This is a genomic window from Halorientalis pallida (assembly GCF_049605515.1).
Classification (GTDB): Archaea; Halobacteriota; Halobacteria; order Halobacteriales; family Haloarculaceae; genus Halorientalis; species Halorientalis pallida_A.
In genome coordinates this window covers 173,014-230,684 of the sequence record NZ_CP187156.1, presented here as the reverse complement: position 1 = coordinate 230,684, position 57,671 = coordinate 173,014, and the positions used below count along the sequence as shown (strand labels likewise).

General features: G+C 56.9%; 42 protein-coding genes (1 of these 42 running past the window's edge). 4 read left to right on the top strand and 38 right to left on the bottom strand.

All coding sequences use genetic code 11. The features are described 5' to 3' along the window. Nucleotides 1–309 precede the first annotated feature (309 nt). Nucleotides 310–4,452, top strand: coding sequence for a PKD domain-containing protein (locus ACOZ4N_RS00895; RefSeq protein ID WP_424016187.1), 4,143 nt, complete (start codon nt 310–312; stop codon nt 4,450–4,452). A 524-nt stretch (nt 4,453–4,976) separates the two neighbouring features. Here the strand turns inward: ACOZ4N_RS00895 and ACOZ4N_RS00890 are convergent. From ACOZ4N_RS00890 to ACOZ4N_RS00800, 19 genes are all read right to left on the bottom strand, one after another. Next, complete coding sequence (locus tag ACOZ4N_RS00890) at nt 4,977–13,760, bottom strand: PQQ-binding-like beta-propeller repeat protein (RefSeq protein ID WP_424016186.1); 8,784 nt, start codon at nt 13,758–13,760, stop codon at nt 4,977–4,979. A gap of 194 nt (nt 13,761–13,954) precedes the next feature. Continuing rightward, the gene (locus tag ACOZ4N_RS00885; RefSeq protein ID WP_424016185.1) at nt 13,955–15,349 is read right to left on the bottom strand and encodes a GIY-YIG nuclease family protein; all 1,395 of its coding nucleotides are present in this window, start codon (nt 15,347–15,349) and stop codon (nt 13,955–13,957) included. 235 nt (nt 15,350–15,584) lie between these two features. Continuing rightward, on the bottom strand, nt 15,585–17,921 hold the full coding sequence (locus tag ACOZ4N_RS00880) for an ATP-binding protein (protein WP_424016184.1): 2,337 nt from the start codon (nt 17,919–17,921) through the stop codon (nt 15,585–15,587). Between the two features lie 2 nt (nt 17,922–17,923). Further along, nucleotides 17,924–18,979 (bottom strand): metallophosphoesterase family protein, encoded by a 1,056-nt coding sequence (locus tag ACOZ4N_RS00875; protein ID WP_424016183.1) that lies wholly within the window; start codon nt 18,977–18,979, stop codon nt 17,924–17,926. A 169-nt stretch (nt 18,980–19,148) separates the two neighbouring features. Beyond that, nucleotides 19,149–20,387 carry a Cdc6/Cdc18 family protein gene (locus ACOZ4N_RS00870; protein WP_424016182.1) on the bottom strand — a complete coding sequence of 413 codons (1,239 nt, stop codon included), beginning with the start codon at nt 20,385–20,387 and terminating at the stop codon, nt 19,149–19,151. 945 nt (nt 20,388–21,332) lie between these two features. Further along, the gene (locus ACOZ4N_RS00865; protein ID WP_424016181.1) at nt 21,333–22,400 is read right to left on the bottom strand and encodes a hypothetical protein; all 1,068 of its coding nucleotides are present in this window, start codon (nt 22,398–22,400) and stop codon (nt 21,333–21,335) included. 109 nt (nt 22,401–22,509) lie between these two features. Further along, complete coding sequence (locus ACOZ4N_RS00860; protein ID WP_424016180.1) at nt 22,510–22,746, bottom strand: hypothetical protein; 237 nt, start codon at nt 22,744–22,746, stop codon at nt 22,510–22,512. Continuing rightward, nucleotides 22,743–23,318: a hypothetical protein gene (locus ACOZ4N_RS00855; RefSeq protein ID WP_424016179.1), complete on the bottom strand. Its 576-nt coding sequence runs from the start codon at nt 23,316–23,318 to the stop codon at nt 22,743–22,745. Before ACOZ4N_RS00855 ends, ACOZ4N_RS00860 begins: the two co-directional genes overlap by 4 nt. Nucleotides 23,319–23,471: 153 nt before the next feature. Beyond that, nucleotides 23,472–24,287, bottom strand: coding sequence for an N-6 DNA methylase (locus ACOZ4N_RS00850; protein WP_424016178.1), 816 nt, complete (start codon nt 24,285–24,287; stop codon nt 23,472–23,474). Nucleotides 24,288–25,507: 1,220 nt separating this feature from the next. Then, the gene (locus ACOZ4N_RS00845) at nt 25,508–25,942 is read right to left on the bottom strand and encodes a hypothetical protein (protein WP_424016177.1); all 435 of its coding nucleotides are present in this window, start codon (nt 25,940–25,942) and stop codon (nt 25,508–25,510) included. A gap of 99 nt (nt 25,943–26,041) precedes the next feature. Continuing rightward, nucleotides 26,042–26,866 carry a hypothetical protein gene (locus ACOZ4N_RS00840; protein WP_424016176.1) on the bottom strand — a complete coding sequence of 275 codons (825 nt, stop codon included), beginning with the start codon at nt 26,864–26,866 and terminating at the stop codon, nt 26,042–26,044. A 75-nt stretch (nt 26,867–26,941) separates the two neighbouring features. Then, a complete protein-coding gene (locus tag ACOZ4N_RS00835) occupies nt 26,942–27,166 on the bottom strand; it encodes a hypothetical protein (RefSeq protein ID WP_424016175.1) in 225 nt (74 codons plus the stop codon). Nucleotides 27,167–27,502: 336 nt separating this feature from the next. Further along, on the bottom strand, nt 27,503–27,721 hold the full coding sequence (locus ACOZ4N_RS00830; protein ID WP_424016174.1) for a hypothetical protein: 219 nt from the start codon (nt 27,719–27,721) through the stop codon (nt 27,503–27,505). Next, nucleotides 27,718–27,939 carry a hypothetical protein gene (locus ACOZ4N_RS00825; RefSeq protein ID WP_424016173.1) on the bottom strand — a complete coding sequence of 74 codons (222 nt, stop codon included), beginning with the start codon at nt 27,937–27,939 and terminating at the stop codon, nt 27,718–27,720. The genes ACOZ4N_RS00830 and ACOZ4N_RS00825 overlap by 4 nt, the downstream gene beginning before the upstream one ends. Beyond that, on the bottom strand, nt 27,930–28,247 hold the full coding sequence (locus tag ACOZ4N_RS00820; protein WP_424016172.1) for a hypothetical protein: 318 nt from the start codon (nt 28,245–28,247) through the stop codon (nt 27,930–27,932). The genes ACOZ4N_RS00825 and ACOZ4N_RS00820 overlap by 10 nt, the downstream gene beginning before the upstream one ends. Nucleotides 28,248–28,258: 11 nt before the next feature. Next, nucleotides 28,259–28,576: a hypothetical protein gene (locus ACOZ4N_RS00815; RefSeq protein WP_424016171.1), complete on the bottom strand. Its 318-nt coding sequence runs from the start codon at nt 28,574–28,576 to the stop codon at nt 28,259–28,261. Nucleotides 28,577–28,729: 153 nt separating this feature from the next. Next, nucleotides 28,730–29,296 (bottom strand): hypothetical protein, encoded by a 567-nt coding sequence (locus ACOZ4N_RS00810; RefSeq protein ID WP_424016170.1) that lies wholly within the window; start codon nt 29,294–29,296, stop codon nt 28,730–28,732. A gap of 752 nt (nt 29,297–30,048) precedes the next feature. Then, nucleotides 30,049–30,609 carry a hypothetical protein gene (locus ACOZ4N_RS00805; protein WP_424016169.1) on the bottom strand — a complete coding sequence of 187 codons (561 nt, stop codon included), beginning with the start codon at nt 30,607–30,609 and terminating at the stop codon, nt 30,049–30,051. A gap of 183 nt (nt 30,610–30,792) precedes the next feature. Further along, a complete protein-coding gene (locus tag ACOZ4N_RS00800) occupies nt 30,793–31,908 on the bottom strand; it encodes a hypothetical protein (RefSeq protein ID WP_424016168.1) in 1,116 nt (371 codons plus the stop codon). Nucleotides 31,909–32,466: 558 nt separating this feature from the next. Here ACOZ4N_RS00800 and ACOZ4N_RS00795 point away from each other — a divergent pair. Further along, on the top strand, nt 32,467–35,934 hold the full coding sequence (locus tag ACOZ4N_RS00795) for a hypothetical protein (RefSeq protein ID WP_424016167.1): 3,468 nt from the start codon (nt 32,467–32,469) through the stop codon (nt 35,932–35,934). A gap of 105 nt (nt 35,935–36,039) precedes the next feature. On the opposite strand, the gene ACOZ4N_RS00790 is transcribed toward ACOZ4N_RS00795, so the two are convergent. From ACOZ4N_RS00790 to ACOZ4N_RS00755, 8 genes are all read right to left on the bottom strand, one after another. Next, nucleotides 36,040–36,903 carry a hypothetical protein gene (locus ACOZ4N_RS00790; RefSeq protein WP_424016166.1) on the bottom strand — a complete coding sequence of 288 codons (864 nt, stop codon included), beginning with the start codon at nt 36,901–36,903 and terminating at the stop codon, nt 36,040–36,042. A 250-nt stretch (nt 36,904–37,153) separates the two neighbouring features. Continuing rightward, nucleotides 37,154–38,086: a transcription initiation factor IIB gene (locus ACOZ4N_RS00785; RefSeq protein ID WP_424016165.1), complete on the bottom strand. Its 933-nt coding sequence runs from the start codon at nt 38,084–38,086 to the stop codon at nt 37,154–37,156. A gap of 60 nt (nt 38,087–38,146) precedes the next feature. Then, nucleotides 38,147–38,968: a DUF6884 domain-containing protein gene (locus tag ACOZ4N_RS00780; protein WP_424016164.1), complete on the bottom strand. Its 822-nt coding sequence runs from the start codon at nt 38,966–38,968 to the stop codon at nt 38,147–38,149. A 19-nt stretch (nt 38,969–38,987) separates the two neighbouring features. After that, nucleotides 38,988–39,239 (bottom strand): hypothetical protein, encoded by a 252-nt coding sequence (locus tag ACOZ4N_RS00775; protein ID WP_424016163.1) that lies wholly within the window; start codon nt 39,237–39,239, stop codon nt 38,988–38,990. A 53-nt stretch (nt 39,240–39,292) separates the two neighbouring features. After that, nucleotides 39,293–39,985: a hypothetical protein gene (locus ACOZ4N_RS00770; RefSeq protein WP_424016162.1), complete on the bottom strand. Its 693-nt coding sequence runs from the start codon at nt 39,983–39,985 to the stop codon at nt 39,293–39,295. Continuing rightward, the gene (locus tag ACOZ4N_RS00765; RefSeq protein WP_424016161.1) at nt 39,982–40,146 is read right to left on the bottom strand and encodes a hypothetical protein; all 165 of its coding nucleotides are present in this window, start codon (nt 40,144–40,146) and stop codon (nt 39,982–39,984) included. Before ACOZ4N_RS00765 ends, ACOZ4N_RS00770 begins: the two co-directional genes overlap by 4 nt. Before the next feature lie 129 nt (nt 40,147–40,275). Next, nucleotides 40,276–40,725, bottom strand: coding sequence for a hypothetical protein (locus tag ACOZ4N_RS00760; RefSeq protein WP_424016160.1), 450 nt, complete (start codon nt 40,723–40,725; stop codon nt 40,276–40,278). A gap of 135 nt (nt 40,726–40,860) precedes the next feature. Further along, the gene (locus tag ACOZ4N_RS00755) at nt 40,861–41,352 is read right to left on the bottom strand and encodes a PaaI family thioesterase (RefSeq protein ID WP_129069897.1); all 492 of its coding nucleotides are present in this window, start codon (nt 41,350–41,352) and stop codon (nt 40,861–40,863) included. A gap of 290 nt (nt 41,353–41,642) precedes the next feature. On the opposite strand from ACOZ4N_RS00755, the gene ACOZ4N_RS00750 reads away from it, so the two are divergent. Both ACOZ4N_RS00750 and ACOZ4N_RS00745 read left to right on the top strand, forming a co-directional pair. Beyond that, entirely contained in the window at nt 41,643–42,929 is a 1,287-nt protein-coding gene (locus tag ACOZ4N_RS00750) for an ABA4-like family protein (RefSeq protein WP_424016159.1), read from the top strand. A 158-nt stretch (nt 42,930–43,087) separates the two neighbouring features. After that, nucleotides 43,088–43,696 carry a helix-turn-helix domain-containing protein gene (locus ACOZ4N_RS00745; RefSeq protein WP_227739009.1) on the top strand — a complete coding sequence of 203 codons (609 nt, stop codon included), beginning with the start codon at nt 43,088–43,090 and terminating at the stop codon, nt 43,694–43,696. A 153-nt stretch (nt 43,697–43,849) separates the two neighbouring features. Here ACOZ4N_RS00745 and ACOZ4N_RS00740 read toward each other — a convergent pair whose 3' ends face one another. From ACOZ4N_RS00740 to ACOZ4N_RS00690, 11 genes are all read right to left on the bottom strand, one after another. Further along, on the bottom strand, nt 43,850–44,407 hold the full coding sequence (locus ACOZ4N_RS00740; RefSeq protein ID WP_129069898.1) for a TATA-box-binding protein: 558 nt from the start codon (nt 44,405–44,407) through the stop codon (nt 43,850–43,852). 18 nt (nt 44,408–44,425) lie between these two features. Beyond that, a complete protein-coding gene (locus ACOZ4N_RS00735; RefSeq protein ID WP_424016158.1) occupies nt 44,426–45,289 on the bottom strand; it encodes a 2-oxoacid:ferredoxin oxidoreductase subunit beta in 864 nt (287 codons plus the stop codon). A 79-nt stretch (nt 45,290–45,368) separates the two neighbouring features. After that, complete coding sequence (locus ACOZ4N_RS00730; protein WP_424016157.1) at nt 45,369–45,758, bottom strand: hypothetical protein; 390 nt, start codon at nt 45,756–45,758, stop codon at nt 45,369–45,371. A gap of 16 nt (nt 45,759–45,774) precedes the next feature. After that, on the bottom strand, nt 45,775–46,104 hold the full coding sequence (locus tag ACOZ4N_RS00725) for a 4Fe-4S dicluster domain-containing protein (RefSeq protein ID WP_129069901.1): 330 nt from the start codon (nt 46,102–46,104) through the stop codon (nt 45,775–45,777). A 36-nt stretch (nt 46,105–46,140) separates the two neighbouring features. Next, nucleotides 46,141–47,571: a Fe-S cluster assembly protein SufB gene (sufB, locus tag ACOZ4N_RS00720; RefSeq protein WP_424016156.1), complete on the bottom strand. Its 1,431-nt coding sequence runs from the start codon at nt 47,569–47,571 to the stop codon at nt 46,141–46,143. A gap of 537 nt (nt 47,572–48,108) precedes the next feature. Then, nucleotides 48,109–49,530 (bottom strand): PAS domain S-box protein, encoded by a 1,422-nt coding sequence (locus tag ACOZ4N_RS00715; RefSeq protein ID WP_424016155.1) that lies wholly within the window; start codon nt 49,528–49,530, stop codon nt 48,109–48,111. 3 nt (nt 49,531–49,533) lie between these two features. After that, nucleotides 49,534–51,732, bottom strand: coding sequence for a PAS domain S-box protein (locus ACOZ4N_RS00710; protein WP_424016154.1), 2,199 nt, complete (start codon nt 51,730–51,732; stop codon nt 49,534–49,536). Nucleotides 51,733–51,752: 20 nt separating this feature from the next. Further along, on the bottom strand, nt 51,753–53,270 hold the full coding sequence (locus tag ACOZ4N_RS00705; protein WP_424016153.1) for an ATPase domain-containing protein: 1,518 nt from the start codon (nt 53,268–53,270) through the stop codon (nt 51,753–51,755). Between the two features lie 91 nt (nt 53,271–53,361). Beyond that, nucleotides 53,362–55,956 carry a PAS domain S-box protein gene (locus ACOZ4N_RS00700; RefSeq protein ID WP_424016152.1) on the bottom strand — a complete coding sequence of 865 codons (2,595 nt, stop codon included), beginning with the start codon at nt 55,954–55,956 and terminating at the stop codon, nt 53,362–53,364. Next, nucleotides 55,953–56,396 (bottom strand): chemotaxis protein CheW, encoded by a 444-nt coding sequence (locus ACOZ4N_RS00695; protein ID WP_424016151.1) that lies wholly within the window; start codon nt 56,394–56,396, stop codon nt 55,953–55,955. Before ACOZ4N_RS00695 ends, ACOZ4N_RS00700 begins: the two co-directional genes overlap by 4 nt. Next, nucleotides 56,383–57,671, bottom strand: the 3' portion of a protein-coding gene (locus ACOZ4N_RS00690) for a HAMP domain-containing methyl-accepting chemotaxis protein (protein ID WP_424016150.1). It continues 934 nt past the right edge of the window; the window shows 1,289 of its 2,223 coding nt (coding positions 935–2,223); its start codon lies off the right edge, out of view; its stop codon occupies nt 56,383–56,385. The genes ACOZ4N_RS00695 and ACOZ4N_RS00690 overlap by 14 nt, the downstream gene beginning before the upstream one ends.

Sequence of the window (57,671 nt, the reverse complement as noted above, 5' to 3'; positions counted from 1 at the left end):
GCGATGGTAATGAGTTGTTCACAGCGACTGCGGAAAAGAGTGGTAGCGGTGATGTTTGCGGCGGTTTTGATTACCTCGGTGCCTGCAACGACTGTCGCACACTCTACTATCGATGAGGACTCAGTGGTATCGGATTTCGGAAGCGTCAAGGAATCTCTTGACACTAATATCAGCACTCAATCTCGATCTGATTCCCAGACTGATATTGTCTCGTTTGCACAGACGACCAGTGCTGACAACAAAACCATCATTGGTCGGAACGTCACTCGCGGTGGAAACGTCACGACTGCAGTGGTGACGGGACCACAAATGAGCGGAACGGTCGTTGATGCCAGTGGTTCAACAATTGGTGGTGCGACCGTCCGCATCTATGATGGTAATTCACTTGTCTGGCGGATCGAGACCATCGGAGGTGAGTGGGCGGTTCCGGTTCCTGAGGGTAGCTACCGAGTCGTTTCGGAAGCCAACTCGGTCACGTCTGAGGTGACTGCCCAACAAGGATCGAGTGGATCCCAGGTCTCGATCACGGTGGACCGATGTAGTTCCGGCAACTCCGGTCAGATCTTCGTCTCACCCGAGAATCCGTCCGTCGGGAAACCGGTCACGTTTTCCTCGTGTCAGTCCGGCTCGAACGTTCAATGGGAGTTCGGCGACGGAACGACAGCCACAGGCAGTGAGGTCACGCACACTTACAGTAGTAGCGGTACCTACAATGTGCAACGGACCGCCAATGGAAATACGATCTCACGTGAGATCGATCTCTCCAGTTCGGAGCTGGCTATCGATGATGTCTCCTCGCCAAACTATTATGGACCGGCCTTCGAGGGATTCAATCAGCTTCCAGTTGAGTATGTGGTCAATATCACCTCCGCTGGGACGAGCGTCCAGAGCGTCACTGCATACCTCGGAGGAGATCCGGCGAAAGACTCGGTCTCGCAAAGCGATGTCATCAAGCAGGTCCAACTTTCGAAGAATAAAACGGGCCAGTGGCGGGGCGAGGTTAATATCGGTGCAGTCTCGAAGCCACGGGCCCTTACATTCCGCGTTGAGGCATCAAACGGTGATATTGTCCGGGAAACGGTTCAAGTTGAATATACGGAACTCAGTTGGCTGGGGTGGTTGATTAAAAACGTCGGCCGATCGCCTACGGGTATTCAGATCGACACTGGAAAATCGCTCCAATTCCAAAACACTGTCGGCGTCCGGTACGAGGTCGGACCATTCGAAGTGGACACGCTCAGTAGCGTCGCCCCTTGGGACAAAACATTCGAGGCGGGGGGTGAAGTCGCGTTCCAAGCTGGACCAAAAATTCCAAAAGGTGTCCTCGTTACGTACGGCGAACTTGATGGCGAAGTGGGCGCTGCAGGCATTAGTGTCTTCGCGAACGGAAAGGGGAAAATCGAAGTTGGCTCGGACGGGGAGATCACAAATGCGGAATTAGAGGCAAAAGCCGGGATCCGGCGTGATCTCTTCACGTTTAATCCCTCCATATTGGGCTACTCGATAACCGATCTAGAGGTCACAGGATCCGGGTACATCAATCTCAAAATCGATGAGGCAGGGTTCACCGATAATCAATTCCGGGCTGGTGGATCTGCCGGTCCTGGTCTAGCTTTGACCGGTGAAGCTGATCTTGGAGTGGACGGAGCCAAGATTCATGGTGAAGCTCGCGGTGAGGTTAACGGTCTCGTCGGGGTTGAGTATCCAGCCACGGCGACATACCCAGTCCCGTTCGTCAAGAATGATGGCTCCGAAATTAATGCCAAGCTTGAGGCTTTAGCACGAGTTCAGGCTCTGTTTTTCTCCAACGAAAAGAAGGTCGTTATCGTCGATGCATCACTCAAGCCGGGTGACTTTAGCGGGGCGACAATCCCGGCACGGACGGTACAGACACAAACGACTGGATGGAATGTTCAGTCGAGAGGCGACTCCCAACCGCTAAAGTCGGTCCCTGCAGTCGGTGAACCCAGGGTTCGGACACAAACCACAAGCCCACTCGGCTCGGCTGCCACCACATCGCACGCGCGGCTATCAGATCGCAAGCTCACTGATACGCAACCCTCGATTGGCAAATTTGGCGATCATCCCGTGGCCGTCTGGAGCCGTCAAGGCCAGACTCGGGCTGTCACCGACGGACGCGATATCGTTGCCCGTGTCAAAAACAATGGCACGTGGGATGATCCGATCAGGATCACTAACGATACGAAGCACGATGGTCAACCAGTTGTCGGCGGTAGCGATGACGGTTTCATCGCGGCGTGGTCACGCGTCGATGCTGAATACGGTGTGGACTATACCACACCTGGCGGTGCCGCTCCCCATCAAGAGATTGCTGTCGTATCTTCCAACGGGAGCGGTGTGTCACAGAAGACACTCTTGACCAACAGCAGTAAGCTCGAACACCAGCCGACAGTCGCGAAACACGGTGAAAAGGCCCTGGTCGCATGGGAGCAAAACGGCGGCAATCGAACTAAATTCGGCGAGCGGTCGGTCCGATACGCACTGCTCGATGGAAGCAGCGTGATCGAGCGTGGCGAGATCGATGATGCAGCAAGGCCCGACGTTGGACTGTCACCCAACGATGAATTCGAGCTCATATACGTTGAGCCCGGGCCGAACGGAACAGCAAGCGGTGATATCATTAGCGGAACCGTCACAGCGAGTGGCCAATTCACGGAACAGTTCCGGACGAGTGTCACTGGATTTGGCACAGTAGTGACCGACGGTGGGCAGGCAGCATGGACCGGGCGAGCGAACGGCCAGTCCTACATCGGATATTATGACGGCTCAGCTACCGAGCAGATCGATCCGTCCGGAAACCTGAGCCAACTCGACGAAGTGACTCTGGATGTCGATGGCGATACCACGTTGCTGACCTACAGAGGGCAGTCCGAATCTGCATCTCCACATGACATCGTCTACCGGGTGGCCAAAGACGGCCAGTGGATCACTGATCGGCGGCTGACAGGTGTCGAAAACGAGAACCTGTCACTGTTCGATCCTAACAGTATCCTGGATGTGCAGGACGGGACCTTCTCTGTGGTATACTCCGTCGAAAACAATTCACAGGGGGGATCCTCAGACGTTTTCGTCTCCAAAAGCGAGTTCGACCAGACGTACACGCTGGAGGCTTCGGGTCCCGACAACGCTACGGCAGGCGAGACAGTCTCCATCAATTACACTGTCCGGAACGTGGGTGAGGTGGCCGACACTGACACGGTAAACGTCCAGCTCTGGAGTGGATCCCAAATCGTGAAGGCTCAGAGCATCGGGCCGCTTGACGCAAACGGTACTACGACTGGGCAGTTCACGACGACTGTTCCCGACGACGGGCAGGTCGAAGTCAAACTCGAGTCCAGTGCAGTTGACCCAGAGCAGGCAAGCTGGTTACCAACAAACGAGACGCTACGGTTTGCTGAACCAGTGCTGAGTGTAACCCAGATTAGGAGCGAGCGTCTCGGTGCAGACAAACTGGAAGTGACGGCGACCATCAATAATAATGGCACAGCTGATGCAACCAACGTACCGGTGGCGGTCGTGGATGGGTCAACTCGGCGAAAGACTGTCACGGCCGATCGGGTCCCCTACAACGGAACTGACAACGTGACCGCAATCCTTGATCCTGATACACTCAACACGACAACCCGTGACTCGGTCAGCCTCAACCCCAATGGGACAATGCCAAGCGACTGGATCAAATTCGATTCACTTCCGGCTTGGCTGCTCCAACCCAACGTCCAAGTCTTCGAGCCGACATCGTATCGTCTCGGACCGAACGGCACCGTCGCTACGTTCCAAGTGGCCAACAGCGGTGATGCCGCTGCAGACGTTACACTAAACGTGACGGATGTCAGCAGTGGAACGCAACTCGCGCGGACGAACGTGACGCTCCCAGCAGCGGTCGACACAGGGCAGCACTCAGAGTCGGTCACCGTCACAATGCCCGATGTGACTGCCGCAGACGAGAACAACCGAAATATACAGATTTCGGCTGAGACAGCTGCTCGGGATGAACGACCGGGATCGACGGTCGTGAGAGATACCGTTGGGCCGTTCGCGCCGGTCACCGGCACCGTAACGGTTACACTCAACAAGCCCAGCGGAGGGCCAGTCGAGAATGCATCGGTATTCCTCGATGCGGTCGGCAGCCGATCCGACGCGAATGGAACGGTGACACTGACTGCACAGGCTGGGAACGCGACACTCCGTGTCAATGCGAGCGGCTACGCAGAGATCACGCGGAATGTCACGGTTCCAGGCAACGGGGTCGAGACAGTCAATGTGACTCTAGGCAAGGATCAGTCGCCGCTGGCAGAATATGCGAACAACAACGGTGTAGTCGATGTCAACGGGTTGCTCGCAGCGATCGATGACTTCCGGAGCGATGAAATTGACGTCAACCTGTTGCTCGACACCATCGATGCGTTCCGGTCGGGCGATCCGGTTCAGTAAACACTCCGGTCGAACTCTCTCCACCACGCCCACTACCTCCCATTAAGTTGGGACCACCGGAAAGCCTCTCAAGATTCTTATCGACCGTCTTTCACTCTAATTGGTCGATCGCTTCCGCGGGTCTGATTCCCTGTTCGTCAGCCATTTCGACTGCAAGCTCCCATGCCCGGTCAGACAGGCCAGGTTCGGCGTCTTCAAATTGGTAACTGAACCGAGCAAGTGCTGCAATGATGAGCAAGTCGTCTTGAGCATCCGTTCTCATGTTCTACCTATTACCCAAGTTGTTTTCAATTTAAATGTCGGGGATACTCGATGGGTTATGAACTGTGACGGTAGGAGCTGGAGTCAGTCCCGAATCCAAAGTCCTATTCGCGGATTTCAAGCCATTGTGCTTCTGTCGGGCACGTGATGCTCTTACTCCCTCAAGACGGACGAGGGTCTTGGAATCCAATTTGAACACGAGCAAAGTATCTGCCACAGAACGACGCTACAACAAAGCGATACAGGAGCCTGAGTGGAATGTATCAGGGCACGGTACCACCGCTCCGCCAAATCTTGATCAATTCAAGCAATTGATTGACGGTAATCTCATCCGCTCGGAATGCATCGATCCCGTCGAGAAGTCCCTCTATATCGATGGTGCCATCACTCGATGCGAAGGGGTCCAATGGGTGTCGCTGGGTCGAGATTTGGAGTTCCGAGGTCACCGTCGTTGCGTTGCTGCCAGTAGCATCCGCGGCAGTCACAGAGACGTTCGCCGTGCCGTTGTCCACGTTCCCACCGACAGTGAATGTGGCCTGGTAGGTTCCGTTGTCATTCTCATCACGCAAGGGTAGTGGAGCCTCGGTGCCAAACTGAGTCGCGTTTGCAGTCACTGATCGAATGGTATCGTCGTGTTTCACCCTTGCGGCAATACGGACAGTATCACCGGATGTTACCGCCCCATCACCATCTGACTGATCGACGATTCGTGTCTCGACGAAACTGGGCGTCTTGGTGTCGCCATCGTCGACGGTAATCGTGGTGTCTACCGTGTCGTTCCGGAACTGGTCGGTCACAGGATCAATGCCAGATCCCGTCACGCCGAGCGAATAGTTTCCGGTGGATGCCGATTCCGCTATTTCAAGGGTATATGTCACCTCGTGGGTCTCGGTCGAGAGCCAGATCCATGCCCCATCACTGTAGGTTCCACCATCGACAGTCTGGTTTCGAATACTCCAGTTTGGTGGGATCTCAGTCACCATGGCCGGCCCATCCGAACCCGCTGGATCGATGGACAGCGTCACTGTAATTGCCTCGCCAGGAGAGACTGTTGTGTCCGAAAGCTGTTGGGTGACCAAGAGGCTTTCAGAGCCTGTCTGTGTCTGCTCGGTGGATAGCGCCGCGCCATCCACGGTCGTCACCCCTTGCCCGGATGGCGAGTCGCAGCTGACAGTTTCGTTCCGTTTCCACTTGTGGACGAGTCGCTGGAGTTGTGACAACGAAAGTCGCTCGTCACCAGTGTCAGGGACGATGGTCTGGGTCTGCCACCAGTGAGCCGCTCGCTGTAACTCACTGAGGGAGATCCGTCGATCCGAGCCAGCCACGACCCGGTCGGGACATGCAGTTATTCGGAGCGTGTTGGTGCCAGTGGTCGGCGTGGGGGTCTGGTTATACGCCGATGCGACCCCCTTGAACCGGAATGATTCGCCGAAGGTCGCGTTTGTTGGGACGTTGACCGTGTAGTTCACGTGGTAGGTCTCCCCAGGCTGTCCGGATTCCCAGAACCAATCGGTCTCCGCCTCGTTGTAAGTGGCCCCTGGCGACGTTGACTCCGAGATGATCTGGAATCCTGTCGGCAGATCCTCAGAGAAGGTCAACCCGTCCACGGTCACGTTGGGAGAGATGGTCACGTTCACAGCGACCGGTTCACCAGGCCTGGTGGCGTTTTGCATCGTTCGGCTCGCCGAGAGGTTCTGACTGAACGAAGATACCACCGAAACCGTAGCAAAGGTCGTGTTGGTGTTGTTCGCTGCGTCACGTGCCCGGACCACGACCGTGTAATCGCCGGGCTTGTCGAACGAGCGGACGACCGTCGATGAGGCGTTGACATAGGTCTCGTTCTCGAAGCGCCACTGGTAGTCCGTGACACCGACATTGTCGGAACTCTCTGAGGCGTCGAAGCGAACTGGTTGACTTGCCTCAACAACAGTCGTGTTGGCCAACAGTTCCGCCGTCGGAGCTTTGGTATCGGGGATAGTAATAGATCGGGTCCGAGTATCGGGATTCCCGTCATCGTCGATGACAGTCAACGTGACTCTCTGTGTTCCAGCTGAACTGAACTGGTGGGTTACGTTGCTGCCACGAGCGTCGGCCGACCCGTCACCGTCGAAGTCCCAGGCGAACCTCGTCACGTTCCCATCGACGTCAACTGAGTCGTTCGCGGTGAATCGTACAGTTTCATTAGAGGCGGGACTGTGTGGCGAGTACTCGAATTGAGCCGACGGCGCGCCGGTGTCGCCCGTGAGTCGGTACATTGAGTGGCCGGCACCGAAGTAGACGCTATTCGAATCGACTTGAATATCTGATTTGAGGGGGCGGGTCACATGATCCCATCTCAAGGATCCGCCGATGATATCGAATGCGTAGACTTGGTGACTGCTGGCACTGCCAGCGTATACCGTCGTGTTCGTTACCGTTGGATGCGTGCTGATCGAAGTACGAACCGATGACGAGTTCCAGACAATCTCTCCTGTGTCCGTCGCCAGGCCGGTCACATGATCGCCGCTGGTCACATACACGCGATCGGGACCAACTGCGAGATGGTGATCGATTCCAAACCCGACGTTAGTCTCCCAGGTCTCTCGTCCTGTTTCCGCGTCGATACGGTAAACGTTTCCAGCGGTATCCCCAACGAATACTCCCTTACCCACAACGACCGGTGGCGTTTTTATTCCCGACCCAACATTCGTCACCCACCATCTGTCACCTGTTTCCCGATCGAGAGCGCGAATGTTTCCGTTCTGGTCAGTCAGATAGACTGTTTCCTCGGTAACCGTGGGTGAGGATCTGAACTTGTTATTTCCGTAGGTACGCGTCCATCGGAGGGACCCATCACTCGTGTTGATAGCACGGACATGGGTTTTGTCGTTGCGCCTATAGCCCTCGCTCTGCCAAGTCACCACATACACCGTCGAATCGCGAACAATCACACGCTCAGTGTGTCGCAGACCTGCTCCGCGCGACCATCGCACCTCACCAGCTAATTTGTCGACTGCGTATACGCGTTCGTTCTCTGCGCTCACGTACACAGTGTCGCCTGCGACCACGGAGTTCTCAGGGGTACTACCCACCTTGAGTTCCCACCGCTGCTCACCCGACGTTCGGTTCAACGCGTGAATCGTATTATCAATGGCCGCCACATAGACGGTTTCAGGTGTAATTGTAGATGATGCCACAGCGCTTTCACCTATATCAAAGGTCCAACCCTCGGTAATATTGTGTGTGGGTCCCGAGGTTGGCCGATACTGTCGTCGGACCATCCCGGTTCGCTTGGTTTCCCCACCAGTGGTGTTTGTAACCTCAAGAAGCACGCTGGTGGTATCTGTGGACCCGTTCTGGTTGGCCACCCGGAGTGTTAGTGGGTGGTCACCTGGTGTGGTGAATGACGTCGTTATTGTCTCACCGCTTCGCTCAAACGTCCCATCGTCATCAAGGTCCCATTCGTATGATGTGATCGAACCGGTGGGATTGACCGATGCCGAAGCTTCAAATTTCACTGACTGGCCGAGAGTAGGGTCGTTTGGTTGATATTCCAAGCGGGCAGTGAGTGGGTTGAATTTTCCAGTATAAGCGTAGATGGATTGTCGGGCACCCAGATATAGTGCTGTATCCTTCACTGTCAGCTGGGAATGGACAGTACCTGTATAGAATTCGCCCTGTTTCGTTCCGTCACTGGCATCGATTGCGTACACCTGCTTTGCGTTCGAACTGCCGATATATACCGTCCCGTTGACGGCTACAGGTGCCGTCGAGATGTCCGCCGCGACACGGTGGCTCCACTTCCAGTTTCCGTCCCGGTCAAGTGCGTACAGTCGGTCGCCATCCACTGCAAATATCTGTGTTTGGGTAACTGCTAGAGGAGTTTGGATTCCGCCCCCACCGTGATATCGCCACTGTTTCGAGCCGGTTTGTGCGTTTAGGGCATGCACGTTGCCACTGGTGTCACCCACGAATAGCTGCCCCTCTGATATTACTGCAGGTGTTCTCACACCAGCGCCGACGTTCGTTACCCATCGTCTGTCGCCAGTTTCCCGATCGAGGGCGCGGACGTTTCCGTTCCGGTCAGTCAAATAGACCGTATCAGCTGTCACCGTGGGTGAGGATCTGAACTTGTTATTTCCGTAGGTACGCGTCCATCGGAGGGACCCATCACTCGTGTTGATAGCACGGACATGGGTTTTGTCGTTGCGCCTATAGCCCTCGCTCTGCCAAGTCACCACATACACCGTCGAATTGTGGACAGTCACGCGTTCCGTGTGTCGCAGACCTGCTCCGCGCGACCATCGCACCTCACCGCTCAGTTTGTCTATCGCGTACACGCGCTCGTTTTCCGCGCTCGCGTACACCGTATCACCTACAATCACTGTGTTCTCAACGGTGCCGCCAACGCTGATTTCCCACCGCTGCTCACCCGACGTGCGATTCAGTGCATAAACGCTGTTTGCTGTCGTTCCAACATAGAGAGTGCCGTTCGAAAACGTCGGAGCTGTGTTCACCTGACCATCCGTCTTGAAATCCCAGGCTTGCGTGAACTCGGAAGTCGGGCCGTGGATTTCTTCAACCGCACCGGTCTGCTGGGGATCACCCCTACTAGAATTCCAAGACAGGCCAGACTGTGTCGTCTCGACCATCAGTTGAGTCGTATCAGCTGCTCCGTCACCCCCGGTTACCCGAAGCGTCACTGGATGGTCGCCCGGCGAGGTGAATATCGTTGTCGTTGTCTCACCGGCGTCCTCAAATTTCCCGTCGTCATCAAGGTCCCATGCATAGGACACGATCGAACCATCAGGATCGAACGAATCCGAAGCATTGAGCGTAACTGGCTGTCCGGGATCAGGTCGCACAGGCCGGACGGTACCAAACGCTCTCGGCGCAGTCGTATTACCCTTGTAGGCGTAGATAGAATCGCGAGCGCCAAGATATATCCGCGTGTTCGTCACTGCCGGCTGGGACTGGACTGTTCCAGTGTATGCCTTCCACCGCTGAGACCCATCAGTCGAATCGAGAGCGAACAACCGTTTCGCATTCGCACTGCCGATATATATTGTCCCGTTGACGGCTACGGGCGCCGTCGAGATATCCGCTCTGACACGGTGGCTCCACTTCCAATTTCCGTCCCGATCAAACGCGTAGAGTCGGTCGTTACCAACCGCGAATAATCGCTTGTCAGTAACCGCCAGTTCTTTCCGAATACCGGTTCCGGCGTGATACTCCCACTGTTTCGCACCGGTCTGAGCGTTGAGGGCGTGTATATCACCACTGGTGTCACCGATGAACAACCGGTCATTGGAAATTACTGCAGGTGTTCTCACACCAGCGCCGACGTTCGTTACCCATCGCCTGTCACCAGTTTCCCGATCGAGGCCGCGGACGTTTCCGTTCTGGTCAGTCAGATAGACTGTTTCCTCGGTAACCGTGGGTGAGGATCTGAACTTGTTATTTCCGTAGGTACGCGTCCATCGGAGGGACCCATCACTCGTGTTGATAGCACGGACATGGGTTTTGTCGTTGCGCCTATAGCCCTCGCTCTGCCAAGTCACCACATACACCGTCGAATCGCGAACAATCACACGCTCAGTGTGTCGCAGACCTGCTCCGCGCGACCATCGCACCTCACCGCTCAGTTTGTCTATCGCGTACACGCGTTCGTCTTCCGCGCTTACGTATACTGTCTCGTTTTCAACGACGGGGCTAGTAGGAGTACCACCGACATCCATTGACCAACGTTTTTCACCAGTCGTTCGGCTCAGCGCATACACTTTGTTCGCTGTCGTTCCAACGTATACCGTCCCATCCACAATGGCCGGAGTACCGCTGACAGTCCCCTCAATTCGGTTCTCCCACAGCTCGTTTACATCGTGTGTCGGTCCGTATGTTCCTATATTACTTCCCGTTTGTTGGCTCGTTGCCCTGGCGCTCTTCCAGGAGGATTGGGAGCCGTCAACGACCACTGATATCCGTGTAGTATCGGTCCCCCCGGAATCGTCTGTCACACGCAGCTTCACGGTGTGTGCTCCTGGGCTTGAGAACGCAGTCGAAATGCTCTCGCCGGTCTCCTCGAAATTACCGTCGTCGTCCAGATCCCATTCGTACACTGTAATGGATCCATCTGGATCGGATGATGCAGCCCCATCGAATTGGACTGTCTCGTTGATCTTTGGCGCTGCCGTCGCCACCTCTCCATGGGCGGTTGGAGCACCAGTGGCACCTGTCACCGCGTAAACGGACTGGGCCGCGCCGTAGTAGAGTTGGCCAGCTGTCACTGCCAGTTCGCCACGGATACCGCTCGTAAGATGACTGAACCGGCGTGATCCATCGGATGGGTCGATCCCGTAGAGGCGTTTTGCCTCGCGGCTTCCGACCATAATTGTGTCGCGTGACTTCACCGGTGCGGTGTTGATGTCGCCGCCGACCGCGCTGGTCCACTGCCAAGTACCATCCTCATTCAGCGCGTAGAGGTGATCACTGGCAGCTACATACACTCTGTCGGCATCCACCACGGGAACATGATCGATCGAACGACCGACGTGATACGACCAGCGGATCTCACCGGTCTGTCTCGATAGTGAGTTGACCGTCCCGCCAGTTGTGCCCACATAAATCCGACCGTCATGTAGGAGGGGTGCGTGAACAATCTTGTTCCCGACGTTACTAGTCCATCGGACGCTCCCCGTGGCTCGGTCTAGGGCGTGCACATTGCCATCCGTCGTGGTAATGTAGATAGTTGATTCCGTGACTGTAGGTGGAGAATGGATCGGTTCATTACCAAAGCCATTGCGCCACAGTCGCTCACGACTCGGGACATCGAACGCGTAGACATGTCCATTCCCGTTATTGTCCCGCGTCGTGACGAACAGTGTGTCGTTCACGACGACAGGAGAGCTAGCTCGATTGTCGTTCAACGTAAAGCTACAGTCACAGAGCGAGTCTCCAGTCTTCGAATTCAGCACGTACACCCGGTTGCTGGTCGAGACGTAGAGCGCTCCATTTGCGTATGTGGGTGCACTCCTGATTCCTGATCCGGTGTCGAAGGTCCAAGAGACTGTACCGTCGGATCGATCTATGCCGATAACTCGTCCATTTCGGGTCGTCGCGAACACGCTGTCGTTCACCACGAGTGGCGAACTGGCGAGACGCCCATCGACGATTGATCGCCAACGCTCAGAGACGTTGTGAGTCGCGACTGGCAGATTCGGCTGGTTTCGGTTGTTTGTCAGCCCATCATGTTTGCTGGTCCAGGAGTTGTTTGGCTCAGTTTGGGTTGATTGATACGTGTAGGTCTTTTCGACGACGTACTCCGACTGCTGGTCTGTCGTATTCGTGGCCCCGACGGCGGGGTCGGACCACCAGACGCCGTTGGATTGACCGACCGATTTTGTCTGGATCGTATAATTACCGTCTTCCGGCGGTGTAATTCGGAGCCTGAGGTAGTGATCTTCGTTCGTATCCCAGTCCTCCACATATCCCTCTATAAGCGGGTAGGTACTGTTATTCAATACACGAGTCCCGTACGTCGCACCGAGTTTGCTTCCGACATCAAATTTCGAGGCACTGTCCAAATTGTGATCAACAATTTCGACCGCTGATTTATTCTCGAGTTCCGGGACACCTGCGGCGATAGACTGCCAATCGGACGGTGCTCCTTTGTTCGTAGCTTGGATGTTGACGAGAAATCCTGACTCGGTCGGGGTGATACAAGCACAGGAGAGCTGCGGTTTGGGGCGTTCAGGCTGTTCACTTTCCTCTACCTGCCCGAAGCCTTTTTCAGTCACCGTTAGTTGCGGTGCCCGACGGTCGAGTTTGACGAGGTCGAAAAACGCGGGATCGTATACTGACGCCAGTAGCGTGTACGGCAATGACCGATTGCTCGTGTTGATCAGGACGTAATACGAGCCTGCATCGACGTTCGGAATGGTCGCTTGGGTGTCCCCTGCAGCGGTGAACTTCTTCCCAGCCGGGTCAGTTGGATCGATTCGGGATTCACTCAGATACCCGGTGAAATTTCGATCTGTGTTCGTTCGCAGCCGGACCTGTAACTCTTTTCCGGGGCCGCTCATCGACTCACCTACCTCGACCCGATACAGCGAGTATTCGTTCGGCGTGTCGATGGTATCGTAAACGCGGGCTGTCTGTTGAGAGAAATGGAGGTTATGAGTTGGCATCGTAACCGGTTGCGAACCGCCTGCAGCGTTGGCGAGGTGTGTTTTCGATTTTTCATCAGTCAAATAGGCCTCAGTAGCCCGGTAATCAAGCGCCAGAAGCAGACGGAATTCTTCGATGCCAGTTCGGATATTCGTGTAGGTGGTCGTGCCGTACCGCCAGTCTGTCCCGGGGAGGAGCTCGATCGAATAAGCTGGGTTTTCAACGGTCGTTGAGTAGGTCTGTGACAGATAGGTCGGTAACAGCCGATAGGTTTCCTTCAATAGGCTCCGTCGCTCTTGTAGAAGCTTCTTACGCTCGGAAACAGTTGTCTTCTGGTCGAATTGTTCCGCATTTTCACGGAGACGCTTGATATTTGGACGGAGCGACTCATAAGACTCGGGGAGCCGCATCTGGGATGCGACCACATCGGATTGGACGGCAGTATAGAGCTTGTTCGTTCGCTTCCCGAGATCGTATAACGATTGCGCCGTCCCCAGTCCACTGACGACTTTCCCGCCGCCTGTCGAAGCAGCACTCACTGCTCTCGTCGCGAGCTCACCCTCGACTTCGCCGAGGAATACTTCAGTGAAATCTATATTCGCCACTTCCTGGGCTTTCTTTTCTCCTCGATCATCCCACCATTCCGCATTCAAGCGGCGTTCATAGAAGAATCCGTACGTGGTAGAGGCATTTTCGATAATAACAGAGGCGTTCTCTCTGACTCCAGATTCATTCTCCAACTGGTCCTGTACTGATTCAGTTGCTGCACTAATACTGCCAGCCTGTGTCGAGGCCGCCGTACTTGGCTGTGCCTGTGCCACGCCGATCCCTGACAGAGGAGCGATCAACAATAAACAGAGGATAACTAATACGCTGACATTTCCAGTTTCCAGACCTTTGAGCATACTGACCAATCACGAATAGACCCATATGATTCTTTCTATACACTTAGTTTTTGCATTTTAAGATTCGTGTCTAAAATTTAATCCTGGCCGGTGACAGCCGTATTGCATATTGTTACGAATTCTGGGCGATCTACAACGATCTTCAGAGAGGGACTAAGAAATATACGACCAGGCGGACGATACAGGGAAGTCTCTCAATGACCGCTCTCGACCGGGCGAAACTCGAACTCGCGGCTGTTGGCCGGTGCGTCACCGGGAATTTCGTTGTGGTTGAGCAGATGATCAGGCCACGCTCCATATGCAAGCCCGACCAGTAGTGGCTCAACTTCTGCGAGGTACGCGGGGTAGCCGTACGGCCCGGGATACCTGTCGGGGTCCCACGCACGAATCCACAGATACGTCTGCTGTTTGAGCTGGCGCGTGCCCTGTTCAAAGAGTTCGCTCGCCCAACTGAGCTTCTTCGACGTCTCGCCAAACACTGTCTCCGAAAGTTCCCCCACATGCCAGTAACTCCCGTCGCCCCACCGAGCGAAACTCCGTGTCCCGCTGTGGTCCTTGGCGATCTCCTCGAAGTTCGCACTCAGTTCGTTCTTTTTCCCGTAGGCCTCTCCCTTCCCGATGTACCGTGGGACGACATCCCTGGGCGACGGATTCTCCGCGTTGAGTTGAAACATGACATAGAGCAGTCCGCTCTCTCCGTCTCTCACGCCGTCACTGTGCACACAGCGGGTGCCCTCTCGACGAATTCGCTCGTCAATGGCATCGCTTCGCTTGAGGACTGTCGAGGAGCCCAGCGTCTTTGTCTCGACGACGAGATTATCGTCCGTTTCGAAGAGTGGGATCGGATCCGCCTCCGCTGGGTCATTGATATCTCGACAGATGGTTTTCTCGACCCATTCGTGCCACAGACTGGCTTTGCTTTCGGAAGTCGCCGGCTCACCAGAGAGCGGAGCGAGACGGGTTGCCTCGTCATTCGATGATTCTGTGTCGCCCGCAACCCAGTTGGGCCCCACTTTTCCCATCTCATGAGGTACCCGGTTCGGAACGAAGTCACGGTTGGCGAAGACGCGATTGAACTGGGGGAGCGAGTGGACAAGACCGACCATCTTCCCCTCTAGTTCCTGCCGGTAGGTTGGGTATCCGTACGGACCTGTATCGAGATCGTCGACGTCGACCACCCACGCGCAGAGCTGTAAATCTGAGTGTTCATAGACGGTCGCGATATGGTCGTACTTCCCGTAGCTGCCCCAGGACCCATCGTCTTCCCACTCCGAAATTGGGAGGGCATCCCGGAGCTTTCTGAAGTGGTCGAGCAGTCGATTCGCAACGTTGCTTGTTTCACCGATGTATACCGGAATCACATCGAAGGGGGCGTCTGCGGGTTCATCCAGCAGATACAGCATATACAGATAGTCACCACTTCCCCGGCCCAGACGATACGAATCGTATGCGTCGGTTCGCGTTAATTCCGAGTCGCTGTCGTCGACCATTGGCACCGGATCCGGGGTTGCAGCCGACTGAATATCCGAGAGAATCGTCTTCTGCACCCACTCTGCCCAGACCTCGTCTTTCGATTGGCTGTCCGACATTGCTGGGGAGAGACAACAGACGGTGATAAAGGTGAGTGAGGGAGCTCTCCAGATGGATTCTAAATTTCTCTTGGTCTGGCTACACGTTAGTTGGGGTACCGTGTCACAAACATCTGTTACCGATAGCTAATACAAGTCTACCATATTCACTGGTAAGCCCCCGATCGTTCCATATTAAGACCGATAAAACATCTCCCCTCGTCCAAATTCACTGAGTCCAGGTATCCTTTCGACCCTACTTCCCGTTCCACGTTCCGGCCATCTCGGCATGGTCCAGACCGTGCTTTTGGACCATTCCCTGACTGACCTCCTCCTTCGCGGTCAGATACAGGATCTGCCACCCGTCATCAGCGAGATCCAACAGACTCTCGAAGCCCTGCTGTAGCCGGTCGGAATCCGCTGCGAGAAACGGATCGTCTAGCAAAAGGAAGCCAGGCTCCTGACCGAGCAACTGCTGGGCCAGCGACACACGGGTTGCGAAGTACAATTGATCTGTCGTCCCCTGACTCAAGACCTCCGGGCCGAACCCGCGACCATCGGCATGTTCGACGGTAAGGCCGTGGTCGTCAGCGTCATATGCGACTTCGGTGTAGCGGCCGCCGGTCAACCGCGAGAATGTCTCCGAAGCCGGGCCTTCCGGATCAAACAGCGTCGCCAGCTTCTGCTCTTCCTGCGCTTCGATCCGTTCGAACACCTCCAGGGCCTTCCGCGAGAAATCGGCATCCCGTTCGATCGTCTCGACCACGCGATCCAGATCTGCGGCGAGCGCCTCCAGCCCGGTCTTCGTCCGGGCTTTGAGGGTGACACTCTCGCCTACGAACGGTTGGGTTCCGAGGTTCCGGGCCCGGTCGGCAAACTCGTCGAGTTGAGTGTGGTACTCGTCGAGTTGGGCATCCATCTCAGCGATCTTCTCTCCCAGTTCAGCGACCTCCTCCTCGAGTCGTGCTAGTTCGTCTTCGTCGTACGTATCGGCGTCGACTCCATTCAGGTCGACATCCGCGACTAAGCCCTTGAGTTGCCGGTTCCAGGTCGTCGTCTTCTTCCTCCAGCTCTCGACGTTCAGATCCCCGAACTCGTCGACGAGACTCCGCTTGGCCAGGGCTCGTTTATTTTCCAGTTCCACTCGCTCGTCGACCTTCTCGGCGAATTCACCGACTGTGGCGACGCCGACGCCGTCGAGACGATCGTCGAGTTCCGTCTCCTGTTTGGCGATCTCGTCCTCTAACTCGGCTTTCTCGTCACGTGCTTCCTCGAGCTCCTCCTGCGCGGTATCGAGGGCGGCTTCCGCTCTCGTCACTTGCTTCTTCGCCGCTTCCAGATCGTCTCTATACGATTCGATCGCCGGTGCGACATCTTCGATCGATTCAACGCTTAGGCCTGCATCGCGCGCCGTCTGCAGAACCTCCTCGCGCTCGGCGTCGAGACTTGCTACCTGTTCGTTCGCTCGATAGGCGACGTAGCCGCTGACGGCCCCGGCGACGAATAGCAGCGCACCAAGTGCGATCGCGGCAGGCGCGCTGAAGATCGCACCACTGAGACTAGCGACGCCAGCACTGAGCAAGCCCGCGACTGCGATCGGTTTGGCGAGCGCCCGATTCCGCTCGGCACCGGACGCGTCGCGCTCCCGCTCCCGGTAGCGATCCAGCGCCGTGTCCGCGTCGGAAACAGCGTTCTCTCGTCGTGCCAGTCTATCCCGACGCTCCTGCGCGTCTACTAGTTCGTCTTCTCGCCGTTCGAGCTCGGCTTCTGTATCCTCGATGTCGTCGGTCAGGTTGTCGGTCCGGTCTCGGTTCCGATCGAGATTCTCCTTTAGTTCCTGGAGTTCGTCGAGTGTTGTGCTGTCGAACGCGGACAGTTTCTCCAGCTGCTCGCTGGTGGTTCGATAGGTTTCTAGTTCACTCGCGAGACGGTCATACTCACTGGCGAGTTCTGCCTTTTGTTGAGTGGCGAGTTCCTCCTGCGCTTCTTGGAATTCTCGCTTCTTTTGCAACCGCCTCGACTCCAGTTCGTCCAGTCCCTTATCCTCTATCTCCTCGACGAACTCCCGAATCTCGTCGGCGAGTTTCTGCGCGCCGTCTCGGACGTCACCAGCGTCGTCGTACTGCTGATTGCTGGAGACGTTGAGGGTCTTCTTGGTCAGCCGCCCCCTTTCTTTGAGTTCGGCTTTGATTGCGTCGATTTCCGAAGTATGGATGTCGCCGAGCGTCTCGATCAGGGAGGTGTAGTATTGCTGGTTGCTTGGCAGGTGGAGGTCGGTGTCGCGGACGACGAAGATGCTCTGGAGATGCTGCGGTTCGATCAGCGTAACGTCACAGATTGACTGCCCGTTCCCGCACTCGATTCGGTCGCCGTCGTACTCGACGACCACCCGACCAACCGGTTCGTTGTCGACGCGCGGTGGTGGGTCAAGGATATCGCCGACATCAGTCGAGAGCAGTTGCACCAGCCCTTCCAGGTAGAGGGTCTTTCCGGCTTCGTTCGGGCCCGAGACGACGGTTAGCCCGTCTTGGCAGGGTGGCTCCCAGCCGGAAATTGGGCCGTACCGGTCTAAGGTCGCTTCCTGCAGCCGCATTCTTAGATGGCACCCCCTGCGTCCAGCGTGCTGAAGACTTCGAGCGTGCGCTGGCGGACGGCATCCCTGGTTTCATCGTCCCACTCCATTTCTGCGAGTTCGGTTTCAAACGACTGGTAGAGCGGGTGTGACTGGAGCTGGCCGACATTACGGGTCTCGTTGCGGACTGTCGCTGGCTTGACGGCTTCTGACAGCCGCTCATCGAACGTTGTTTCGTCCATCGCGATGAACCCGTCGACGGTTACCGTTGCATCGGTCGAATCGACGGCGTGTCTGTCGGCCCACTTCTCGAGGGTCTCGATAATAGTCTGCTCTGACCCCGGCGTGACCGTCACCGATTTCAGGGCGTAGTGGAACGTGTCCAGCGGTATGGTCCGGATTCCGTCGGTCGGATCGAGCAGGCTCACGATCCGCCGGCCGGTCTCGGACTCGCTGGTCGATGCCGGGGTTCCTGGGTACGTGAACGTCGCGTCGTCACCGACCGAGACAACGTTTGGGCCATGGTAGTGGCCGGCCAGATAGTAGTCGAAGCCGAGATCGGCGAGCAGCGTCTCGGTCACCGGGAAGTATCGGCCCGTCTCCTCGGCGCCGGTCTCGATGTCCTCAAACGGCGCATCCAGACTGCAGTGCAGCAGGAGGACCTCGGTTCCATCGAACGGCTCACGGTCCTTCAGGGCCAGGAGGAACTTGTCGTCCGGTCGTTCGCGGTATGGGACGCCGGTAACGCGGACATCGCCCTCGGGACTCGTCCAGTGTTCGAACGGTTCGTCGAGCATGACGATACACGAGTCGCCGAACAGGATGTTCTCACGATAGGCGGCCACATCGTGGTTACCGGGTATCAGCAGGACTTCGAATGAACGGTCCCGAAACAGATCGTTCCGGAGGTCGGTCCGCAGCTCCTCAACATCTTCCGGCCGATCGAAGAGGTCGCCACCGATTGTGACCACGTCGACGGCCTCGTCGGCAGCTAGGGAGAGCACCGCCGCGAGTGCGTCCCGTCGCTCGGGACGATTCGACCTGAGATGGACGTCGGCCGTGTGGAGGATCTTCGTCATCGTTCCCCTCCATCCACTGTCCGCTCGCTGATATAGTTAACCCGAAACGAATACCGGCTCCCACTCACGACTCGACCCGGTGATTTTGCAGCAGGGGCAACACGATATATGCCCGGTTGCAGAGATAGCCGAGTACCTCGCAGGCGTTCTTCCGTACGATCCTCACTTCTCACAGCATCGTCGGGTCAGTAGCTTCATACACGTGTTCGACAACATCGGGATCGTACATTAGTCGGTGTTCCTTGTAGGTGCCGACGTTCTTGCCACCGTGATTAGTCTTCGCCTCAGTGATTTCTAGAAAGGAAAGCTCATCGAGTATCTGTCGACGTCGTTCGCCCGAGAGCGGGTCTGCCCCTTCGCGCTCACAATAGATTTCATATGTGTCGAAAATATCTGAGGTGCGGAACCACTGGTCAGTGCCCTCATCGCCTTTGGTGAGCGCCGCCAAAGCGACAATGATCAGTCGAGCGTGACTCGGGAGGCCACTGATGAGGCTATTGAGACGTTCGGCGTCAGCGAGTTCGCGCACGTCGTCGATCATTTCCTCCGTGATCTTGTCGTATCCCTCCTCAACGGCATGTTCCCCGAGGTAGAACAGGAGATTCACGCCTTTACGTGCATCTCCGTGTTCTTTCGCAGCCAACGCGGCGATCCGCGGAATTACTGCATCTCCAAGAACATTCTCCTGGAAGGCCTCTCGGCGGTGTTCAAGTATTTCTCGAAGCTGGGCAGCGTCGTAAGGGTCGAACACGAACTCCCGATGACCGAAGGAACTCTTTGTCCGTTCGTCCATCTGGTCGCGATAATTGATCTTGTTTGAGATGGCAATAATTGAGATAGGCACGTCAGCGACACCTGTCTCGCCAGCTCGAGAAAGTACCATCAACGGACTATCGTCACGAAGCATATCGACTTCGTCGACAGTGATGATGACGCTGTCGTAGTGGGTATTAACGACCTCCCATATTCGCTCGAAGTATTCATCAGTCGAGAGGCCACGGGTTGGGAACGATACCGAACTCACCTCTGGAGCCAATGATGCGCCGATATTCCGCACCGCGCGAGTGGTACCATTGGCAGAACCACAGTTGACATAAGCAGTCCCGATATCAGTCGGCCTCTGTTCAGCCTCGATCTCCAACCGTTGCATGATGTGTTTAGCGACGAGCGATTTCCCGGTCCCGGTCTTTCCGTATATGAGGACGGAGTTCGTGGGCTGCCCGTCGATGAGTGGACTAACTACGTTTGCTAGGCGCTGGATTTCCTCCTTCCGGCCGACAATCTTGTCAGCAGCGGGGACGTGATTCGTATCTACCAGTTCCCGATTGTTGTATATCTGCTGGCGATTGTTCCGGGATGTATCGAAGAGTGTCTCGGGGTCGTAATCCCCGCCCGAGTCGGAGGTCATACTCCCCTCTCCAAACGCCAAGCACATAAAAGTACACACCGGACTTGGAGTTATAACACCCGTTAAATGCTGTAATTCCTGGAAAATCCCGGAGTTGGTGATAACTCCAACCCTGCCCGAAGACACGTAATTTGGAGTTAAGCCACCGGAACGGCTGAAAATCGGGGACACCCTATTTGGACTTATAGACGGACTTGTCCGCTTACCAAGAGACACCCAGTTTGGAGTTATAGGCAGACCCGATTATTAACCGCGGCAACACCCAGTTTGGAGTTATAGACCAACTTGTTCGATACCCACGAGACACCCTATTTGGAGTTATACTGCAGAGTCACCAAGGGAGATATCGATGATTAAGAGCAACGATCAGAGAACGAGTCAGCCAGTCTCCTGAATCTACCATCACTAGTAAAAGAGGGGCAGTAGCGATGGGCGTTGCTGCTTCGGAAACAGACAGGAGAGTGGGATCAGCTGAAGGACTGTACCGACTTCCCATCCGCACACCAACCGATGTAGGACCGATCAGCTGAAGGAGCGAGTGGACAGTACACCGAAGTTGTACTTATAGAGTGAGAAAACCGGCACAGACACCTGGTTTGAAGTTATAATGAGATTAGCGTTCAACCCAGGAGTTAAGAAGACGGATCAAGACATCACGTACCAGAATATATCAGGAACAAGATGGATACGCCACCCAGACAGACACCCAGTTTGGAGTTATAGGGTTCTGAGAGGGAGGGAGGGGTCTCAAAACAGCCAAACTTCAGGGTGTATAACTCCAAACTGGGTGTGTCTCTTCTAGTCTAGTCTTTCTAGAAAGAGAGATGTGTGGAACCCAGACGCCTAAACCGTGATCCCGGCGTTGCTGGTCACACTCCTATGGAATGACTATAACTCCAAACTGGGTGTGTGTGTTCCAACAAACAGGTATACTACCACAGAACCTTACTCGACATCTCGAGGACATTTTATGTCGTAGAAACGGGAGGCCTCGGGGCTTGATCCCTTCTTCCAAGGATATCTTCCGTGGTCGTCGTAGTAGGAACGCATCATCCGATCGTGAAGCTCGGCTCGACCGTCCTGCCAGCCGTCAAGGAAGTCCTCGATCACCTCGTCCGGTTTGGAATCGCCTGGTTCGTGCCCGAACCGTGGCGTGTTACACTTTGCACAGACCCACACCGGCCGTCCGCGTACTCCCTCCAACGTTGACTTTCCGGTGTACCGATGATCCGTATCCTCCTCACATTGTCGACAGTGGAGGATCTCTGGCTCGGACTCAGGGATTGCTCGATCGGGGCCTGAATTGTAGCGGCGAACAATGCCCGGCACAAGCCAGTACTGCTCATCACCGTCTGCATTCTGCGCTCGAAGTTCTTCGACGTCGTCCTGAGTCCCGAGCGGGTCACCCTCGGTCAGATAGAGATGGGTGTTTGCTCCCAAGTCCTGGACTGTCCGCTTGAGAGCCGCCTCGAAGAGTCGCTGCCCATCATCGCTGTCGAGGGGCGCGACGTCGACGACATCGCCCCAGCCAGCTGTGAGGTGCCTCGCCGGCGAACTCTCGAAGTCGGCCACTGGCTTCACATCGGCGTACCCAGCGTTCGCATCACCAACCAGTGCATCAGCATCTGCGAGGCTGAATGCCGAGGTGCCAAGCGCGAGCGCTTCGTAGCGCGTTGATGCCTGAACGACCGCAAAGACCACCCGGCCGAACGTCCAGTCAGGAGTCGCCTGGTCACTCGCAGTCTTGGTCTTATCATCCTGGGACCACGGGCGATCCATCATCTCACCCGCTTTCCGGGCACAGAGCCCACAGCGGTCGTGGGTATCCGGGATCTCCCGATCGCAGTCTTGGCAGGTGTGGCGGTTGTACCGCTTGCGTTGGTCTTTCCGATCGGGATAGTAGCCGCTAGCTGGATCGTGTTCGTCCGGCTCTGCATGTGGGTCGCCAGTCGAGTCAGAGTAGATCGTTCCGCGAGGTTCGTCTTCGTCGTAGAGAGGATTCTTATCAGACATCGAGTCGAAAAGAGAGTACGTCGACGGGACTCTTAGTTTTTGTTGAGTGTCAGGATACATTCCGTTTGCTCGAGAGGGAGAGAAAATCTGCCCAGTACGAACGGCGGGCTCAGTCGAAGAAGGATTCGAGTTGTCGCGGGCGATACTCGTCAGTGCGAAGGTCGACGACGTGGTCGATATCGACGCGCCGGATATACACGTCACCCTCATCAGTCTGAACGCGGAGATTGCGGGCATCCGCACGGCTGAACTCGTGGACGGCGACCTGCTCTGCCTCGATGTCTCCGTCCGGCGTGGTTACGACTGCGTTGTTCTTGAGAACAACAAGGGCAATGGGATCGATCACGTGCCGTCACCCCCGTCGGTCAGCAGATCGGTCAGTTTCTCGCGACGGGTGTCGATGTCGTGCTGGTCGACGAGATCGAGCGCAGCGAGGACGGCACCGTCGTTGGTCACACCGTCGGCAGCGAGGTTCCAGAGTCGCCTGACTGCTGCACCCTCGTCAGTGCTACTTCGGTGGAGGTCGGGAACGAGATCGAGACTCAGCTGTTTCCAGTCGGCGGTGGTCCCGGTGATCTCCAGCGACAAGTCGTCTTTGCACCCGGCGCGTTCGTATCCGTCCATCGCATGGTCATAGATTAGGTCCTCGATGACGCGGAGTTTGCAGACGGTCGGGCCGTTCCCGTCGAACATCGGATCGATCACTGTCTGGAAGTCGTTGGCCGATTGCAGTTTCCGCTCGATGGTGAGTTCAATGGTGTCGTGTTCGGCGAGAATATCTGCATTGTCGTCGCCACTGACCTGTCGGGTGAACGTCGCTGGCCCGGTCGCGACGACCGTCAGTGTCGGGTCCGCGGTCGTCGGTTTGGACTGCTGTGCTGTCGCATCGGTCGAAGGGTCGGATGCTTCGGAGCTCATTTTCTTTGAGTCCTCCAGTCAGATGGGGGACACAAACGAGGGGTTGAGACACTCCGTTGTCGATTTGTAAAAGATGCTATTTACTTCTCTAACGGCTGAAATTCGGATATTTACAGCAGAAACGTGGGGTGTTTAGGATATGTGGTTGTATGATTAGATATCGTCCGTCTGGAACACGGTGAGCGACTGCTGTTCGGTCGCAGTGTCGTCGGGGACCGAGCCTGTTTTAGCGACCGGTTTTGCGGGTCCTGACCTCTCCTCGGACGCGTCGGTGTCGTCCTCCGGAGCGAGGTTGTCTCGGAGAGTCTGAATCTGTTCGTCGTCGAGTTCGCGAACAGCGCCGCCCCGAGGGGAGTGGGTCGTCTGCCAGACGCGACGATACTCGAGTGTGAGTGAGTCCCCGAGGATCGCATACCCGTTGAGATTGAAGAAGCAGAGGTTCAATGCGGTCATTTTCGCGCACAGCGGGTCTTTGTCCTGGCCGACGAAGACTGCCTCTGGAAGTCTCCGGCCACCGCACAACAGCATCCGCCCGCTCCCACAGGCCGGGTCGGTGACAGCCTGCTGGGTGCCGTCGTCTCGGGGCTGGCCGTCGACGGTGTGAGTGATCTCGAACATCGCCTCACAGACCGAATGCGGCGTGAAGTGCTGGCCGAAATTGTTGCTGCTCATGCCGTACTCCTCGTACACAGCGCCAAGCACGTCGGCGTTGGTCTCGGACATCTGCTTCTGGAGCTGGCCGAAGGCGTTGGCGAAGAGGTCGACCGTCCGTTCACCCCGGGGGTGGTCCATATCCCGGGGCTCGTTGTAGTCGTCGACGATCTCTAGGTACGGATCGTCGCGGCGCTGGAGGGCCAACAGTATGAGGTCGACCCAGTCCTTGAAGACAGTGTAGGCGCTGTGGCCGCGCTGCTGGATCTGGTTGAGAACCGAGACAATCGGGTCGGTGTCAACTTGTGGTGACGCCATGCTCGCACCCGGAGAGCGAGACAAACTGACTGAGAGCGAACGCTAATCTCTCCGAATGTTGGCAACGTACTTGGAAGGTCAATGAACACTACCTGACAGAATCGGCCTGCTGAATAGAGGGCGCATGTCTTGCACGGCCAAAATTACGAGTTGATCGCTAGTTTAACCCCGTAGTTGTCATTTGGATTATCTTAGCCACCTTCCTATCCTACATACCCATTAAACTCTACTCCCTGCGCTTTTGAAAGCAATGTAACTCGAAGCGATATCGATTAGAGATATACGGTATCTGGTTCTATTTCAGTAATTCCATCACGGAGGGCTTGCTCGGAAGCACCACCGTCCCACTGGAGAGTAAAGCCAAACCGGGCCGGTTTGGCATTGGCGGCCGTGACCGTAACTTGGACAGTATATTTCGTGCCGGGAGAAAACTCAATCTTTCTGAAAGATGCCAAAGTGTGTAGCGACGTATCTCTTACCTCTGTTCTGCTGGCACTTTCGTCCGCTACCTCTTGGTAGGAGAGACGGAGAAGGTCTACAAGCACGTGGTCGTTACGGTTCACCTGAAATGGAGTGGTGCGTTCACGAATTCGCTCACCCTTGGGAAGACCTTTGTACAGAATAGGTGGATTGATTCTAGTTCCAAGTCTAACTGGTTGGGGGTTTCTGGAGCCGCCTTCGTAGATCTCGGCTTTGACCTGACACTCTCGTGCTGGGGTCCTTCCGGCGTTCCCAAGAAGCAGATGTATGTCCTTTACTTCGTGTCGTGTCTCGGTATCCTGAACGTTGTCTAATCGGGTCTCTTGTTTATCTAAGGTGCGAGATATGATAGCGGGTGAGTCGCCTTGATTGCTGTACCAGTCAAGAGTAAGTTGTGGTGCGTTGCGTCGTCGGAGGATTTGCTGTGCCACTACGGTTATGAGTCCCCCACCAATCCCACCTGCGAGCGCTGCACCAGCCGTTTCCAATAGCGGCATTATCATTCTTATAAGGTAGAGTGCGGAATAAAGATCGGGTGAGATGTAGCAGGGTATTTTGACATTTTACCGATTGGTAGATTGGAATCTTACACTGAGCAACTGATTTGTTCGACCGGAACTGGAGGAATAAACGAGATGCTGAACTAAACCTCTGTATGCAGCAAGTAATAAGAGAATCATCTCATAATTGGTGATTCAGATCGTGCGGCATTGAGCTCATAAATCCCCGTCGACAGAGAACTATAGCCTCGATAGTGGCCGGACAGTCATCGACCCCCACCCAGCGGATTCCGAGCGGCTCAGGTAGGTGAGCAGTTGATCACGAACGTCTGCCCGTAGCATCGCGACAGTCTGCTGGCCCGTCGCCGAGGTCAGCCGGTGCCGGACGAACTCCTCACTGTGGTCGCCACTGGCGAACTCTGAGTGGAAGAACAGCGTCCACTCGTCCCTGAATGCCAGCCGAACGGCGACCGGTTCATGCTTAAGTTCGACGAGGATGCACTCAGCGAGGGATACTTGGCGCGTTTCTGAAAGGCTGTTCGGAATGTCGCACCTCAGATCCGTCCAGGGTGCCGTCCGATCCGGATCGGTGACCGTGGGACAGACAGGGGCGCCGTGCTGATCGAAGTGGAGCTGTACGTGGTCCTCGCGACTGGTTGAATCGTCGATTGACATTGGTTGACTCTCTCGAGAGGACGACTCCCGCACACGCTGCGGGGAGATCCAACACAGGAGGGCGCGCTCTTCTCTCCTATTCGTACTTCCTCGGACACCCTATCTGTCGGGGAGTGTCCCGTCAGGCCGAGGCACAGTGCCGGCCTCGATCTCGATGGCGACCCGCCGGAGGTGCTTGCACTTGTCGACGGGCGTGTCTGGATCGCTGCAGGTCTGCTCGAAGTCGGGGCAGGTACACTGTTTCTTCACCACGTCGACGTCGTAGTAGCTTCCCGAGGCAGAGTGGACTTCGTACACACCGGGTTTCTTCTGAAACGAGACGTCGATCTCCTCGCGCTTGGCCCGCTTGGTGCGTGGATCGTCGTCGTCGGCGACGGCGAATGGATCGTCGGCGGGATCGGGAACAGTCCCATCTGCAATCCGAGCCTGGACCACGCCCCCATCAGTGACTGCCTCCGACGGCGCGTCAGTCCAGCGCGTATCCCGGACGATAACGCGGTGGTTGTCGGCCTCGGCGTCGAGAGGCCCGACTGACAGCCGATCCACGAGGCGGAGGATGTCCCACTGGGTGGCTGGTTCGGGCAGGGCAATCTCGAATGTGTGTTCGCCGGTCCGGGTGACTGTGTACTGACCTGCAGGGAACTCGTCAGTCACGAAGGCGGCCAGTCGATACACGGACAGGCCGTCCATCGCGTTCCCCTGAAGACTGTCGAGACGGCGCTGACAGCGTTCACTGGGCGCGCCGGACTGCTGGACGACGGCCTTTGCGCCGATCCGGCAGTCGGGACAGGTGTAGACAAGCGTCTCGCGATTGTCCGCGAGGTGTTGGGAACTGCGCTCGAGCGATGCGTCGCAGAGGGCGCACTGCTGGGTGGGCTGCTGGTCGGTTTCTGGACTTGCGGATGTGGATTCATCGACGGACATGGGTACGAGCGGGCCGCGCTCTCGGGCACGACCCTCACCCCATCTGGGGTACAAAAACTGTCGGCGACGGCGGACTCAATCGTCTGTGTAGCGCTCTCCCATCTCCTCGGCTTTCCGGTCGACTTCGTCGTGATGGTCAACGTCGGACATTGGGATCCGCCCGACCGTCTCCTCGAACCCACACTGGGCGCTACACTCGTAGTACACTTTCCAGCCGCTGGCTTCTTTTTTGGTTCCGTACAGCAGTGGCTCGTTACACTCGGGACACGTTGCACTCGGGTGTTCGATTAGTAACATCATAGTTGGTCTGTCGGGTGCCTTTGGGGCACCCTCGCTGTTGCGGGGAGGACAAACACTCGCTAGGTATCGAGATCGAGTCGGACCTCGACTATCTCTCCGTCGGTGGATCGGCGGCTCGTCGTTAGCAGATCCGCCCTGTCGAGTTGTTCTTGCAGAAGCGTTCGAAACCAAGGGGGTGCTTCGGGATCGAACACGATCCGGGCTCTATTCTCCTCTATCTCGGTACCGAGGGTGTCCGTTGGGGACGACTGTTCGGTCCGTGTCGTGGATTCCTGAGACATAATTCTGATTCGCCGCACCCCCTTGGCGGAACAAACTGAGGGCGAGACCGTGAATTCAGTCTTGTTGCCGGAGTTCGCTCGCCCGTAGCCGGAGCTGTCCGAGAATCGCCGCCCGATTCTGATGGGTATTTTCGTAGGCTACGTACTGCTTCACCGTTGTTAAAGAATACATACACTGGATCCCTGCCCGGATCAATCCCGGATTTGTCGCCGACAACAGTTTCTCCGGAGGGAGCTGGTCAAGGATTGCATCGCGATCTTCGTCGTCGGTCACGCTGAGGCACCTCCGTTCTCCCCGAAGTCCTCGAGTGTGACTTGCTGGCCCTGTTTGAAACGACACTCTGGATAATGCGCGAGGAGTGTGCTGTCGAACACGCGCCAGAAAGCGGACTTGTGCGGCTCGACGGTCTGCCACCAGCGCGCTCGCCGGAGGGCATCGTCGACGCGCTGGCGCTCGATCACCGGCCACTCGTCGCGTTCGATCAGGACCATCGCGATTCTCCCTCCGGATGGTCCCGCATGTACGCGGCGGCCAACTTAAAGCCGGCAACGAGCGTGTCTTCGGTGCCGACGATTCGGGAGCCTCGCTTCAGGGTCGTCCCAGTCTCGCCTCGGTGAAGTGCGAGTGTTGCCGTGTCATCCGGAATATGCCAGCCGATCCGGTTCTCGGTGTGGACGAGATATTCCCACTCGCCGGCGGTGGCCTCTTTGGCCCGCTGTTCGATATCGATCCGAGTGTCGCCGGCTCGCGAGCGCTGACCGCCAGCCCCGAAATCGCCGAGGGTGAAGTTCTCAGACATCGGTTGCCTCCTCAGAGATGGTCCCACTCGTCGAGCATCTCGACGGCCGCCTGGAGGACAGCCGTGATCTGCGCGTCGACGGGCCTGTCGGCGTCAACGTCCACGTCGAGACTCACCCGGAGGTCGTGGAGGTCGGCTACGCCGAGGCTGGGGACCTGCCGGCAAAGCGTCTTGAGGACGTGGTCACGGATCGTCTCCACCGAATTGTCAGCGCTGACCTGCTCCATGACTGAGCGGTGGATCTGGTGGCTGTCGGGCTGGGAGCCGGTGGCCATGAACTGTTCGAGCGCACGCAGCTGGCTGCTGGGTGCTTCGATCTGGAAAGACATGCTCTCACCCGCCCCGGAGGACACAAACTGACGCTGGCGAGCGAGCGGGGGGCAGAGTTTTTAACCAACACATCTGGCGGTATCCCCGATTTTACGGAGACAGTAGCTCGACTGTTGGTTAAGACTGCGGACCATCAGTTCCTACTGGAGTCGCTATGGAGGTGTCCAAGTATCGATCTGGGCCTGTCGGTGTTCGTTGTCCAAGTCCTTGCTTGAGACAGAGCCGTCCTGCTCGAACGGCGGGGTAACGAGGACGGTCGCGTCGTCGTCGTACTTGCGGTCGGGCCGGCGGACACAGTCCACTGGCTGGATTGGGCTGCATTCGATACAGGAGCAGGTTCCTCCTTCGAAGCTGGCGATCTCGACGGTCCAGCCGAGGACGCTCTGGATCCGGTAGGTTCGGTCGTCGCGAGCGCCGTCTGGTTTCCCGTTGGCCCAGCCGCGGATGCTGGCGGAGCGGCAGCCAACAGCGCCACAGATATCACAGGTCCGGAGGTAGTCACGATCACCGGGCCGGAACTGGTCGGCGGCGACCGACTCGTTGTCGCGCGTCGACAGCGCACAGTCGTCGCAGATCGCGAAGTCATACACCCCCTCTTCGTGGGCGACGTCGGCAGGCCAGCGCACGTAGGTGTAGGCGCTGCCGAAGAACCGAGCGTCGACGGTCCCACAGAATTGGCAGTGGTCGGCGTCTGCGGTCTTGGATATTTCCTTAGACATCGGTAAACTGTCCAAGGTGTCGCTGATCGCTTGGCGTTCGCGAGGACTGATATGCGTCCTCGCCGTGGTGGTCCTTGCGTTCCCGGAGCTGTTTGTGCTCGAAGATATACTGGAGCCGCTCGAGGACCATCGAACTGAACAGTATCGGCGGGGCTGGTGTCTCGCTCAGCGGCCCGCTGAACGGATCGACCCCTGGGTGTCGAAAGTATCGAGCAGGCGGACGCGGGCCAGCGTGGCTGCGTAGTCGATGTTCTCACTCGGTAGGGCCACGGCTGGTGGGTCGTGATCCACTGGGCAGGTCCAGAACGTTTTCTCGTGGCTCGGATTGCACAGTTCCATCGGTGCAAAACATTGCGGACATGGTGGTGTGTCGGATCGGTCTGACATCCTTCCAGCCTGCAGAGGGAGACAAACTCGCCGTACTGTCGCGGCTACTGGATTCAGTCGATTTCTTGTGATCATTATCCGCTAAACTGGTGATAGGTACCTACTGGCGTGCTAAATGCAGAATTTGTACTTAGCTGCAGGATTTATAACGTTATGGTTTGATGAGATATGAACACTAAATAATATAAAGAAATTTGTAATATTTTTATACTACGTGTTTTTCTACATTTGTGCGATCTGAATGAGTTGCAGATCTTGCTCCAGCAGATGAGGCCGGTCGTCACAATGAATAATTTTCCTCAAGGAGAGATGAGGACCGGCAATTGTTTCTCAGTAGTCGTTACCACCGTGCTAGCTAAAAATCTTCACTCACGGGTGCTGTTTCTCAAGTCACTATTTTTTACTCTTGTGGAGACGGTACGAGTGTTGTCATTTTTGACCGGCTCATAATGGAATTCCGTGATTTCGACGACACTGGGAACTTTGGATTCAAATTGTATGGACACTGAATATGGCTTACTAGCTAGATCATCAGTGCAAGAGCTAGTAAATCCACCAGAATCATCTTCCTCTTTTGTCCAACCAATGTCGAGGTTTAACATGCCACTCTTCTTATCGTACCTGATATCTTTAATAGATATATTGTTGCAAGTGCTTGAACCATACGTTAAAACCCCCTCTACATATATGGTTTCATTTTTTTCTTGAAAATTAACAATTGGAGGTCTATTGGGGGGAGTATTTTCACCAATTCGAGTTGTGCTATTCTGACCTTCGTCAAAATCAACAGAATTCACTCCACTCGGTAAACTGTCTGAATGATCTTGGTCTAATCCGGAATAGAACCAAAACCCAATACTTGATAGAAGTACGACAATTATTAGAAGGAGAACACTACGTTTTGCAGTTATGATCTTTTGACACATATTTCCCAGAGCAGATATACTCTTGATCACTCTTCACTCGATTAAATCGAGTTACACAGTTCAGTTAATTCTTTTGTTCCTATATTTCTAATTAAATTTACAAACTGGTACAAGACTGGGCTTGTTTATGATAATTTATGATCGGATATATATATATATTTTGGTTCAGTGAACTTATTGTCCTTATATTGGTTGTTGCAATTGAGCACCAACTGCCTCAAGCGCCTTTTCAGCGGCAGGACCAGCATCCCATTTATCTAATATAGTTCCAAAGATTGATTCCTTAATATGAACAACCCCACTGTGGAAGGCTACCAATTTTCCATCATCATCAACCCAAGGCCCGCCTGAATCACCCGATTGGCCCACTGCAGAATTCATATTGACTTGGTGTTCAGCGTGATACCCATTAGTGGCCACATCTGTTACCATATTATCTTCAGTACAACTTGACCTCCCAGATAGGGTAACATCAATAGTTCCTGTAATCGTGTACTCCAATAGTCCGTCCCAAGTCCAAGTACCCGTAACATCCGGGGCACCCAGAACACCCCCATTATCCAGTGTAACATCGGAGTCCCAATTAAATTCGTACGCAGTAATATCCTCACTTTGATCTCTTGCAGAAAATGACCCTACAGAAGTCGAATCTACTTGATACATATCTGAATCACCCTCCATTACGTGATCGGCAGTGATCAGAACATTATCGAGCGTATTTGTCCCATCTCCATAACAAACTAGACCGAGTGTGCCACTTGTTGAGGAAGGGTAGGTACTAATTCCAATCCCACCCTCCATAGTAGAGCGGTCGTCACCTCGACTCCCGCAAGCATGTTTTTTTCCATCAATTACTTTCTTGTTAATTTCTACCGGAATCTGGTCTGGCTTATTATTCTGAATAGATTTCTCCAATGAATTGATTGACGGGTTTTTCCCTTTATCTGGATTTTTGCGTTTGGACATCGTCACCTTTATTTTCAGATCACCTCTGCTGTCGGATCTGGATTTGAGGCTCATTCTACCGATCTTCTCACTGCGTACTTTATTTGAGAATCTTTTGTATTTTTGAATTTTATTATGACGTTCTTCTTCGATTATTTTCACTTTTTCTGGTTGGCCTTGTCTATCCTTGGTCAAGACCAGTGGAACACCTTCTGGCTCTTCGCCATAAGCATTTTCTAGAGCAGCTTGAAGCCCTGTGATACCAACTGACCCGATCCCCAACATTTTGAGAAACCGGCGTCGAGTGGTTTGATCCAGACGAACAGTTTCTCCAACCGCAAGTTCTCTTGGCATTGTAACTTCAAATTAATCCCATATTGTTTGTAACTTAAAGATATTGGTTTTATTTTTTATCCAAATTATATCATGAAAATTCTCAAATCGTGATGGTGCTTTCTGGATTATTTCTGCATTCGTAGTTGGTGATAGCGACGAACAAGCGAAGACAGAGTACAATTCTGGCTTATTAGGTCTCTGCTGAATCGTAACTGGAAATTGACAAAATTTCCGACCCAACAGGTGTGGACAAACAGGCGCTGGACGACTGTCAGACCCGATCTAGCGTCACAGTGAAGGGGGCGTCCGATTCTCGTGCTTGTTCTGGCGCGTTCTCGAGAGCCCAGGGCGGTTTGGCTGTGTAAGAGTCATCGTCGTACCAGAACGCAATCTCACGCAACTATTGCTTGTCGATCAGGCGAAAGCAGCCATCGTAAATCCGCTATACCCGCAGTAAGTATGGGAGCCCCCGCTCCCGTCGCCAAGCCCTGTCTCGTTACTTCGTAGTTAGAATTAATTAACTAAACCAGTAATATTATATAAACAGTCAAAATTATAGAAACTTAGGAAGGTACAATGAAGGCTTTAGATATATATCGCAAGTTACTGTACTCAACCGGGTTGGCAGCACTACTAGTTACTATTTTGATGACCGGAATAGTGGCGGTACAACCCGCAGCCGCGACAGGCGTATCAATACAGACGACAGAGAAAGCAGAATTTGGAAACATCGTTGCAGAAGTAACGACTGAAACGCACTTTACGGACAAAGAGTCTTACCCAGTCAATGTCTCGGCAGCTATCCAGGGTGGCGAGGAAGTAAACGGGACAACCGATCTCAGGACGATCGAGGTCGGCGAAACACGCCGGAGCAAGATCGATGCCAGCGATATCGAACCACAGGGGTTCGACGGATACGCGGAACCGATCAACTTCGGGCTCTCCGCGGGTGATCGGATCGATGTCGTCGCCAACGCGACCAGTGACTCGAATATTCGGCTGTTCCTCGGGAGCACTGAGGATGACATTGGCCTGATCGAGAGCACATACACCCCTGGGAACGCCTCGCTGGTCAACGTCACCGCACCGAAGACGGCTCCCTACACGGTTATCGTGCTCGGTGGGGCGAACCAGACCTTCCAGTATTCCATCACAGTCCGGAACGCATCGCTGAATTCGGATGTGGACACGGACGGTGACGGACTGACCGACGCCCGGGAACGCGACCTCGGGACGAACGCGACGCTCGTGGACACGGACGGTGACGGGTTGTGGGACGGCAACGAGACCGAACTCGGGTTCGATCCGCTCGACAACGACAGTGACGCCTCCTCGACACAGTCGAACGAGGCTGGTGACGGTGTCGAGGACGGACTGGAGGATATCGATGGTGACGGGATTCCCGTCGGGCGGGAGATGCGACTCGGATTGGATCCCTTCGACGCTGACGAAGACGACGACGGCCTCCCCAGCGGATATGAGGCGACTCAATCGTACACAGACCCAACACAGGCTGACTCTAATGACAATGGTGTCTCAGATGGAAGTGAGGATCATGACGGTGACTCACTGACGACAGCGAAGGAATTGAACATTGGTTCAGACCCACAGAGGCGAGATACCGACGATGATGGTCTTGATGACGACCGTGAGTTGGCAATCGGAACGAATGTTTCCGATCCGGATACCGACAATGACGGCATCAAAGATGGCATTGAAGCTTCAAATACGTTCCCGACCAACCCAACGAATTCCGATACCGATGGTGACGGAATACCCGATGGCGAGGAAGAAGTCTCGACAAAAACTACGAACACCACACTCAATGCGACCGCAACGGTACGAGGGCCAGGAACTGTCGCCGGGAACGTAACCATCAAGAACGGCTCGCGGCCGATGCTTGATCTCGGGGCAGCCGGAGACTCGATGGTCACGTCGCCTATCAAGTTCGAGAATCAAAGTAGGTTCGACAACGCCACTATCACGCTCCCGTACAACGAATTAGCCGTGTCCGGGAGCGAGGCGGATGTCTCGATATATCGGTATAACGAGACGCTCCAGACTTTCGTCGCCGTGGAATCCAACGTTGACAAAGTCAACAACACTGTGTCAGCGAACGTTTCACATTTCTCGACTTATACGGCAATGGACAGTCGAAGGTGGAACGAGAGGGTTACCGGACCAACCGCTGAAACAAAAGACAATGGTGAGACGTGGACGATCCCAGTTTACGTTAGTTCCTTCGAGAGCGGCAGTCTCAACAGCAATTGGTCTTTCTCTGGCCGTTCGACCGATCCGGATGGTGATGGTTTCGGCGATCCAATCAATGACCGTGGTTCCGTCGGCGTGTCCGGCGGAAGCCTACAGCTGAGTTCATTCGGCTGTTATCGTACGCAGGCGGATTGGAATTACGGCTTCAGTAACGGATCGCAGACGACAATCAGCTTCGATTATACCAGGACACAATCCGAAGACTACGGCGTCCACGAAACTAACTTCTATATCCGTGAAAATGGCTCGAAACTAGATTATGATGTTGTCAATGGACCAACCTACGGGAGTGAAAAGGTGCTACCGGCAACCACAACACCAGACCCCGCTAGTGGTTCAGTGACAGTCCAGGCTGGCATCGAAAACGGAAGTTTCAATTTCGGATTCATCAACGAACCGCGACTACAGTTCCGGGATGCGACTTCGTGTAACCTTGGGTCGCTTGATAAGACTGACCTCAAAATCCACCGAGTTATCACCAAGGTCACATTCACGAATAACAACATTACCGACACCGACGGTGATGGATTACCTGACTTCATCGAAGAACGAGGGATACCCACGGGATGGGGGCGCGTTCAAACTAATAAATCGAATCCCGACACTGATGGCGACGGACTCACCGACGGCCAGGAAGTAGCGATTGGACAGTTCGTTCAGAACCCGAACAATCCGGGACAGCGGTACTTCAGGCTCCAGAGCGATCCGACGACCAGGAACAGTGACGACGACCAACTGACTGACTATACCGAGCGTCAGATGGATACAAACCCCATGCGGAGTGACACTGATGGGGACGGACTTGACGACCACGAGGACTTCAATCCGCATGACCCGTACGAGATCGAGAGGCTGAGTAACGCGGATAAAGGACGTGCGATGCTTGACGGTGCAATTCTGGGCGCTTTCGGTGAGGCTGACGGAGCAGTGTCCAGTGACTATTATGACACGCCGTACTTCGTTATCGGTGAAGTCGGTGGTGGGGCGCTCCCCCTCGCCGATGTCCGAGACGCTATTGGCCACGCCCGCCAGGACGATTGGAACGCAATCATATTCGACATCGCAGGTGCGGTCCCAGCTGGTGGGGATACGGTCAAAACCGCAGATACGTTCGCAGGCTGGGCCAAGCGAGCGGACCGTCGGACCGTTGATTGGTTGCTCGAAACCATGCAGAAGTACGAAATAATCGGCCCGAAACGGTCTGACGAATTCAACAAAATAATGCTCAGACGGATTATCAGAGCCGGACAGGGTGCTGAGGACTTCAAAAACCTTGCCCGTATCACAGAGCGTGGGGGTCAGTTAGTCAAGCTCAAGAACTCGTTACCACGCGGTATGGAAACCGGTGAGATAGAGCGAGCGTACATCTGGCCAGATGGAGCACTCTCCGACGAGGTGTACCTACTCCTCGACTCTCGTTGGACTCATATAAAAGAGCGCCACTACACCGGAGAACGACAGCCAGACGGGATAACGAAGTTCTTCCCATCCGGCGAAACCGTTCCGGCTGGAAGCTCCCGATCCTCGAAGACACTCCCAAATGAGATGTCGACTTCTGAACTGAAAGAACTCATCAAAAACGCGATTGAAAATGGAAACCGCGACGGAGCAATCACCACATACGAACCGAGTGGTGAATACGGAATAGATCAACTTCGACTCGTCGCCAATCACGACCGGGGCTGGATACTGGGCCTATACGCTCAGAGCGGACCGAACGTCTACGAGTGGAATGGCACCGCCTGGGTCGAAAACCCTGATCCGAATCCCTGATTGAAATCGGATCTCACTCACTGCTGCCGGGTCTCTTTTTTTCACATTGGACACTGGGCAAGGGTCATCGGTGCGCGATCATTAAGCCCGTCATCTGCTGTCATCTCAGGCGAGAAAATTCAGGTAGACTCCGAAGCTATAGAGCGCGACGAACGCGATAGCCATGAGTGACATGTACACCCCGCGGCCGATGAACGAGATGGTGAGAATTGGCCAGGGCCGATTCGAGAGCAGGACCGCTCCTTCGTCGAGCGCCGCTGAAGCCTCACTCTCGTTGACGGCACTCACGGGGCCGTATACACGAATTGTATCGTCCGATTGTAGATACTGTACCTCACATTTCAGCCAGCGAGTGAAGGCTGTAAGTCCGGTGGTGTAATGCTCGACTCGCTCATGGGGGTCAGGTCCGTTCATCGACCGATACGTCTCGACCACGGATTCTTCGTCCGTCTCCGTTTCCTCGAGCCAGTCCAGTCGGTCTGAATTCTCGAACAGCCGTTGTGGCAACTCGTCGAGTTCCGCTGTAAGCGAGTCAGGGACAGCGCCTGCCCGGTATGCTCGAACCGTCTGCCTGTTGTATCGAGAGGCTGACAATCTCGTCTTCCCGGTGGGAGTTACGGTCACTCTACCCGTTCCGTCTTCGATAACGAACGACGACATACTTCCGTGGACGAGGAACTGATCCTGATCGAATCGATTACGTATGAGATCCACCCCCGTGAGTTTGTACTGGTAGGCAACGCAGTCTGTCCGTGTGACCGGGTCGGTGACCTTTGTTGCGGGTTGGACAACCGTCCCTTCGAGTTTGATACGCGGTCCCGACGCCTGACCGATCGTTTCCAGCGATGTCCGTGCAAGCCCGAATCCGATCCGCAGTCGATCGATAGCACCGAAACTGTATCGACGGACCCAATATACGACGAGCCAAGCCAAAAGAAGAAAGACGAAGACTCGTATTAGTATCGACATGCGATTGATACGTTTGATGCAACAACGGAAATAATTTTTTTATCGAAAAATCAGCTGGTCTTGAGCCCTTTGTGTCGTGAAAGCGTTTGGCGACTTGACGATGGATGGTGGCTGTCTCAAGGCGCCTGATCTCCCCTGAGCCTACTGTCGATGCGTAGAATATGGCTGAAATGATCCTCGAGGCGATCAGTCAGGGATATGAGCACCCCAACGAAACCCGACAATTTTCGGACTTCAGTGATTTAGGAGGTCAGGTGTTGATGTGTTTTTTTAGCATGTCCCGATTAGAACGGACAGTTGCGGAACATACATCAGCTGCTGCCGCAAGCTCCTCTTGCGTAATTTCATCGTCGGTCTCAGTAGCCGCTATCTCGAGGCAGGCTGCTGCTACTCCAGCTGGATTTCGTCCAGTGGCCCGTCCTGTGTTTGCTGCTTGTTCGGCGAATTCGGATGCTTTGTGTCTGGTCTCAGCCGAGACACTGACCTCAGACGCGAGTTTTGGAACGAAGGCGGCGGGTTGCTGTGGTGGAACGGGAAGCCCCAGTTCACGGTTCAGGACGGAGTATGCATTCCGAATGCGATGTGATTGGACACGCGAGATGCGACTGACCTCATCGAGGGTAAGAGGTTGTTTTGCACACCGACAGGCCGCATAGACACAGGCGGTCGCCATCGCTTCGATCGAACGCCCTGGCAGTAGTGAGGCATCCTGTGCGGACCGGAATAGAGTCGCGGCCTGTTCACGGAGGTCCTGTCCGAGACCGAGCGCTGACACCATCCGTGCGATTTCGGTACAGCCGTGGCCGAGGTTTCGGTCAGCTTTCGACTGCCATTTGGCTCTGTTGTGTTCGCGCCGAAGACGTGATATCCGACGACGCGTCTTGGAACAGAGTTCGTTCCCGTTGGCGTCCCGCTTGTACCCGATTTCTGTCGACAGTCCACGATCATGCCGTGCGTTAGTGACCGGGTCGCCAGTACGTCCACGATTGCTTTCGTCGTCCAGATAGATTCGTGGTCCACGGCGGTCAAGCCGTGATGTATCAACGACCAACCCACAAGAGCAACAGCGCGTTTCCCCCCCTTCGGTCAGGAGTTTTCCGCCGCACTCTGGACAGGTATTGATTGCTCCTTCGTCAGTCGATACGTCGTCTCTGCTTGTTCGGGCGAGTTCTCTCGTTGCCATCTTTGACCAGCGAGACCATCGTATCTGGCCCCGCACCTGCTGGGGATCAACAAACCTCCGTTACCGCCGTTCGTTCTGGTTTTTCCGGTTCTCAGAGTCTCTGGAACTGCACAACTGCTGTTGCTCGGTCGCGATGTACTGGTCAGAAACCTCCTCGAAGGCGTCGAGACCAGCCTGCTCAGTTGCTTCGACGTCGACGCTTGATCTATCGAGCTGCCAACGCGCTTGATCGCGGTCATAACCGGCATCGAACACGGAGAGTTCGCGAGTCCGGGCCGGCGTGGCGATGGCTTCCAGTTCTTCAGCCCGCTCGCTCAACCAATCCATCTGCTCGAACATCCCGTCGAAGTCCCGTTCTTGGAACGGGAACCGCACGGATGCTTTCGGCGGGAGTGCTGTATGCGTTTCCTGCCCAGTTTCCAAGGCCGTCGGCCGGCCCTCGAAGATCCCCCGCTCGCGAAGGGCGTCGACGTAGTCACTCCCGGCGAGGACGACCAACTCCCGGCAGGGAGACTCCGGCTGATCGGCGTGGAACGGTCGGCGAAGCCAGTCTGCCAGCCCAGAGTGGACACGGCGGGCCCAACGGTCCAGTTTCGTTGTGACGGGATCACCCGACGGCAGTTCGAATCGCGGTTCGCCGTCGATTGGCACGTCGCGGAGGTCATTGATCGTCGTGTTGTAGGGCTCGATCTCCATCCGGGCCGGCAAAATCCCGTGTTCGGCCGAGAGGACGGCCCAGGCGTTCGCCCGCCTGTCGGCTGTTCTGGCCCACTGGACGGCGGCCTCGGCGTAGCGGCGCTTGAGTACAAAGTACGACGATGTATACAGGTCACGAGCTTCGGCAGGTTCGTCGGTTTTCGCATCGCCACAGCCGACCAGCACGAACCGTCCTCGCGTCCGCTCAGGCGCCATCGGCTTCCCACCGTTCGGCGGGATCAAGCTTCCGAACCTCGGCGACGCGGCGATTCCGCTCGGGGGCGAGGAACTCGGCGGTACAGCCGGGACAAGCCCGGACCTGCGTGACGCCGACGTGGAAGACCAGCGCCTCGAACTTGTACTGAGCCGGTTCGGTACAGGCCCGGTAAAACTCACACTCGACCGGATTGATATCGATCTGTTCGTCGGTTGCCTCTGCCGAGTCGTGGGTGGACATGAACAAATTCCTCCACCCACCTCGGGGAGAACAAACAGACTGCGGCGCAACCGCTAAACCCAATCGAGCGTGACGGTGAACGGTCCCTCCCACTCTCTGGCCTGCTCGGGCGCGTTATCGTGGGCCCAGAGCTGTTTGGCTTTGCAGGAGCCGTCGTCGTACAAGTTCCCATTCTCGTCGGTCGCATCCTCGGCTGGGACGACGAAGTGTTCGCGCTTCTCGGCCGGTACGAGACGGCCCTTGTGCCAGGTCTGTGGGATGAAGGTCACGCGTACCCGGCTGGACCCGTCACACTCTGGTGGATCTGGAACCAGATCGAGCAGGTCCAACCGTCCGGCGATGTCGGTGTGCTGGCTGAGCCACTGGCGGGCTTCCGCGATGGCGTCGTCGATATGCTCCTGATCGAGCGAATCGCTCCGGCCCCATTCGGCGCCGTCTTCGACCACGGTCGCGCAGGCTCGCGCGATGACCTCGCTGACCCGGGAGTCCTCGGCGTAGCCGGTGACTCCGTTCTGGGCGGTTTCCAGTTCGCGGTACAGCATCGACTCGGTGCCGGTCTCCTGCTCACGCTCGTGGACGGCACAGCGAAGGTGTGCGACGGCGTCCAGCAGGTGTCCCAGCTGGGAGTCATCCTGAATGTCGTCTCGGACTTGCTTCCGGAGCGGGATCGAATCGAACTCACGGGCGGCTCGGCGGGCGAGATCGGTCTGCTTCTCGGCTCCATACGATGTCTCGGCAGCGGTCATCGCTGTTCCCCCTCCTGCATGACTGGGCGAGTTTCGGGCCACTGCTGTCCGTCGAAAATCGCGCCGGACTGTTGGGCGTTTTGATGTTCGGTTTCAATGTCACGTTCTATGTTGTCGGTATGGTCTGGCGATGCGTCACCGCGTTGCTCGTCGGTACTCATGGTGAAAAAGCCTCCAGCCAGCAGGGGGAGACAAACTCAGGTTGCTGTGAGACTCATCCGGGCATTGGAGCCCCTGTGCTGAATACAACGCGCGTATGCAGCATTCCTGTGGATAGCACCTCCTGATCGTCAGGTCCTCCCCTTCAACGGCTTATGATAGAGTGCGAACCCAACGACCGCAGATAGACACGCGATAGCGTTTCCCTGCCAGGGAGGATTCCCGGGTGTGTTCTGGAGCACCGACAGCGTCGCCCACAGATTGGGGAGATAGAACAGCAGAATGACTGCTGGCAGCGCGTACAGTGCCCATCGGCGGTCGCTCCGGAACGGAAAGACCAGCAGCACCAGAATTACCACGCCGACAGTGAACCAGCCGCCGCCGGCGACGGTCATCAACGCCGAAATTAACACCTGATTCGCTGCCTCGACTTCGCCCCAACCCATCGAGAGTGCGTCGGCGTGATACGGCATGAACGATTGCCTGACGGCGTAGATGCCGCCGAGGACCAGGCTTACGATGGCCGTGATGCCGTACGATAGTCCAGCCGCCCGCTTCCGAAGGCTATGATCGGCGAACACAGTGAATCTCCTCGACATGATCTACCAGTTACAACCGAGTATGGATTTGCCCAACATCTTGGTGACACAGTCGACTGTGAGATGACTCGATTCGGGTGGTTCGGGAGTAACATCGACGCCAGCGTACGTGTCGGGTCACGCCGTGGATGCAACTGCGCGGTCGTCCAGCATGACGAACTCAACACGTGACCGTGCGACCAGCGTACTCTCCGGGTCGTTTTCCGGGTCGTACGGCATTCCGAACTCGTGGGTGTCCGGTAACTCGAACAGTTCGACTTCGATCGCTAGTTCGTCCCGCTCACTGCTCGTCGTTCGGTCCCGAACCACTGCATGAGCGGTGACACCCTGTGTCGCACTCTTCTCGAAGGACACGTCCATCGCTGTGGTGTACGCCTTCCCACCAGGCGTGCCGTACTCCCGCCAGACGGCAAAGAGGCCCGCCATATCCATCACACTCGTGAGCACGCCACCGTGGACGTGCCCCACTGGCGTCCGTAGCGTCTCCGCGTCCGGAATCTGCATCCGACAGATGTCCTCGTCGGTTTTCGCTTCCACGAACGTCAGTCCCAGATACTCGTAGAAATCGACGGCATCGAGAACCTGTTGGTAGACCTCAACTGCACTCATGACCGATCACCGCCACACTGTCGGGGTCGCTGACTCGGGATACGTCGTGTCAGCCCAGCAGATTCGCACGCACGCTGGCTGTCGTGCCGGTCCAATCCGTCGCTGAAGTGTACTGGTGTGACATGCCAAGTAACTAGAGGGGAGAGTTCAGGGTACGACTTTGCCCAACATGTTGGACAAACCGATTCCTCGGGATCACGCCCACATCAGTATGTGATGCGACGGAAACTGTGTCCCCGACTGAAGTACAGGACCGACTCGACGGAACCGAGAAACCGGAGGTGTCGAGAATGAACGCACATCTCGGATCACCGATCAGAACTGGATCGGAACTGGCGGCGGAACTTCGGCGCCGGAGTCGCGTGCTGTTCGCCGTCGCGCTCGTCAATCTCGTCCTCGCAGTGGTGTTCACCGCGCTGCTGCAACTGGACGGTCGCACCATCCTCGGACGGAACGTCTGGACCAAACCCTGGAAGTTCGCCACATCTATCGCCATCTTCACTGCGACGGTGGGCTGGCTGCTCCCCTCGCTGTCGCTGGCCGACCGCGTCGAGTGGCTCGCGACCAGAACCATCGGCGGGGCCATGCTCGTCGAGATCACCCTCATCTCGACCCAGGCCGCCCGCGGCGTGCAGTCGCACTTCAACAAGGCGACCGCTCTCGACACCGGTATCTTCGCCGTCATGGGCACGACGATTACCATCAGCACGCTCGTCGTGGCCTACGTCCTGTGGCGCACCGTCCGTGACCCGCCAGACCTCGCACCCGCGTACCTGTGGGGTATCTGGACCGGATTCTTCCTGTTCGTCCTCGCGAGTTTCGAGGGCGGGCTGATGATCGCCAACGGCTCTCACAGTGTCGGCGCACCCGCCGACGGATCCGGACTGCCGCTGTTGAACTGGAGTCTCACCGGCGGTGACCTCCGTATCGCACACTTCGTCGGCCTCCACGCGTTGCAGGTCCTCCCGCTGACTGGCTACGTCGCAGCACGCTGGGACGACCTGTCGACCCGCCAGTCGCTCGGCGTCGTCGGCGTCGTCGCAGCCGGGTACAGCAGTCTCGTGGGTGGGGCCTTCGTCTGGGCGCTACTCGGCAACCCGCTCGTGACGTCGCTTCCCCTCCCGTCGATGACGGGCATCTTCGGCGGGAGTTTCCTGCTGGTCGCGCCGTTCTGGGGACTGATGATCCTCGCGCCGACCTGGCGCGTGACCGAGCGAGTCGTCGCCTCGCCGCTGCTCGCCGTTCCCGCCGCCCTCCTGTACCTGCTCGTCATCGTGCCCCAGTTCGGCTCGGTCGTGAGTGGCGTCCTCTCGCCGTCACTCGCCGGGATGCAGTCACTCCTCGCGACGGCCGCCGGTACTACCCTCGCGTGGGTCCACTTCCTCGCGTTCGACCTCTTCGTGGGCCGGTGGATCTACCGCGACGCACGCCGCCGAGGACTCCCGTGGCTCGTCGCTTCCCCGCTGCTGGTCGTGACACTGTTGCTGGGACCAGTCGGGTTCCTCGGCTACTGCGTGGTCCGTGTCACGACGGCCGTCCGGACGTCGACCGCCACTCCGAATCCGGGAAGTGACTAAACTGTCCCACACTGGGTCCTCTTTCTCGGCGGCCCCCACGGATGAGACCCGAGACTGACTGGCCCGACCCCTGGACCGGGACTGACCCACAACCTGTTGTGGGTTCAGCAGAAACCAGTCCCGACAGGGAGAGAGCCTTGCTTCGCGCACGCTTCCGGATGACGCTGCCCGAGGACATCTGGGTTGCAGAGGTGTCCACATCGTTTCCGGATGCGACGTTCCGACTGCTCACTGGCGTCCCGAAAGGTGACCGGGCGATCGAACTGGGCGAAATCCTGGCCGACGATCCCGAACTCGCGGCCGCTGCACTCCGGGACCATCCCGACATCGTCGCCTACGACCGACTGCTCGTCGACGACCAGCGAGCCATCACCCAGTACGAGGCCGAAGAACAGCGCCTCTATCAGTTCCTCTGGGAGTCGTCGCTGCCCCCGGAGTTCCCGCTGGATGTCGAGAACGGCGCGATGGAGTTCGACCTGACCGCGACACAGGCACAGTTCGAGGCGTTCGGCGAGGTACTCGACGCCACCGGCCTCCAGTACGAACTCCTGACGGTCGTCCACACCGACGACGAGGAGTCGCTTTTGACCGAGCGCCAGCGCGAGTGTCTGACCGTCGCCCAGCGCCGCGGCTACTTCGACGTGCCACGGGACTGTACGCTGGCGGAACTGGCCGACGTGCTAGACGTGGATAAATCGACGGCGAGCGAGACCATCCGCCGCGGGACTGCCCGCGTTCTCGAACAGTTTCTCGTCGGGCACGAGTGACCGTCGCCCCGACTGTCCCGATGGGTGATATGGAGTCGGCCTCTCCGGTTCGTCAGCCCTGTCCACGCAGTCGGTAGCGTTCCACGATTACAACCTGTCGACGCCGTCGATGGGCTCTCGAAACGTCACAAGAGACTACCGGGAGGAGTTTTTTCAGCCCAGCAATCCGAGTGCATCCAATTCCTCACGGACAGCATCCAGAGCCCGATGCGCATCGCCGGGATCTTTGCCACCGGTGATGACGACCTTGCCTGATCCGAACAGCAACAAGACGACATCGTGATTTTCGAGTCTGTAGACTAACCCAGGGAACTGTTCTGGTTCGTATTCGACCTGTTCGAGGCCAAGTCCGATAGCCATCGCGTTGAGATTTAGATTCGTACCCAGATCGCCAGACGAGACGATATTTTGCACAGTAACGTCTGGTTCGTCTGGCACGTCGATATCAAGATCGCTGAACGCATCGAAGACGACATCCATGCTCCCGTGTACAGCGTCCACACTCTCAGCACCGGTACAGACTATTTTACCAGACCGGAAAATGAGTGCCGCTGCTTCGGGGTCGTTCGTCCGGTAGACTAGTCCGGGAAACTGTTCGGGATCGTAGTCTGCCCCGTCCAGATCGAACGCGACGCTGTCGAGATCTAGTTCCTGACCGATACTGGTCGATGCGACGACGTTCTCGATTGAAATAGATTGTTGTACGGACATTGTATGCTCTCCCGATACTCAGTAGAACTCTCGAACGAGGTTCATTGCGTCGTCGGGGGCGCCGTCGGGGATGTCGGACATGGGCTCGGTGAGGCCTTCACGCTCTTCCCACGGCACGGACTGGTCGTTCTGGTAGATGACGCCCTGGTACTCCTTGTCGGCGTCGAGGATGGCCTGTTTGGCGTCGCCGTAATCGGTCGGGTCGTGGCCGGTTTCGCCGAGATCAACGATGGTGTCGCGGAAGTAGTCGTAGGTGTCCACGTCGTTGAAGGTGACACACGGCGAGTAGACGTTTACGAACCCGAAGCCATCGTGTTCAACTGCTTTCTGTACGATCTCGGTGTGGCGCTGGGAGTCAGAACTGAACGACTGGGCGATGAAGGTGCCGCCGGCGGCGAGCGCGAGCGCGAGCGGGTTGACCGGGGGCTGTTTGGGCCCGTCGGGGGAGGTCGAGGTCTCGAAGTCCTCCCGCGAGGTGGGCGAGGCCTGCCCCTTCGTGAGGCCGTAGATGCGGTTGTCCATGACGACGTAGGTCATGTCGACGTTGCGGCGGACGGCGTGGATGAAGTGGCCGGCCCCGATGGAGTACCCGTCGCCGTCGCCGCCGGCGACCATCACTTCGAGTTCGGGGTTGGCCAGTTTCACGCCGATGCCCACGGGCAGGGCGCGGCCGTGGACGCCGTGGAGCGCGTAGCTGTGCATGTAGGTGCCGATCTTCCCGGAACAGCCGATGCCGGCGACGACGAACGTGTTGTCGGGGTCGTTGCCCGTGTTCGCCAGCGCCTTCATCATGCCGTTCATCGTCCCGAAGTCACCGCAGCCGGGACACCAGGTCGGTTGCTTGTCGGATTTGAAGTCCGTGAATCGAATGTCTGAGCTCATTGGTTCAGTCTCGAGGTTCTGTGTTCTCTATACTGTTGCTTGGGTCGGTTCTCCCGAACGAGAGGGCTGTACGGGGCACTCATTTTGAGTGCCTGAGCGAGGCCGTCTCGATCTCGCTCACTCCAAGTTCGGCGATTTCGGCAGTTATCGGCGGTGGCAGTGTTTCGATCGTATCGACACGCTGTGGATTGATCGACACACCGTCGATTTTGAGAGCCACCAGTTTCCCACGGCTCCCGTGGGCAGCGACCTCGAACTCGAATGGACGGTCTCGGTCGTCGACGGCTTTGACCCAGACTTTTGCGAGTCCGTTCGCGCTCTCCCAGTGGACGCTGTCGACGACGGTGAGGCTGCCGGCAGGCGGGACACACGAGGAGCCACACGCGGGACAGCGAGCCAGGTGCGGCGCTGTCCCGACGTAGTCGTACTCGGCATCGCACTGGTAACACTGTAATGCGACCGTACTCATCGGTGGTCACCCGTCATTAGAGTCGCCCCGCTCGTCCGGGATCGACATCGATCGCATCGACCGGACAGACATCGACACAGAGCATACAGTCGATGCACTGGGCTTCGTTGGCCGGATCAGCCTTGATCTCGCTCTCCGGGTGGTCTGGCGTGTCTGTCCACTCGAACACGTCGACTGGACAGTCCTCCAGACACGCTCCATCGGCGATGCAGATGTCGAAATCGACGGCCACGTGGGTGCCGTGAATGCCCAACGTTTCTGGTTCGTCGACGGGTCCCCAGACCGTGTGGCCCTCGTGCTCGTCGGCGACATCGCGGCTGGTCTCGAACGTCGGATCGATTCCCATTGAGATTGTCTCCTGTATGATCTGCTCTCTTGCCTACTACCCGAGGCTTCCCTCCATCTCGAGTTCGATGAGGCGGTTGAGTTCGACCGCGTACTCGATGGGCAGTTCCTCGGTGATCGGCTCGATGAAGCCGGCGACGATCATCTGCTTGGCGTCGTCGTCGTCCAGGCCACGGCTCTGGAGGTAGAACACGTCCTCGTCGCCGATCTTCCCGACGGTCGCCTCGTGGGCAACGTCGACCTTGTTCTCCTGGATCTCCATGTACGGCATCGTGTCCGACGTCGACTCGTTGTCGAACATCAGCGCGTCACACTCGACCGACGTGGAGGCGTTCTCCGCCCCGTCGGCCATGTGGACCAGCCCGCGGTAGTTCGTGCGGCCGCCGTCCTTGGAGATGGACTTCGACTCGATGGTCGATTTGGTGTTCGGCGCGTTGTGGTAGACCTTCGCGCCGGTGTCGATGTCCTGGCCCTCGCCCGCGAACGCGATGGTAATGTGGTTGTCCGTCGCGCCCGGGCCCTTGAGGATGGTCGAGGGGTACAGCATCGTGGCCTTCGAGCCCATCGACCCCGACACCCACTCCATCGTGGCGTCGGCCTCGGCGATCGCTCGCTTGGTGTTGAGGTTGTAGGTGTTCTTCGACCAGTTCTGCACCGTCGAGTACTGGACGTGGGCGTTCTCCTTGACGAACACCTCGACGCCGCCGGAGTGGAGGTTGAACGCCGAGTACTTCGGCGCGGAACAGCCCTCGATGTAGTGGACCTCGGAGTTCTCCTCGGCGATGATGAGCGTGTGCTCGAACTGGCCCATGCCGTCGGAGTTCATCCGGAAGTACGCCTGCACCGGCATGTCGACGGTGGTGTCCTCGGGGACGTAGACGAACGACCCGCCGGACCAGATGGCGCCGTGCAGCGCCGCGAACTTGTTGTCGCTCGGCGGCACGGCCTTCGTCATGAAGTACTCCTTGACGATCTCTTCGTGTTCCTGGACCGCCTTGTCCATGTCACAGAAGATGACGCCCTTCTCCTCCCAGCGCTCCTGCATGTTCTGGTAGACGATCTCCGACTCGTACTGCGCGCCGACGCCGGAGAGGGCGTTCTTTTCGGCTTCGGGGATGCCGAGCTTGTCGAAGGTGTCCCGGATCTCCTCGGGCAGGTCCTCCCAGTTCTCGGCCCCGCCGCGTGTCTCGATGTCCGGGCGGATGTACGGGACGATCTCGTCCACGTCGACCTCGCTCAGGTCGGGCGCACCCGGCCAGTCGTCGGGCATCGGCATCTGCTTCCACTGCTCCAGCGCACGAAGCCGGCGCTCGAGCATCCACTCGGGTTCGTCCTTGTCCTCGGAGATGACGCGAATCGTCTCCTCCGTGAGGCCCTTGTCGGCCTTGAAAGCGGATTTCTCCTTCTTCTTGAACTCGAACCGGGCTTCCGTATCGGTTTCCTTGAGATGGTCTTGCTCTGAACTCATATACTTGAGTTGAGACTGCTGGGTAAAAAGTCTAGGTAACTCAAAACAGATTTAGTAACCACAATTAGTTAATTCCGTTAATCCAAACTATATCCATCAAACTACGAGCGATTGTTATCCGTATCGCGAACTGGGCTCCAGCATGGAGTCGTGTATTTTCGAAAAACCAGCAAGGAGATGTAACCGGTGTGGGGTTCGGGTCGTTCGTGCCGTGGTCACAGCTGGCGACACCCTGACGCTGCTTAACAAGAAAACAGAAACCCGCTATAGTAGTCACCAGAAGTCGTTGCTCGCTGTCTGTTCAGACGTGGCGGTTCGTGCGGGAAACCGGCCTGCTGACGTTCGTGGCCGTGAACATTTCTGCGGACTAGTATAGTGAGGACCTCCGTCTGTGCTAACGGGCACGTTTGCAACCGCTGCCGGGAGTCGCTCTCAAAAAGATCGGGCGAGTGGCTCGGGAATGTCCGGAAACCTCCGATTTCTGTGAGCACGAGAATCTTCGATTCTCGAATGCCGTGACCTCGAGACAGGTCACTCTCAGGGTGCAATCTCAATCTCGAACCGCGCTCCGCCATCGGGCCCGTCTGTCACAGACACCGTCCACCCGTGAGCCTCCACGATCCGTTTTACGATGGTCAGTCCGAATCCGGTGCCCCCACTCGTCGAAGAATGGCCTGGCTCGAAAATCTCTTGGCGCCTCGCTGCGGGAATCCCAGACCCATCGTCTTCGACGTATATAGTGTCCTCATCGACGCGTCCGACACGAACAGTCACGTCCGTGCCACCGTGTTCGATAGCGTTTCGGAACAGATTCTCGAATACGTGTCGTAACCGATCACGATCGCCCTGGAACGTCATCTCGTCAGCTATATCGAGGGTCGCCGCGTCGGTATCCACCGTTCCCCAGCACTTCCCGACGAGGTCGGTCAGACTGACCGTCTCCGTTTCGTCTATCGTCTCACCCTGTCGAGCGAGTGTCAACGTGTCCATGACGATTGCCTCCATCCGGTCGAGCGCTTGTACGAGTGGATTCAAATGTTCGCTCTCCGTTTGTTCATCAAGAAGTGTTGCGCGGGCCTGTGCGACGTTGAGCGGATTCCGAAGGTCGTGGGAGATGACACTCGCAAACTCGTCGAGCCGCTCCTTTTGACGACGAAGCTTTCGTTCCCGTTCGACACGGTCAGTGACGTTTCGGGTGATTCCCACGAGACGGGTTACGTCGCCGTCAGTGAGTACCGGTGCGAGGTTCGTCTGCCAGATGCGTGCCTCCTCGTTGACTCGCAGTTCTTCCTGATACGAGATCGGCTCACGAGCTTTGACACACCGGTGATAGTTTGCTTCGAGTTCCGCTCCCGCTTGCTCACCAAACACGTCTCGAGGCGTTTCTCCCCGGACCTCTTCGGTCGTGATCCCGGTTTGACGCTCGTATGCCGGACTGAGCCGGTCGAACTCGAACGTGATATCGGTATCTGACGCGTCGACATCAATGAAGAAGATTGCGTCCTCTGCATTGTTCAGGAGGGCCTCGTACTCCCCGGCGAGTTCACGGAGTTCGCGTTCACGTTTTTTGCGTTCGGTAATCTCACGACTGTTGAGGAGAATACCGTCGATGACATCGTCTTCAAGTCGGTTCCGCATCGTGGCCTCGATCCAGCACCACGACCCGTCGGCGTGTTTGAATCGGACTTCGACGGTCTGGGGTTCGTCCGGGGTTTCCAGAACGGCTTCGACCGCGTCGGCATTTCGTTCCCGGTCGTCCGGATGGACGAACTCGTATCCAGTGTTCCCGACCAATTCCTCGGGATCGTAGCCGAGGACTCGTGTGACGGCGGGGCTCACGTACGTCATCATTCCGTCAGTGTCGATGATCGTTGCGACGTCGCTCGACTCTTCGACGAGCGTCCGATATCGGTCCGTCTGCTTCTGGTTCCGAGTTTCTGAAGGCTCAGTGTCTTCCATTGGTCAGTGGTTTTCGGCGGGTGTTCCCCGATGGGATGAGTCGGCGGACATCCGGGGGAGACTTATTACGATACCTGTTCCACGCGATTCGTCATCCACAAAGGTGACTTCGCCACCGTACAGCGAGACGGTCCAGTAGACGATCCAGAGCCCGAGTCCAGTGCCGTGCTGGAGCGGCGTTTCCTCGCCCCGTTTGATCGTTTCCAGTTCGTGAGCTGGAATCTCTGGTCCGTTATCGATAATTTCGATGTCGATCCACTCTTCAGACCGTCTTTCACTGGATGGCCTGGCGGTAACCGTCACCTCGGGAATCTGTTTATCGTTGTGGACGACAGCGTTGTCCAGTAGTTCCTCCAGTACCAGTCGCAACCGTCGATCCGCTCGAGCGTGGAGTGGATCGGGATCATTGAAATCGAATGAAGCGGTCGGATGCTCCTCGGAAAAGGTGGTGACGACGTCACCAACTAACTCCGTCACGTTGGTAGCGGTCTCGGCTGATACCTCGTCCTCGAACAGTGAGCGGACAGTGCCGGCTTTGTCACTCAGCGTCGCCAGAGCGTCCACTCGTTCTTCGATCGCGCTCACGTGCGCCCGGGCTTCGTCATTGCTCAGTGATTCATGGAGTAGTTCAGCCCGACCCCGAATAACGGTCATTCCGTTCTTGAGATTGTGGCGCAAGACGCGATTGAGCACGTCGAGTTGCTGTTTTCGCAGCCGACGATTCGTCACGTCGGCTTCGATCGTGACGAAGTGTGTGATTTCTCCGTCGTCGTTCGCTATGGGCGAGATCGTCTGGTCGACGTGGTACAACTCCCCGTTTTTGCGCTGATTGATGAGATTCGCATTCCACTGCTCGCCCGAGAGAATCGTCTGCCACATCCGATCGTAGAACTCCTCGTCCTGTTTCCCTGACTTGATAATGCGGGGCGTCCGACCGACGGCTTCCGCACGGGTATAGCCGGACCGGGCTTCGAATTTCGGATTCACGTACTCGATAGTCCCGTCCCTGTCAGTGATGAAGACTGCATGCCCTGCATTTTCGACAGCTTTTTTGAACAGTTGGAGGTCCATCTCGCGCTCTTTGCGCTCGGAGACGTCCTCCTGAAATCCGACGTAGTTCTTGACGGTTCCGGCGTCGTCTCTCACCGGCGCGATACTGACGCGATTCCAGAACTGGCTGCCGTCCTTCCGGTAGTTCCGGAGTTCCACGGACACCGGCTCGTCGTTTTCAACCGCCGTTCGCATTTTAGCGACTGGTTCATCACGCGTCGCCTCTCCCTGGAGGAATCGACAGTTGCGTCCGAGGGCCTCCTCCTCAGAATATCCCGTCAGCGCTTCGAATCCCTCGTTTACGTAGACCATCGGGTTGTCCTCCCGGTCGGGATCGGTGATGGTGATCCCGACGGGTGCTTTGTCCATCGCCTGAGACTTCAGCTCGAGTTCTCGTTCGTACGCTTTCCGTTCAGTCACGTCGCGTGCAGAGAGGATTACCGGTGACTGTTTGGAATCCTCGAGCGTCGCAGCCGACATCTCCAACTGTCGCTTTTGTCCCCCTTTTGTTTGACACGTGAGGTCGTCTGTCGATCCCTGCCCGGCCTCCTGTACCTCCTGGAGAAAGGACCTGAACCGCTTGTGATCATCGGCATGGATCGTCTCCGTTGGCGATACGGCGAGCAATTCGTCACGCGAATATCCCACGAGGTCGCACGCTGCCGGATTACACTCGGTGATCTCGTCGCCAGAAGGGGCAACCACGAAGATCGCGTCGTTCGTCGAATCGAACAGCCGCTGAAATCGAGTCTGCACGTCCTCGTAGCGCTCGGACAACTCCACCGACTGCTCGCGCCTGGCCAACAGGTTCCCCACCCGGCGAAACAGGGTCGTTCGGTCGACGGGTGCTGCCACCACCTCGTCAATGAGCGGGGGTCCGTCGCCGTCCTGCTCGGACGGCAGCGGGACAGTTCCTCTCGACCCCTCCTGTTGGATCAACAGTACGGGAGTGAAAGTCGGATGGACCTCTGTTTTGTGCTCCCGTAACGCGTCTCGATACGTTGGCACCATCTGTTCACCGAGGAGGTAACAATCGACGGGTCGGAGGGTGTCGTCGGCGATGATGTCGTACCGCTGGTCGAGAAATTCTTCGAGGGCTTCCCGGTCGTTATCGCCGTGTATCAGGAGTTGTATGGTGTGTTTCTCACTCACTTCGCGACTGGACCGGCCGGTCATGATTGATCGGTCGTCCGGTGGGATTCGTCTGGAACGGGATGTGTTGAACTCCCCTGCATGATTCCTCGAACAGTATCGAACGGGCCTTCGATAACCAGTCCCTCGCCGGATTCGATAGCGAACCGGTGGAATCTACTGTCGAAATCCCCCAGTCGTTTTTTGACAACGCCGATCGCTCGGTCCAGCTCGCCGTCGACCTCCACATAGGAGAGAAACACGATATTGTCCGCGATGTAGCTGGTATTCGTACTCGTAGCTTCCGGGATACCGGTGAGACGGTCCGCCTCGTCCGTGATGATGACTGCGATACCGCGATTCTTGAGCACCCGAGTGAGACCGTGGAGACGGCGGATGAGCCGCTGGTCGTCGCCCTGGAGCGAGATCTTGTAGCCCGAGAGTCCGTCGATGAACACCGCGTCCGGCGCGTGCTCGTCGACCTGGTTGAGGACGTGCTGATCGAACTCTTCGGCCGACCGCACGAGCGGTTCCGTCTCTGTCAGCCACAGTGATTCCTGCGCCCGCATCTCTGAAATCGGGAGTCCGAGGGTTTCCGAGCGATGGACGAACTGGTCGATAGACTCCTCGAAGAGGTAGCCGAGTGCTGTCCCACCGTCTTCGACGATGCCCGACAGTATCTGTGCACCGGTGGTGGATTTTCCGATGCCGGTCGGACCGCTGATGAACGAGACAGTCCCGCGTTCGATTCCGCCACCGAGGAGTCCGTCGAGGGGTCCCTGTCCGGTGGAGATGAGTTCCGGATCGAACGTTCGGTTGTCGTGTTTCGGGATGGTCTGTGGGTAGACTTCGATCCCGTGCTCGCGGATTTCGAGCCCGTGGGTGCCGTCGACCTGTCCGAGGCCACGATGTTTCGGGACCGCGATCCGGCGTTCGTGCTCGTCGAGATACAGGTTGATGACGCCGTCGCTGAGCGATTCGAAATCGTCGTGCGTGGTCTCGCGAGTCCGCTCCCTGTCGAGTGTGCGCGTTGCGACTGTCGTCACCTGCCGGTCCCGAAGAAACCGGATGAGCGATTGCAATCGCTTCCGGTACTGGTATTGGTCCCGTTCCACGTACTGGAGTTGTGTTATCGGGTCGATGAGAATTCGGGCCGGGTCGACATCCTCGATTACGTGTTTGATGTCCTGTGTGAATTGCTCGGATTCCACTTCGGTTGCCTCGACCAGGTTGTAGGACTTGTCCTCGGCAAAAAAGTCCGTCCCGGGCCCGATGTCCAGAAACTCGGCGTCCCGAATGTCGATATCGAGTCGTGCTGCGTTGACGAGAATGTCGTCTTTGGACTCCTCCCCGTGGATGTAGACGACCGTCTCGTCGGCATCGAGCCCTGCTCGCAGGAAGTGCTGGCCGAGTAGCGACTTCCCGGTTCCCGAGGCGCCCTGAACGAGGTACGTACGGCCCCGGATGTACCCTCCGTTGAGCAGTTCGTCCAATTCAGGGATGCCCGATGCTACCAGCTCGATCTCCTCGGTCGCCGTGTCGCTGGTATTATCAGACATTGCTTATTATGTCTCGGGAGCAGGCCCAGAGGCAAATAAACCGCCGGTCTAGATAACGGGACATGTGAGATATTTTTGAAAATAATTCCAGTCAGCGTTCGGTTTCGACGCCAGTAATTTCGAAGCGTGCGCCGCCCGTTTCGCTGTCGGTGACCCGGATTTCCCAGCCGTGTGCCTCGACAATCTGCTCGACGATCCGCAGGCCAAACCCCGTTCCATGCTCTGCGGTCGAATAGCCAGCCTCGAAGATTTCGTCTCGCTCGCTCTCGAGAATCCCGGCCCCCGTATCCGCCACGTAGAAGCCACCGTTCAGGTCACCGACGTGAACAGTCACCGCATCACCTCCGTGTTCGACCGCGTTCCGATAGAAGTTCTCGAGGAGTTGCTGGAGGCGACTCTCGTCGGCCCTGATGACGTGTGTCGCGTCAGTTTCCAGCGTCGCCTGGTCCGTATCGACGGTTTCCCAACTGCGCTGGGCCACGTCTGCAAGTCCGACAGGCTCGGTCCCGGTCACCGCTTCGCCCTCACGCGCCAGTGTCAGCAGGTCGTCGATGAGCGCCTGACTCCGGTCGATCGCGTCGGCTGCCCGGGCCAGGTGGTCGCTGTCGCACTCTTGTTGAGCGAACTCGATGTGCCCGTCGGCCACGGTGAGTGGACTCCGGAGGTCGTGGCTGACGATACTCGTGAACTCCTCCAGGCGGTCCCGCTGCCGTTTCACCCGTTTGCGCTCGCTAATGTCGATATAAAACGCGAGCGTCCCAGGTGACTCATCTCCCGCTGCTTTCCGTGGGACCGCCCGCAAGAGCGTGTCGACAGTCTCGCCGTCCGAAGTCACCAACTCCCTGTTTTCGCGGACGAACTCGCCACTCAGTGCACGCTCGTAACCGCCTTCCTCAAGCAATTTATGCTGTGACTCGGTAGTGTAAAACCGTTCGAGTTGTGCGCCGATGACTTCTGATTTCTCGTAGCTCAGAGTCTCCACGAACAGGTCGTTGCAGTCTTCGACGATCGGTCTGCCGTCGTCGGCGCGTGTAACGACCGCCATGACCGGTGCTTCCTCGAATAGATGCCGGTACTGCGCTTCCAGTTTCGTGGTCAACGTTTCCAGTTCCTCTGTCCGGTCTTCGAGTTCCCGTTCCTGTTGTTTGCGTTCGGTAATATCTTGTAGTGTGCCACGAACGCCGACGACGCTGCCGTCTTCAATTTCGGGATCGCCGCGGGTTCGCACCCAGCGACGGTTGTCAGCTGCGTCGATCAGTCGGAGTTCGAGATCGTAGGATTCGCCGGTCTCGACTGCTCGGTCGAACGCGTCGCGAATGACGGGTCGATCGTCGGGATGGTAGAAGCTGAGGCTCTTCTCGGGCTCCAGTTCGTCATCCGGTGAGAGGCCGTGAATCTCGTAGGTTTTCTCCGTGAAAAACGCCTCGTCGCTCCGCACGTCGTAACTCCAGGCCCCGACATCGGCGATGGCCTGGGCTTTTTTGAACAGGTCGTTTTGCCGTTCCAGTTGTCGCTCACGCTGTTTGGCCTGAGTAACGTCCCGGAGCGTACCGACAGACCCCTCGAACTCGTCACTTTCGTAGGGAAGGACACCCATGTGGTCTTCACATATGATCGGATCGCCGTCACGCGGTTGCAGTGTCACTTCGAACGAGACTGTCTCCGGGCCGTCACTCGACAGCAACCGCGCCAACTGGTGTTCCGCCCGTTCGACGGCATCCTCGTCTTTGATTAGCGATGGTGTGTTCCCGAGAATGGTTTCCCGATCGTAGCCGACCAACTCGACGAGTTCGTCGCTGACGTAGGTAAACCGCCCCTCGTCGTCGAGCACGTACACCGCGTCTGTCAGCGACTCGATGATCGTCTCGTACCTTTCGAGTTCCTGTCGACGCTCCGTGCGGTCGGTGATATCGTGACCTGCTCCACGCAGTTTCGGTACCCTCCCACCGGATTCTACGACCGGAGTGATCGTCATTTCTATCAGACGCTCGTCGCCGTCCCCTGGCTGAAGTCGCCACGTGTTGTGCAGTTCCTCGCCCGTCTCGAAGGCCCTGGTGAGTGTTTGCCGAATCTCTTCGCGGTCGTCCGGGTGGAACAGTGCAATCGCTTCCTCCAGAGAGATTTTAGCCTGGTCAGGGCGACCGATAATTCGCCGGGTGCCAGCCGTCAGCAGGACAATCCCGCTCTCTCTATCCAGTTCCCACCCACCGGTGTCGCCGGCGAACTCCGTCAGTCGCGCCAGTTGCTGCTGTCTGTCGACCCGCTGTGCCTCGCGTCGTGCCTGCACGGCATTGTGGATCCGGTTGGCCAAGAGTTCGTACCGTTCGGTGCCGGACCCCTTCTGGAGATAGTCGGTGACGCCGGCAGAGATGGCGTCGCTGGCGATGGCCTCGCTGCCCTTCCCAGTAAAAAGGATAAACGGGAGGTCGGGATACCGGTCTCGGACAGCCTGCAAAAACTCGAGCCCGTTCATTCCGGGCATGTTGTAATCCGAGACGACACAATCGGGCCGACGATCATCGATTTTCTCTAACCCCTCGTCGGCGCTCGTCGCTGTCTCGACACTAAACTGGTCGTCCTCCTGCTCGAGGAACGTCGCAGTCAGGTCCGTGAGGGATGGTTCGTCATCGACGTGAAGAACCTCTATCAGTTCGACTGTCTCACTCTGGACTTCCGCCTCACTCATGTTTTAGCCAGGATGGTTTCAGGATTTATCCAGACGACCTGTTCGTCCCCCAGGGCGACGATGCCGTTGATCATCTCCTTGTTGACTGCTTCGACAGATTCGAGATCGATCGTCACGATCCGGACCACGTCCGTTACCATCCAGCCAGAACGCTCGCCTGTCATCATTTCTGTATCGAAGACGATCATCCTGTCCTGGCGGATCCCGTTGGCTTCGTACTCCTCTGGCAAGAGACTGGCTCTCGGATCGATGATCCTCGTGGTCTCGCCGCGGAAATCGAGTTTCCCTTCGACGTGGGGAGGCGAATCTGGGATCGAAGTCACGTCTTCCCGCAAGCTGCTGACGACCTCGGCGACATACTCGATGTCAATGCAGTACTGTTCCCCCCCAAGTGTGAACGTGAGGACATGGTGTGAGGGCATGGATTCACACCTCTCCATCGCGATCCGGCGTCCGTCCCTCAGTCTCGGATGTGTGGTGCCCGCCGTCGGGTGCGGCCGCCGACTCCGGCGTCGCCTCGATGCCAGGCCCGGAGCCTGACTCGGTGTCGAAATCCGACACCTGCTCGTGCAGTTCTTCAGCGAGCGCAGACAGTTGCTGGATGTTCTCCGAGGCCTCGGACAGGGACGCGGTCTGTTCTTCGGTCGCAGCAGAGACGTTGCTCGCCTCGGCCGCAGTCTGCTGACTGACGCTGGAGACCTCGTCAACCATCGAGACCACTTCCTCCGACGAGGCCGCCTGGTCGTCGGTCGCCTCGCTGATCTCCCGGATCCCGCTTTCGGCCTCCTGAACGGCGTTTGCGATCTCGTCGAACATCTCGATGGCGTCCTCGACCGTGTCGGCCCCGCGCTCGACGCGCTCGCTCATCTGCTGCATCCCCTCAACGGTATCGTCCGTCGTCGCCTGGACTTCGTCGATTCGCTGCTCGATGTCGGCAGTCGCCTCGGCTGCTTCCTCTGCCAGAGACTTGATTTCGTTTGCGACGACACCGAACCCCTCGCCTGCTTCCCCGGCCCGCGCGGCCTCGATCGAGGCATTGAGTGCGAGCATATTCGTCTGCTCGGCGATCTCGTTGATCATTTCGACGATTTCACCGATCTGATTCATTTTCTCGTCGAGCGTTTCGACCTGCGTGGCTGCCTCCTCTGCACGAGTTTCGATCGACTGGATCTCCTCGGTCGCCTCAGATGCGTACTGCCGGCCGGTCTCGCCGCGTTCGACGGCCGTGCTGGCAGTTGTAGCCACCTCCTCAGCCGAAGAAGCAATCTCCTCGACGGTCGCCGACATGTCGTTCATTTCGCTGGCCACCTCCTGGAGGCTCTCGCTCTGCGTGTCCGCACCGCGTGAGATTTCTTCGACCGATTCCGCAACCTGTTCGCTGGCCTGTTCGATCTCCTCCGAACTGCTCGTCACTTCTTCGCTCGAGGTTGCGACATCGTCCGCGATGGACTGGACGCGCTCGACGCTCGTATTCAGTTGGTCGATTCCGTCTTCGAAGTCACTCAGTGTGGATCCAAACGTTCCCGGGTAGTCCGTGTCGATGTCCTGATCGAGTTGTCCGTCCTTCAGCTCCCGGCTCGCAGTCGAAATCTGTGTGAAACTCTCCGACAACTGGGTGGTCCCGGTCGCAAGATCTTCCAGCACGTCGCCGTACTGCCCGGGTCGGTCGGTGTCGATATTTTGATCGATGACACCCTGCTGGAGGTCGTCACTCA

Bases quoted from the DNA above. Each gene is read 5' to 3' on its own strand.
- ACOZ4N_RS00775 (WP_424016163.1), bottom strand. From the start codon at position 39,239: ATGTCCACCCACGACTCGGCAGAGGCAACCGACGAACAGATCGATATC.
- ACOZ4N_RS00885 (WP_424016185.1), bottom strand. From the start codon at position 15,349: ATGTCGGACAGCCAATCGAAAGACGAGGTCTGGGCAGAGTGGGTGCAG.
- ACOZ4N_RS00770 (WP_424016162.1), bottom strand. From the start codon at position 39,985: ATGACCGCTGCCGAGACATCGTATGGAGCCGAGAAGCAGACCGATCTC.
- ACOZ4N_RS00735 (WP_424016158.1), bottom strand. From the start codon at position 45,289: ATGAGCTCAGACATTCGATTCACGGACTTCAAATCCGACAAGCAACCG.
- ACOZ4N_RS00805 (WP_424016169.1), bottom strand. From the start codon at position 30,609: ATGTGTCAAAAGATCATAACTGCAAAACGTAGTGTTCTCCTTCTAATA.
- ACOZ4N_RS00785 (WP_424016165.1), bottom strand. From the start codon at position 38,086: ATGGCAACGAGAGAACTCGCCCGAACAAGCAGAGACGACGTATCGACT.
- ACOZ4N_RS00725 (WP_129069901.1), bottom strand. From the start codon at position 46,104: ATGGGAATCGATCCGACGTTCGAGACCAGCCGCGATGTCGCCGACGAG.
- ACOZ4N_RS00730 (WP_424016157.1), bottom strand. From the start codon at position 45,758: ATGAGTACGGTCGCATTACAGTGTTACCAGTGCGATGCCGAGTACGAC.
- ACOZ4N_RS00745 (WP_227739009.1), top strand. From the start codon at position 43,088: ATGACGCTGCCCGAGGACATCTGGGTTGCAGAGGTGTCCACATCGTTT.
- ACOZ4N_RS00855 (WP_424016179.1), bottom strand. From the start codon at position 23,318: ATGAGCTCCGAAGCATCCGACCCTTCGACCGATGCGACAGCACAGCAG.
- ACOZ4N_RS00795 (WP_424016167.1), top strand. From the start codon at position 32,467: ATGAAGGCTTTAGATATATATCGCAAGTTACTGTACTCAACCGGGTTG.
- ACOZ4N_RS00700 (WP_424016152.1), bottom strand. From the start codon at position 55,956: ATGAGTGAGGCGGAAGTCCAGAGTGAGACAGTCGAACTGATAGAGGTT.
- ACOZ4N_RS00890 (WP_424016186.1), bottom strand. From the start codon at position 13,760: ATGCTCAAAGGTCTGGAAACTGGAAATGTCAGCGTATTAGTTATCCTC.
- ACOZ4N_RS00850 (WP_424016178.1), bottom strand. From the start codon at position 24,287: ATGGCGTCACCACAAGTTGACACCGACCCGATTGTCTCGGTTCTCAAC.
- ACOZ4N_RS00765 (WP_424016161.1), bottom strand. From the start codon at position 40,146: ATGAGTACCGACGAGCAACGCGGTGACGCATCGCCAGACCATACCGAC.
- ACOZ4N_RS00750 (WP_424016159.1), top strand. From the start codon at position 41,643: ATGAACGCACATCTCGGATCACCGATCAGAACTGGATCGGAACTGGCG.
- sufB (WP_424016156.1), bottom strand. From the start codon at position 47,571: ATGAGTTCAGAGCAAGACCATCTCAAGGAAACCGATACGGAAGCCCGG.
- ACOZ4N_RS00840 (WP_424016176.1), bottom strand. From the start codon at position 26,866: ATGTCCGTCGATGAATCCACATCCGCAAGTCCAGAAACCGACCAGCAG.
- ACOZ4N_RS00835 (WP_424016175.1), bottom strand. From the start codon at position 27,166: ATGATGTTACTAATCGAACACCCGAGTGCAACGTGTCCCGAGTGTAAC.
- ACOZ4N_RS00820 (WP_424016172.1), bottom strand. From the start codon at position 28,247: ATGTCTGAGAACTTCACCCTCGGCGATTTCGGGGCTGGCGGTCAGCGC.
- ACOZ4N_RS00845 (WP_424016177.1), bottom strand. From the start codon at position 25,942: ATGTCAATCGACGATTCAACCAGTCGCGAGGACCACGTACAGCTCCAC.
- ACOZ4N_RS00755 (WP_129069897.1), bottom strand. From the start codon at position 41,352: ATGAGTGCAGTTGAGGTCTACCAACAGGTTCTCGATGCCGTCGATTTC.
- ACOZ4N_RS00815 (WP_424016171.1), bottom strand. From the start codon at position 28,576: ATGTCTTTCCAGATCGAAGCACCCAGCAGCCAGCTGCGTGCGCTCGAA.
- ACOZ4N_RS00715 (WP_424016155.1), bottom strand. From the start codon at position 49,530: ATGGAAGACACTGAGCCTTCAGAAACTCGGAACCAGAAGCAGACGGAC.
- ACOZ4N_RS00800 (WP_424016168.1), bottom strand. From the start codon at position 31,908: ATGCCAAGAGAACTTGCGGTTGGAGAAACTGTTCGTCTGGATCAAACC.
- ACOZ4N_RS00695 (WP_424016151.1), bottom strand. From the start codon at position 56,396: ATGGAGAGGTGTGAATCCATGCCCTCACACCATGTCCTCACGTTCACA.
- ACOZ4N_RS00740 (WP_129069898.1), bottom strand. From the start codon at position 44,407: ATGTCCGTACAACAATCTATTTCAATCGAGAACGTCGTCGCATCGACC.
- ACOZ4N_RS00705 (WP_424016153.1), bottom strand. From the start codon at position 53,270: ATGTCTGATAATACCAGCGACACGGCGACCGAGGAGATCGAGCTGGTA.
- ACOZ4N_RS00790 (WP_424016166.1), bottom strand. From the start codon at position 36,903: ATGTCGATACTAATACGAGTCTTCGTCTTTCTTCTTTTGGCTTGGCTC.
- ACOZ4N_RS00875 (WP_424016183.1), bottom strand. From the start codon at position 18,979: ATGACGAAGATCCTCCACACGGCCGACGTCCATCTCAGGTCGAATCGT.
- ACOZ4N_RS00870 (WP_424016182.1), bottom strand. From the start codon at position 20,387: ATGACCTCCGACTCGGGCGGGGATTACGACCCCGAGACACTCTTCGAT.
- ACOZ4N_RS00810 (WP_424016170.1), bottom strand. From the start codon at position 29,296: ATGTCTAAGGAAATATCCAAGACCGCAGACGCCGACCACTGCCAATTC.
- ACOZ4N_RS00895 (WP_424016187.1), top strand. From the start codon at position 310: ATGAGCGGAACGGTCGTTGATGCCAGTGGTTCAACAATTGGTGGTGCG.
- ACOZ4N_RS00825 (WP_424016173.1), bottom strand. From the start codon at position 27,939: ATGGTCCTGATCGAACGCGACGAGTGGCCGGTGATCGAGCGCCAGCGC.
- ACOZ4N_RS00880 (WP_424016184.1), bottom strand. From the start codon at position 17,921: ATGCGGCTGCAGGAAGCGACCTTAGACCGGTACGGCCCAATTTCCGGC.
- ACOZ4N_RS00865 (WP_424016181.1), bottom strand. From the start codon at position 22,400: ATGTCTGATAAGAATCCTCTCTACGACGAAGACGAACCTCGCGGAACG.